The following is a 55,934-nucleotide window of genomic DNA, read 5'->3' as shown; positions in this document are numbered from 1 at the left end:
CGCAAAGCTCGCGCTGTGCCTCTGCACCGCCATGACCGTCACGCCATCCCTCGCGCAGGCACCCGACGCTGCGGAGGGCGCGGACCAGTCCAGCATCGTCGTCACCGCGGTCGCTGGCCAGTCGAGCGGCGCAGGCACGAAAACCGACGTGCCCCTCATCGAAACGCCCCAGCCGATCAGCATCATCAACGCCGAAACCTATCAGGCGCAGGGCGCGATCTCGATCGCCGACACGCTGCGCTATGTGTCGGGCGTGGTCGCCAACCCCTATGGCGCGGACGGCCGCGAGGACGGGGCCTTCATTCGCGGCATTTCCCCGCTCCAGTTCCGCGACGGCGTGCGCGACCTGTTCAGTTATTTCGCCAATATCCGGTCCGACCCCTATAATTTCTCGCAAGTCGAGGTCGTGCGCGGCCCGGCCTCCGTGTTGTTCGGGTCAGGCTCGATCGGCGGCCTCATCAACACCGTGTCGAAGCGGCCCGATTATGAAACGCATGGCGAAATGTCGGTCCGCTATGGCTCGTTCGACCGCAAGGAAATATTGGGCGACGTCACCGGATCACTCACCGACGGAATCGCGGCGCGGCTGGTCGCGCGGGTCCGCGATGCCGATACGCAGGTCGATCATGTCTCTGACGACCGTGTGATGCTCGCCCCTTCGCTGCGCTTCAAACTGGGGGAACAGAGCGAACTGACGCTGCTGGGCCTGTATCAGGAAGATGATGGCGGCTCGATCTCGCAATTCCTGCCGATCGTCGGCACGCTCGCGCCCAATCCCAATGGCCAGTTGCCGAACAACACCTTCATCGGCAAGCCCGGCTGGGACCGCTATGACGGCCGCACCCTGCAGGGCACGGCCCTGCTGGAACATCGTTTCAACGAGCATGTCCAGTTGAACCTCAAGGCGCGGGTGATCGACTCGGATCTCACCTATTTCACCCATTATCCCAACAGCTACAGCAATCCCGCCAATCCCTATCTCGACTCCGCGCAGCGCGTGATCGGCCTTTATGCCGATGGCAGCTATGCCAGCACCGATGTCTTTTCGACCGACAATAATGTGCGGATCGACTTCAACACCGGCGATGCGATCGAACATATCCTGCTGGCGGGCGTCGATTATAGCTGGAACCGGGTGCGCAAATTGGGTGGTGCCGCGTTTGAAACGATCGATATTTACGACATCGATTATGCCTCCCTGTCCGACTATGGCGGCGGTATCCCGCAGCCGGGCGATGCGGGCTATCTCTACGGCACCAACAGCAATGTGACCCAGGCGCAGCTCGGCTTCTATGTGCAGGATCAGATCCGCCTGTGGGATCGCGTCTCGATCGTGCTGGGCGGACGGCGCGACCATGTCGAAACCAAGAGCCTCGATCCCGCGACCAACAGCCGCACCAAGGAAACCGCGAACGCCACCTCCTTCCGCGCGGGCATCATCGCCGAAGTCGTGACCGGCTTCTCGCCCTTTTTCAGCTACACCGAATCCTTCAACCCGATTTCCGGCAGCGCCAATGACGGCACGCCCTGGAAGCCCGAACGCGGCCGCCAATATGAGGTCGGCGTCAAACTCCACCCCGACGACCGCACCCTGCTGACCGCGACCGCTTATCATATCCGGCAGAGCAATCGCGTCATCAACCTGTCCCCAACCGTCTCGGTGCAGGCGGGCAAGGCTACGTCGAAGGGCTTTGAGATCGAAGGCCGCCGTTCGCTGCCCGGCGATTATGAGATCATCGCCAATTTCAGCTACAACAAAGCCTATCTGAACGAGAGCGAGGGGCAGCAGCAACTCGACAATGTGCCCAAATATGGCGCATCCGCCTGGGCCACCAAGACGTTCCGCATGGATGATGACAAGTCGCTGCGGCTCGGCACCGGCGTCCGCTATGTCGGCGAAAACTGGTCCGGCGGTGTCGTGCGCACCCCGTCCTACACGCTGGTTGATGCCCTGGCCGAAGTGAACTGGCGGCAATGGCGCATGTCGATCAATGCAACCAACCTGTTCAACAAGCAACATTATGCCGCCTGCCTGTCGCGCGGCGACTGCTTCATCGGGGCGGATCGCAATGTGTTCGGCACGCTGACCTACGCCTTCTGATGGCCTGGGTCTGGGCAGGATCGGCGATGACGGTGGCCGCAGTGCTGTTGCTCCGTCACGCCTGGCGGTTGCAGGGGCGATCCGTCCCGCTGCTGGGTGCGGCCTGGGCGCTGCTGGTCCTGGGTCTGATCGCGGCCGGGGCGGGCCATGGCGCGTGGGGCGTGTCGGTGGCGTGCCTGTCGCTGATGCTCTGCGCCTTCGCCTGCCTCGCCGTCGCGGGCTGGACCGCGCCGCGTGACAAGGCACGCCCGCCCCAACGGCGCGCGCATATGCTGCCTGACGCTGGCGAACCATCCTATATCGGCCGCCGCCTGCTGACCTTCCTGATCACGGTGCCGTTCGCCCTCGTCGCATCGCTCGCCCTTGCGCTGGCCATGCGCGTCTGGGTGTCCGCCAGCGGGGCAGGGGAGGCCAATGCCAATGTGGTCACCCTCTTCCTGACGCCTTTGCTCTGGTCGATCTTGGTCGTCCTGTTGATGCTGGCAAAGCGGCGGCGCACGCAATGGCTGATGCTGGGCGCGCCGCTTCTGGTCGGCGGCTTGTCCATCCTGTGGGGAATGATGTAATGAGCAATGGCGAAGGCGTGCGCGCCAAAGGCTTCGACAAGGCGACCGTTCGCGACGCGCTCTCGGCCCATGCCGCCATCGGCCTGCTGGCGGGTGCCTTCCTCTATCTCGTCTGCCTGACCGGCACGATCGTCGTCTTCTTCGCCGAATGGCAGCGGATCGAACAGCCCGCCGCCCCCGAAATGCGCGAAATCGCGCCCCAATCGGTGCAACGCGCGGTGGAAACCGTGCTGGCGAGCGAGAAGGGCAAGCCGCTTACCACCCATCTCTACGTCCATCTGCCGACGCAAGACCTGCCGCGCACCACCATCACCACCGATCATCAGGCGGTCCATGTCGCCTCCGATGGTAGCATCGCCATGCCGGAGGAAAATGCCTGGTCCGACTATCTCCTCTCGCTCCATTATACGCTGCATCTGCCCTCGACGCTGGGCATGATCCTCGTCGGGCTCTTGGGCGTCATGATCGTGGCGCTGGCGATCTCCGGCGTGATCGCCCATCCGCGCATCTTCCGCGACGCCTTTCGCCTGCGCGCCCGCGATCGCGGCGGGGTGGGGCTGGCCGACTGGCACAACCGGCTCGGCGTCTGGACGTTGCCCTTCACCGTCATGATCGCGCTGACCGGCGCGATGATCGGCCTCGCGGTCGTTACCGGCTATGGCCTGGCCGGCAGTTTCTACAAGGGCGATCTGGCAGCCGTCTACGCCCCCATCTTCGGCGGCGAAGGTGCAGCGGACAAGGCTTCCGCGCCCGTCCCCGACATGGCGGCCCCCATGCGCTACATGCAGGCGCATCATCCCGATGTGCATCCCAGCTACCTGATCCTGCATGATCCGCTGACCGCCGGACAGCATGTTCAGGTCGTCGGCCTTCATCCCAACCGGCTCATTTTCGGCGAATATTATATGTTCGACGCCAAGGGTGGCTATCATGGCACGGCGGGCCTGTCCGACGGTGCGCTGGGGCAACAGGCAGCGGCATCGGCCTATAATCTCCACTTCGGCAATTATGGCGGCCTGCCGGTCAAGATCGCTTATGCCTTATTCGGCCTCGCGCTGTGCGCCATGACCGCCACCGGCACCTCGATCTGGCTCGGAAAGAGGCGGCGGCGCGGTCTCGACCATCCCCGCCTCACCCGCGCCTGGGACGCCATCGTCTGGGGCAGCCCGACCGCGCTGATGCTGACCTTCGTCCTGCGCCAATGGATCGGCAACGACGCGCCGCTGGTCGCGGCCTTCTGGGGTCTGCTCGTCACGATATTGGTCGTCAGCCTGGTCGTGACCGATGGCCACCGCTTTCGGCGCGGGCTTCAGATGCTCCTTGTTGTCGCTATCCTAGCAGGCTGCGTCGGGTTCATGCTGGCGGTGTAAAATCCCTGCGCCACAGCGGCGCAGCCAGGCTCTCGCGCAGCACCTGCAGGAAGGCGTTGGTCCGCCCGCTGCGCCCTTGCCGGGCGTGGAGCAGCGCCACCACATCAGCAGCGGGCGGCGACCAGCGCGGCAGGATCGCCTGCAACCGCCCCGCCGCCAGATCCTGCGCGACATCCCACTCGCTCCGCAAGATGATGCCCAGCCCCGCCAGCGCCCAGTCGCGGATGATCTCGCCATCATTGCTCGCCATGACCGGCTTGATCCGCACCGTCACCTTGCCCTGCTTGGCATGGGCAAAGCGCCAGAGCGTGACATCCTCGTCATTCTCCCGCAGCGCGAGGCATTGATGCGCCGTCAAATCCTGCGGGGTCTGGATCGGGGGATGCCGGGCAAGATAGTCGGGGGCGGCGCACAGGATGCGGCTGTTGGGGGCAAGCGTCGTGACCAGGCGGTCGCTTTCGGGCAACGCCCCGATATGCACGACGATATCCCAATTGTCGGCCATTTGTCGGATCGGGCTGTCGGACAGCGCCAGCGTCACCGATATCGCCGGATGCCGTTTGGCAAAGTCGCAGACCACCGGCGCGACATGCCGCCTGCCAAAACCATAGGGGGCCGCTACGCGCAGATGGCCGCTGACCTGCCGGGTGCGGCTTGCCACCCGTTCCGACAATTGTTCGATCGCGCTGATGATGTCCGCCCCGTCCGACGCGATCAACTCCCCTTCGTCGGTCAGGCGCAGACCGCGCGATGTCCGGTCGATCAGCTTCACCCCCACCCGCTCCTCCAGCGCCCGCAAGCGTTGCGTGACTGCAGGTGGCGTGACATTCAACCTGCGCGCCGCCTCGGCCAGCGACGGCGCGCTGGCGATCATATGGAAAAAGCGAAGGTCATCCGTCGAAAGCATTAAGTTCCATCTTAGCTATAAATACAGAATATGTTAATTGCAGACTTCAGTTCTCGCCGCAACCGCCGCCGCGGCGCTGGTCGTCGGCGATCCCGCCTTGGACAGCACCGACCTTGGTCCGGTCGCCAATCGCAACCAATTCGACAAGGTGCAGGATATGATCCGCATCGGCATGGCCGAAGGCGCGCGGCTGGTCTGCGGCGGTCCGGGGCGGCCCGATGGCCTGGACACGGGCTTTTTCGTCCGGCCCACCATCTTCTCTGACGTGCGCCCCACCATGCGCATCGCGCAGGAGGAAATCTTCGGCCCCGTCCTCTGCCTCATCCCCTATGCCGACGAAGCCGACGCGGTGCGGATCGCCAACGATACGATCTACGGCCTCGGCGCACACGTCCAGTCGCGCGACCTGGACCGAGCCCGCGCCGTCGCCGCGCAAATCCGCGCGGGGCAAGTGCATATCAACCATCCGGCCTGGGACGGCATGGCCCCCTTTGGCGGCTATAAACAGTCGGGCAATGGCCGCGAATATGGCGTGTTCGGCCTGGAGGAATATTTAGAGACCAAGGCGATACTGGGCTATTTCCCATGACAAACATGATGATGCCAATAAGGAACCGACCGTGACGATAGCCCAAACCGTGGAACCGCCGCAGGACGAAGCCGCAACCACACGCCTCGCCGATCTGGAGACGCCCTGCCTCATCCTCGACGCCGATCGCATGGACCGCAACATCGCCCGCCTGCGCGAACGGCTCGCGCCCGTGGGCGTATCGCTCCGCCCGCATCTCAAGACCGCCAAGTCGATCGAGGTGGCCCACCGCGCCATGACCACGCCGCAGGGACCGGCGACGGTCTCGACCCTCAAGGAAGCGGAATTCTTCGCCGCTGCCGGTGTCCGCGACATCATTTATGCGGTGGGGATCGCGCCGTGGAAACTGGCCAAGGTCATCGCCCTGCGCAAACAGGGCATCGACCTTGCGATCGTCCTCGACACGGTCGAACAGGCGCAGGCCGTGGCCGCCGCATCGCGCGAGGCGGGCGATGCCATTCCTGCGCTGATCGAAATCGACTGCGATGGCCATCGCTCCGGCGTGTTGCCGACCGACCGGGACCGACTGGTCGCGATCGGGCAGGCGCTGACCCAGGGTGGCGAATTGCGCGGCGTGCTGACCCATGCGGGCGGCAGCTATGCCGCGCGCGGGGAAGAGGCGCTGCGCCGCTGCGCCGAGGAAGAGCGTCGCGCCGTGGTTGATGCCGCCACCATCCTGCGCGATGCGGGCCTGCCCTGTCCGGTAGTGAGCATGGGCTCTTCCCCGACCGCCCACCACGCCCATGACCTGACCGGCGTGACCGAAGTGCGCGCGGGCGTCTTCATGTTCTTCGATCTGGTGATGGCGGGGGTCGGCATATGCCGCGTCGAGGATATCGCGCTTTCCGTGCTGGCGACCGTGATCGGGCATCAGCATGACAAGGGCTGGATATTGATCGACGCGGGCTGGATGGCAATGTCGCAGGATCGCGGCACATCCAAGCAAGCGGTCAATCAGGGCTATGGCGTCGTCTGCGACAGCAGCGGCGTGGCTTATGATGATCTCATCCTGTCCGACGCCAATCAGGAACATGGCATCATCATGGTCCGCCCTGGTTCCAGCGCATCCTTGCCCGACCTCAAGATCGGCGATCGGGTGCGCGTGCTACCCAACCATGCCTGCGCCACTGGCGCGCAGCATCGCCGCTATCATGTCGTTCACGGCACCGACGACAGGGTCGTGGCACAATGGCAGCGTTTTGGAGGATGGTAATGACCAATACACCGCAACCGATCCTGACCGACACTGCTCCCGCTCCGGCCGGCCATTACGCGCAGGCGATCCGGTCGGGGAACACGCTCTATATTTCGGGTCAGCTGCCGATCCGGGCCGACAAAGCACCGCTGCCCGACATGGCGTTCGAAACGCAGGCGCGGCAAGCCATCGCCAATATGCTAGCGATCCTGAAAGCGGCGGGGGCCGAGCCGTCCGATCTGTGTCGGGTCACCGCCTATATCGTTGGCGTCGAAAATTGGCCGCGCTTCAACGCCGTCTATGCCGACATGCTGGGTACCGCTACGCCCGCTCGTACAGTGGTGCCTGTCCCTGAACTTCATTACGGCTATCTGGTCGAGATCGATGCGATCGCCAGCTTGCCCGATATGACAGACTGACTTTCAGGAGCCGATGATGCTGCCCTTCGTTCAACAGGTCGCCAGTGACGACCATCTGCCCGACGCGGTCGATGTCGTCGTGGTGGGCGGGGGCATCGTCGGTACGGCGGCGACCTATTATCTGGCAAAGCGCGGCTTGAAGGTCGCCCTGATCGAAAAAGGCTACATCGCCTGCGAACAATCGAGCCGCAGCTGGGGCTGGTGCCGCCTGCAAAATCGCGATCCGCGCGAAATGCCGTTGTCGTTGCTGTCGATGCGCCTGTGGGACAGTCTGGCGCCGGAGATCGGGCAGGATCTGGGCTTTCGCCGCACCGGCCTTATCTACACCACCGATGACGCCGCGATGCTGGCAGGCTGGGAGGCATGGACCCCGACCGCGCGCGAATTTGGCGTCGAAACCTATATGTTGAGCGCCAAGGAAGCGGCTGATCGTATTCCGCAGAGGCGCCGCAAATGGTTGGGTGGCCTTCATTCGGTGCGAGACGGCAAGGCCGAACCCGCCTTGGCAGCGCCGATATTGGCGCAAGGCGCCCGCGCTCTGGGCGCGACCATTCACCAGCAATGCGCCGCGCGCGGCCTAGACATTACGAACGGCCAGGTCACTGGCGTCCATACCGAACGGGGCATGATCCGCACCGACGCTATATTGTGCGCGGCCGGTGCCTGGGCCTCGACCTTCCTGCGCCGCCACGGCATCCGCTTCCCGCAGGCCAGCGTGCGGCAAACGGCCCTGCGCACCAAACCGACCGTCAATGTCGGCGAAGTCCTCTATTGCCCGGACCTCGCCATGACCCGCCGCCTCGATGGCAGCTACACGATGGCGATCAGCGGGCGGGCCACGCTGGAACTGACGCCCCAGGGCATAGGCTTCGCGCGGGAATTCATGCCGCAATTCATTCAGCGGCTCAAAGCCGTCCAGATGGAGGTTGGTGCGTCCTTCCTCACTGGCGCGGAATCGCTGTCGGCCATGTTCGGCAACAGTGATCGTCTCTTCGAACGCAACCGCATCGCCGCCCCCACGCCCAATCGGCGGTTGGTGCAGGCGATCATGGATAATGTGCGCGGTACCTTCCCGCAACTGGCAGGCCTAGAGATCGATCACGCCTGGGGTGCCTATGTCGATTGCACGCCCGACGCGGTCCCGGTCATCTCGGCGGTGGACCCAGTCGGTGGGCTCTATCTCGCAGCGGGATGCTCCGGCCATGGCTTCGGCCTTGGCCCCGGCATCGGCTATCTCGCATCGGAACTGATTGCCAACGACCGGCCAAGCGTGGATCCCACGCAATTTCGCCTGAACCGCCTGGTCGATGGCTCGAAAATCAAGGTAGGCTCGCTCTAACGCGGCGCAAATCATTCGCTGAGAGTGGCTCGATCAGATCGTTATCCGCGCTCGACGGTTGACATAGACCAGCCAATGCTATTTGGCCTTACCAATAATTGGGAGAGGTCAAATGCGCGTATCGAAAATCCATTTTCTCGGTCTGGTCAGCATCGCGGCAATGGCGCTGGCGACCGCCCCCGCTGCCGCAGCCCCCGCATCGGCTACGGCGCAACCGGGCGCACAGGCCACAGGTCCCCGCCAGATTGTCTCCCTTGCATCGGGCTGGCACTTCCGTTTTGGCGGCGATGCCGATGGCGTTACCGCCCCAACCTTCGACGATAGCAGCTGGGAACGGGTCGACCTCCCCCACACCTGGAACCGCATGGGCGAATATCAGCTCACCCGGTCGGCGCAAAGCAATTTGGAGCAAGGCATAGGCTGGTATCGTCTTGCCCTGACCGCACCGTCACGAGCCAAGGGCCAGCGCCAGTTGATCCAGTTCGACGGCGTCGGCGCGATTGCGGAAATATGGGTGAACGGCGTGCGCGTCGGCGGCCATGCCGGCGCCTTTTCGACCTTCCGTTTCGACATCACCGATCAGTTGCGAGCGGGCGCATCCAACGTCATCGTCGTCAAAGCCGATAACAGCAAGCCCGCGCCCGGCAGTTCGACGGCGGACGTCATTCCACTGGGCGGCGACTTCTTCGTCCATGGCGGCCTCTATCGCGGCGTATCCCTGATCACGGTCGATGCCGCACAGTTTGATACGCTCGATCATGGCGGGCCGGGCCTCTATATCAGCACGCCGCAAGTGACGGACGCCGCCGCCAGCGTGGCGCTGCTCGCGCGGCTGCGCAACGCCGGACCGGGGCGGCGCAAGCTGACCGTCAACACGCAGATTCTGGATGCCGACGGCGCGGTCGTCGCACGGGACAGCGCCCCCGCCGCGCTGACCGCGAATGGCACGCTGGAACTGCGCCGCGCGCTGATGATCGCGCAGCCGATATTGTGGCAGGGACGCGAAAATCCCTATCTCTATCGCGTCGTGTCCGAACTGGTCGAACGCGGCCGCGTGGTCGACCGGGTGGAGCAACCGCTCGGCGTGCGGACCTTCGCCTTTGATCCCGACAGGGGCTTCATTCTGAACGGCAAGCCCACCCGCCTGCACGGCGCGTCGCGCCATCAGGACCGGCAGGGCAAGGGATGGGCGCTCACCCCGGAAGACCATGCACAGGATATGGCGATCATGGCGGAAATGGGCGTCAACACCATTCGCCATGCCCATTATCAACATGCCCAGGAATGGACCCGCTTGGCCGACGAAACCGGCATGGTCGTCAAGGCCGAACTGCCCTTCGTCCATCAATCCGCTTTCGACGACGCCCGGCCATCGCCTGCGTTGATCGCCAATGCGCGGCAGCAATTGCGCGAACTGATCCGCCAAAATTATAACCATCCTTCGATCATGATCTGGTCGGTCGGCAATGAAATCGACATCGGCGCGGCGATCGACGCGCTGCGCAAAGGGGCAAAGGGGCCACCCGCCCAGTCGCGCGACATGCTGATCGAACTCAATGCGCTGGCGCAAGCCGAGGACCCCAGCCGCCCGACGGCCTATGCCGATTGTTGCGAAGCGACGGGCTCGCCCCTGTCGCTGCCCGGCGCGCAAGTCCTCAACGACGTGACCGACATGGTCGGATTGAATCGCTATTTCGGCTGGTATTATGGCAAGCCCGGCGACGCCGCGACGGCGCTGGCGGCTTTGCATGCCAAATATCCGGGGCGCGCGGTTGCGCTGACCGAATATGGAGCAGGCGGCGCGCTTACCCAGCATACCGACAATCCGCTGGGCGGGCCGGTCAATGCCAATGGTCGTCCCCATCCCGAAGCGTTTCAGGCCTGGGTCCATGAAGAGACATGGAAAGTCCTCAAAAAGCAGGACTATCTCTCCGCAACCTGGATTTGGAACATGTTCGACTTCGCCTCGAACAGCCGCGAAGAGGGCGAGGCCATCGACCTCAACGACAAGGGGTTGGTCAGCTATGACCGCACCATTCGCAAGGACGCCTTTTATTTCTACAAGGCCAGTTGGTCGAAGGAGCCTGTCCTGCATCTGACCGGTCGGCGCTATGTCGATCGCGCCTATCCGGTCATGGATGTGCGCGCCTACAGCAATGCCGCCACTGCCAGTTTGAAGGTCAACGGGCGCGATGCCGGGACGGTGCCCTGTCCCGAGCAAATCTGCGTCTGGCCCGGCATCGCGCTTAAGCCGGGCGATAATGAAGTGACCACCACCGCGTCCATCGACGGCAAGTCCCTGTCGGACACGGTAGGCTGGAAAGCACCGGATGCCGCCGACGGTTTGCGCATCCGGGTGGGAAGCCTGACTGGCCTTACCACTGTAGACGGTAAACGCTATGGCTCGGATACCTTCTTCACGGGTGGCACGGTCCCAGAATTGCGCATGGGGGCGCGCGGCAAGGTGGCAGAGAGCAATGTCGTTGGCACGAGCGACCCCGAACTCTATGCTTCTTACCGCGAAGGCAGCTTTTCTTATGCGCTGCCCCTGCCCAATGGGCGCTGGTCGGTCACCCTCCATATGTTTGAGCCGGACGCCGAAAAAGCGGCAACGCGCAGCTTCGACGTTATCGTTAATGGCAGAACGGCGCTATCGGGCTTTAATCCCGCAAAAGCGGCAGGCGGCGCATTGAAGGCGGTTACACGGACTTTCCCCGTAGAGGTACGAAACGGAAAACTGGCGCTGCAATTCAACGCGGCCGGGGGCGATGCATTGGTGTCCGCGATCACGATCGTTCCTGAAGCGCGCCGCGCGCAGTAGGCGTGAAATCGTTTGACAGGAAGAGGGTGGCGTGCGAGATCGGCATTACCAGTTTAAAAAACCGGTCATATACTATGGCTAGTGAATCGGGGGGATAGCCTGCGCAGCTTTTCAAGGTTTTGGGTAGGCACGGCAATGATCATGACTGTTCTCGCCGTCACCCAGCACACAGCATCCGCAGTCCAGAGCGTCGATAGCGGCGATCATGCTGGGCGCCAAGCTGACTGACGATATGCGCTTGAACAAAGAGGCTATTTCGGTCTGCCATCCGCGCTTCGACAGCAATGGCGGCAATCACCCTTTCTCCACCTCCCACTGATGGCCGGGCATTCAAGGCCCGGCCATTTTTTTTTGAAGGTTCTGACGATGACCACACAGAGGATCGGGCGACTGAGATGGTGGATCATCAGCTTGGTCACATTAGGCACGGTCCTCAATTACCTCGCCCGCTCCTCCCTGTCGGTGGCCGCCCCGACCCTCAAGGCGACGTTCGACATGAGCACCCAGCAATATAGCTGGGTCGTCGCCGCCTTTCAGGCCGCCTATACCGTGTCCCAACCCTTGGCCGGCCTGGCGCTCGACTGGATGGGGGTGCGGCTTGGCTTCGCCTTGTTCGCGCTCGGATGGTCGGCGGCCAATTGCTGCCATGCCTTTGCAACCGGCTGGCCGAGCTTTGCGGTTTTCCGTGGGCTGCTTGGCCTGACCGAAGCGGCGGCGATCCCGGCCGGGATCAAGGTCGTAGGCGAGTGGTTTCCTCCGGTCGAACGCACGGTCGCCACCGGCTGGTTCAATATCGGATCATCGCTCGGCGCCATGATCGCACCGCCGGTCGTCGTCTTCTGCATCGCTGTTTGGGGGTGGCAATCCGCCTTCATCGTGACGGGCAGCGTCGGCTTCCTATGGGCAGCCTTGTGGTATTTCGGCTATCGTAACCCGGAAGATCATCCGCGCCTCAGCGCAAGCGAGCGCGAGCATATTTTGGGCGGGCGCGCGGCCGAAGAGGCGGCATCCGATGCCGCAGCGGGGGATACGCCGCTCGGCTGGCGCGCACTGATCGTCCGCCGCGATTTCTGGAGCATCGCCATTCCGCGCTTCCTTGCGGAACCGGCATGGCAGACATTCAGCTTTTTCATTCCCCTTTATCTGGTCGAAGCGCGCGGCATGGACCTTAAAGGTATTGCCGCCTTCGCCTGGTTGCCCTTTCTCGCCGCCGACGCCGGGTCGATCATCGGCGGCTATTATGCGCCCTGGCTCATGCGGCGGTTCAACGTGTCGCTGCTGACATCGCGCAAGATCGTGATGACCACTGGCGCGCTCTGCATGATCGGGCCGGGTTGTATTGGCCTGGCGGGCAGTCCTGCTATGGCGATCGCGCTCTTCTGCGTCGGCGGTTTCGCGCATCAGATGCTATCGGGCGCGCTTCTCACGCTGTCGGCCGACCTGTTCGACCGCCGTGTCGTCGCCACGGCGACCGGCATGGCGGGCTCGGCGGCATGGATCGGCGGCTTGAGCTTCTCGCTCGTGATCGGCGCTTTGGCTGACACGATCGGCTATGATCCGCTGTTCGTTTGCCTCGCTTTGTTCGATATTGCGGGCGCGGCTATCCTGTGGACCCTGCTCCGTAAAAAGCCCTCCGCCATTCCGCTTCCGGCCTGACCCTCAAGCGACGAAAGCACAGAAAAGGGCGCTGGAATAAGCCAATTCCAGCGCCCTTTCTCTTATGCGATCATATTCCGACGATATTGACCGGCCTTACCAGTTCCACATGGTTCCGTCGGTCAAGCGCGCTACCGGAAGATAGGCGGGCTTATAGGGATATTTCGCGGCCAGCTTTTCGTCGATATCGACACCATGGCCCGGCGTATCGCCCACGAACATTTCGCCCGCCTCGAACCGGTAATCATGCGGGAATACGGCGTCGGTTTCTGGCGTATGGCGCATATATTCCTGAATGCCGAAATTGGGCACCCATGTGTCGAAATGCAGCGCCGTGCCCATTGTCACTGGCGACAGGTCGGTCGCGCCATGGCTTCCGGTCCGCACCTGATATAGGGCGGCCAGATCAGCGATCCGGCGCAGATGCGTGACGCCGCCTGCGCCGACCACGGTGCAGCGGATATAATCGATCAACTGGTTCTGGATCAGATCCTTGCAATCCCAGATCGTGTTAAAAATCTCGCCGACGGCCAGCGGCGTCACGGTATGCTGGCGCACCAGCTTGAACGCTTCCTGATTTTCCGCCGGTGTGCAATCTTCCAGCCAGAATAGCTGATAAGGCTCCAGCATCTTGCCCAGATTAGCGGCTTCCTGCGGCGTATAGCGATGATGCCCATCATGCAGCAGATGATGATCGAATCCATAGGTGGCGCGCAACTTGTCGAACAGTTTGGGCACATGGTTCAGCGCCTTGCGCGTATCCCATCCCGTGACCGACGGCAGCGCGGCATCGGCCGGTTCATAGAATAGCTTGCCGCGGCCGACGCCATAAGCATCCTTGATGCCCGGCACGCCCGTCTGCGCGCGAATCGCCTTATAGCCCATGTCGATATAGTGGCCGACCGCATCGACCGTTTCTTCAATGTCGCTGCCATTGGCATGACCATAGACCATGATGCCGTCCCGGCTCTTGCCACCCAGCAAGTCATAGAGCGGCATGCCGGCCATCTTGCCCTTAATGTCCCACAGCGCGGTATCGACCGCGCTCACCGCGCGCATCGTCACCGGGCCGCGCCGCCAATAGGCACCGCGATACAGATATTGCCAGATATCCTCGATTCGGCGGGGGTCCATGCCGATCAGGCAGGGAATGACATGGTCCTCCAGATAGGAGACGACCGCCAGTTCGCGCCCGTTGAGCGTCGCATCGCCAATGCCATAGACACCCTGGTCGGTTTCGATCTTGAGCGTCACGAAATTACGCCCCGGACAGGTGACGATGACGCGCGCTGATTGAATTTTCATGAGATACTTCCCTCACCAGTGGCCATAGTTGGCAATTACCGTTAGTGTCACTCTTGCCGATTTCAACAAAATTGGTAAGGCCTATTTTCAGGCGAGGGTAGAAAAATGATTGAGACAGGCAAAAGCGCCGGTGGATCGGTCCCGATGGACGGTACCGAGCGGCTATATCAGAAGCTGGCACGCCGATTGTTCGAGGATCTGGCGACCGGCCGCTATGCGATTGGCGACCGCCTGCCGGCCGAGCGCGAACTGTCGGTCATGCACGGCGTCAGCCGTCCGGCCGTGCGCGAGGCGATGATCGCGCTGGAAGTCCAGGGGTTGATCGAAGTGCGGATCGGGTCCGGTGCCTATGTCCGCGCGCTGCCGGGTGATCAGGACCGGCCGGGCTTTACCGTCACCGCCTTCGAACTGATGGAGGCGCGCCTGTTGGTTGAAGGCGAAGCGGCGGCGCTGGCCGCAGTCAACATCCGCGACGACGAACTCGAAGAACTCGACCGGCTAGTCCTGAAAATGTCGGAGGAAAATCTCCTCCCCGGCGTCAGCACTGAAGCCGATCGCGCCTTCCACCTGCTCATAGCTTCGGCCACGCGCAACGCGGTGATCCACAATCAGGTAGAGGAAATGTGGCGCTTGCGCTCGACCTCGCCCGACTGCGCACTGCTGCTCGAAAAGGCGCGCACCGCCAATATCCAGCCCGTGGTGGCGGAACATAGCGTCGTGCGCGATGCTCTCCATGCCCGCGATCCCGCCGCCGCCAGGGCCGCGATGCGCGCGCATCTCGGCTCGGTCATCGATCATCTGCTGTTCACGATCGAGGAAGATGCGATCGAGGACGCCCGCCGCACCATCGCTTCCACCCGTGCGCGCTATGCCCGCGCCGCAACTCTATAGGTTTCGTTCATGCGTCCGCTGATCCTGCATCCAGACCGTCTGTTCCCGACCGATCCGTCCGTCCGTCCTATCGCGCGCCGCCTCTATGAAGCCGTCGCGGGCCTGCCGATCATCAGTCCCCATGGCCATACTGACCCGCGCTGGTTCGCGCAGGATCAGCCCTTCGGCAATGCCAGCGAATTGTTGCTGACGCCCGACCATTATGTCTTTCGGATGCTCTACAGCCAAGGCATATCGCTCGACATGATCGGGCTGGTGCCCAAAGGCGGCGAGGGCACCTCTGTCGATCCGCGCGCGGCATGGCGCATATTGGCGGAAAATTACACGCTGTTCCGCGGCACGCCCTCGCGCATGTGGCTCGACTGGGTTTTCGCCGAAGCCTTCGGCCTGACCGTCCAGCTCGAAGCGGCCAGCGCCGACCTTTATTATGACACCATTACGCAGGCGCTGGCGACCGAGGCCTTCCGCCCGCGCGCGCTTTATGACCGCTTCAATATCGAAGTGATCACGACCACGGAATCGCCGCTCGACGATCTCGACCATCACGCCGCGATCCTTGCCGAAAATAATACCGCCGATGGCTGGAAGGGCAGGGTGCTGACCGCCTACCGGCCCGATCCCGTCATCGACCCGCAGTTTGACGGCTTTCGCGACAATCTGCGCAAACTGTCCGACCTGACCGGGGAAGATGCGTTCGACTATAAGGGCTATCTCGCCGCCCACCGCCAGCGCCGCGCCTTTTTCGCCAGCATGGGCGCGACCTCGACCGATCACGGTCATCCAACCGCCGCGACCGCCGATCTGTCGGATGCAGAGGCACAAGCGCTGTTCGCCCGCGTGACCGCCGATAGCGTGTCCGATGCCGACGCCGAACTGTTCCGCGCCCATATGCTGACCGTCATGGCCGGGATGAGCGTCGAGGATGGCATGGTGATGCAGATCCATCCCGGTGCCTATCGCAACCATAATGCGTCGCTCTTCGCGCGCTTCGGCCGCGACAAGGGGGCCGATATTCCGATGGCGACCGAATATGTTCACGCGCTGCGCCCGTTGCTCAGCCGCTATGGCAATGAAGCCAACCTCACCATCATCCTCTTCACGCTGGATGAAACCAGCTATGCGCGCGAACTCGCGCCGCTCGCGGGCCATTATCCTGCGCTCAAGCTCGGTCCGGCCTGGTGGTTCCATGACAGTCCCGAAGGTATGCGCCGGTTCCGCAACCAGATGACCGAGACCGCCGGCTTCTACAATACGGTCGGCTTCAACGACGATACCCGCGCCTTCCTGTCGATCCCGGCGCGCCACGATGTCGCGCGGCGGATCGACTGCGGTTTCCTCGCCCAATGGGTGGCGGAACATCGCATGGAGGAATGGGAGGCTGCCGAACTGGCGGTCGACCTGTCCTACACGCTGGCCAAGAAGGCGTATAAGCTGTGAGATTGTCGCAAGAGACCATCGCCGCACTGAACGCCGACGTCGAACGGCCGGGCTATGACCGCGCGGCCCAAGCCTGCGGCATTGTCCATTTCGGCATCGGCGCTTTTCACCGCGCGCATCAGGCGGTCTATACCGACGATGCCATGGCGGCGGGCGACCGCGATTGGGGCATCACCGGCGTATCGCTGCGATCGGGCGATGTCGCGGATCAGATGGAGCCGCAGGACGGCCTGTTCACCGTGTCGGAACGCGGCAGTGGCAGCCCGCATACCCGCCTGATCGGCACAGTGCAGCGCGTGATCGTCGCGCCGCGCGATCCCGCCGCCGTCGTCGCGGCGCTGGCCAGCAGCAGCACGCACATCGTCAGCTTCACCGTGACGGAAAAAGGCTATTGCCGCACACCGGCTGGCCAGCTTGACCTGTCCCTGCTCGAACCGGAACTGGTCAAGGGCGCAACCCCCAGCAGCATCTACGGCTTCCTCGCCGCCGGGCTGGGGCGTCGACGCGCGGCCGGCCTTGCGGGCCTGACGCTCGTAAGCTGCGATAATCTCGCGGAAAATGGCGCGGTCCTGTCGGGCCTGCTCAACGCCTATCTCGATCGCGTCGATCCCGGCCTCGCCGCCTGGTTCCGCCGCGAATGCGCGTGCCCCTCCACCATGGTCGATCGCATCGTGCCCGCGGTCACCGATGCCGACCGCCAGCAGATCGCCGACACCATCGGCCTGGAGGATGCCGCCGCCGTCATTACCGAACCCTTCCGCCAATGGGTGATCGAGGATCGCTTTGCCGGACCGCGCCCTCGCTGGGAAGTCGGCGGCGCGCAACTGGTATCCGATGTGCGTCAGCATGAAGCCGCCAAGCTGCGGATGCTCAATGGCGCCCACTCCGCGCTCGCCTATCTCGGTCTCGCGCAGGGCCATGACTTCGTGCATCAGGCGATCGCCGATCCCACCCTGCGACCCCTGATCGAACGGCTCATGCGCGACGAAGCGGGCGTCAGCCTAGGCAGCGACCCCGGCCTCGACATCGACGCCTATGCCGCGCAATTGCTCGCGCGTTTCGCCAATCCCGCATTGCCGCACCGCCTCGCCCAGATCGCGATCGACGGGTCGCAGAAAATCCCGCAACGCTGGCTGGAACCACTCGCGATCAACCTGGCCGCAGGCCGCGCCTGCCCGGCAACATTGAAAGCCTTGGCCGCCTGGATGCTCCACGTCCGCGGCGACGCGCGGCCGGTGGATGATCCTATGGCCGCGCAGCTTGCCGCCCTATGGCAATCGGCGGGAACCGACGGCATCGTGACCGCCTTGTTCGGCGAACAGGGACTGTTCGCCGATCGCTGGACCGTCACCGACCAGAGCCACGCTCTGCTCCAGGCCGAAGTGGATCAGAGGACGGCTGCCTGATCGGCCGCTATTTCAATCGCATAATGGATGGGCTTGAAGCTGCCGCCATTGGAATCGGGCGCGGAACAGGCGGTGAGGCCAATGATCAGGTCCATTTCCGCCCGGAACTGGATGTGATCACCCGCCTTGCTGACGGGCGGCAGCACGCGCAGCTTGCCGTCCGGCGCAACCGGCACGTTCATGAAGCAATTAAACGCCACCGGAATCGCATCCGGCTCGATCCCATAGGGAGCCAGCGCTTCGGCCAGATTGCCGAAACAGCCGCGATGCGGCTCCAGGTCGGGGTAGAAATGGTGGAACGTGTCGATGGAGCAGGGCGTCAGCAGAAAATCATGACGGCCCACCGTATCCGCGATGATAGTCAGCATCACCTGCGACCGGTTGGAATAGAGCGCATGCCCGGTGGTCAGGCTGATCGTCTCGGCATAATCCAGCGTCCGCCCGGACGAGATGACCTCCCGCACATCGGCGGCACTATAGGCCAACAGGTCCGCCACCTGTTCGCCCTTGGGGTCGATCACCGTCAGCACTGCCCCGCGCGTTAAACGGAACGCCGCACCGCTCCGCTCGGCGATCACCTGCAAGCCATCGGTCATGCTTTCTCTCCCCGATATTCGAACGGCGCAACCCATTGATCGCCCACCGCGCGTCCGGAATATTGCCGCGCCTCGCTATTTTCGCCGTGCCGCTCCAGCATCGGGTTGCGCGACCCGGCCAGCGCTTCGTCGCGCACCAATATCTTCTCGCGCATCGTCTCATATTTCCCTTCGGCGCGCAGTTGCTCGAACTGGTCGTGCAGGTTGAAGATCAAGCTAGGGTATTTGAACCGGCGCGCCGGTCGGCTGGCGCGCGGATGCAGGCCGACGATGAAATAGGCCTCGCCCCCGAAACTCAGCGAAAAATGCGGATTGGTCGGATCGGCGCTGACCCGATCGTCATAATCCTGGCCCCGCCACGCATCCTTGTCGCTCAGCGATTGCACCCGGTCCCACAAGGCATGCTCGAACGCTTCCTCCGACAAATCCTCCGGCCCTTCGAACACCGCCGCAAAGCTGCGGAACAGCCCCGGCTGGTCCTTATACGCGCTGGTAAAGCCCAGCAGCGCATCATGCACGCGCAGATCGTCCCATGCGCTGTCGATGCGATTGCACGCCAGCGTCACGAGATTGCCCCGCGCCAGTGCGGCCTTCGCGCCGACGCAGGGGAAAGCCGGCGCCACGATATGATCCTGCAACTCGGCTTCGAGTTGGACTTGGGACTTATGGGTCCAAGGAAACATGCTGCATTCCGTTTCATTGTCTGCGTCGGGCGGAGCAGGCGCTCCCGACTGGGGCGACGCGCTTTCAACCGCTCGACTCTCCGTTTGTTTCGGCTGCGATAACGTCTCGACCTCAAAATTGGTCGCACCCGTCGCACGGGAATCGGACTGATACAGATTAGTGCGCCCCGCCTGGCGTCGCGTCCGGGTCTGGGCTGAGCTTGTCGGGATCGCGTCCATGCATCCGGTCGAGCAGTCGCATCGCCGGTGTCACGGTCAGCCCATGCAGCAGGATCGACAGCACAGCGACCAGCCCGACGATCGCCCATAGCCGCTCGCCCGTCTCCAACGGCATGTGATTGAGCCCATAGGCCAGATAATAGAATGACCCGACGCCGCGAATGCCGAAAAAGGCCAGCGTCAGCTTTTCCGGCCATGCCGCGCGGAACCCGATCATCGCCAGCAGACCCGCCAGCGGCCGAACGATCAGGATGATGGCCAAGGCCGCCGCCACATCCGTCCATCGCAATGCGCTCAGCAACCCGTTGGCGAGCGCGCCGCCCAGCAGGATCAGCACCACCATCATCGCCAACCGCTCGATCTGCTCGGTGATATTATGCATGGCATGGTTGAAATCATGGTCATGATGCGACCGGCGCAGCGTCAATGCCGTGACGAAGACGGCCAGAAAGCCATAGACGTTGATGATTTCGGTCAGCCCATAAGAGACGAAAGTGGCGGCAATGGCGATCAGGCCATCGCCCGTCTTCGACAATTTCGTTTCCGCCGGAACATGGTAGGTTAGCCAGCCGAAGACCTTGCCGATCACCCAGCCGCCCGCGACACCGCCGCCAATCTCCCATAACACACTTTCCAGCACCCATTTCTGCGCCCATGGCTCACCGACCGACGCCGCCAGTCCCAGCGCCAGCGCCAGATTGACGAAGGGAAAGGCCAGCCCGTCATTCAGCCCCGCTTCGGACGTCAGGCCAAACCGCACCTCATCTTCCTCGCCCGTCTTGGGCGGCCCCACCTGCACATCGGCGGCCAGCACGGGATCGGTCGGCGCCAGGCTCGCGCCCAGCAGAAGCGCCGCGACCCAGGGCAGGCCCAGTCCCCACCCGCCGATCGCGGTGATCGCCACGATGCTGATCGGCATGGTGACGATCAGCAACCGCCAGGTCACCCCCCAGCGCCGCCAGCTGAACGACCGATCCAGCTTCAACCCCGCGCCCATCAGTGCGATGATGACGACGAACTCCGTAAACCGTTCGGTAATGTCGGGATAATCCAGCGGCATCGGCCGCAGCGTAACGGCGGGAATGGAAAAAACGGCCGCACCGATCCCGATGCAGATGATCGGCAACGACAGCGGCAACTTTTTCAACGCCAGCGGCAGCCAGGCGACCAGGGCAATCAACACCCCCGCGCCAGTTAACCAGAGGATATAGGGTTCGGGCGCGGAGAAATGGAGCATCGTTGCGTAACGGTCGGCGCGCCGAAGCGTTGCCTTTTCTGCTTAAATGGAACGACAGGCTTGGCGACTTGTTGGTTTCGGGACAAGCGCTTGGCGACCTGCAAGGAGCAGAATATGATATTTGATAGCTGGCCCGAATTGCTGCGCGTCGTGGCGCTTGGCGCGGCTGCCTATCTGGCGCTGGTCACGACTTTGCGTATCAGCGGCAAACGCACGCTGGCAAAGATGAATGCTTTCGATCTGGTCGTCACGGTTGCGCTAGGATCGACATTGGCGACGATCCTGCTGTCCAAGGATGTTGCCTTGGTCGAAGGCGTCGTCGCCTTCCTCCTCCTGGTGGGCCTGCAATATCTGATCGCCGCCTTGTCCGTGGGCTTTCCTTGGATCGAAAATCTCGCCAAATCCGAGCCAAGAGCCTTGCTGCACAATGGCGTGCCCGATGAGGCCGCCCTGCGGCAGGAGCGGGTGACGCAGGACGAATTGCTCTCGGCCGTCCGGGCGGCTGGCTTTGGTGGCCTTGATCTGGTGGCTGCCGTCATTCTGGAAACCGACGGCAGCTTCAGTGTCGTGTCCAGGGAAAAGGTCGGTTCGCGATCGGCAATTCCGATGGTCAAGGGCGTCGCCACATGAGCGCGTCTGATCGTGGCGATCTGGCGCAGGACCGCACCGACTTCGCCGAAGACCGCACGCTGCTGGCGCATGAACGCAGCTTCGCCAGCTGGATTCGTACCGGCATGGCATCGGTGGGTATTGCGCTTGGCTTTCACGCGCTGTTCGACGCGGTCGATCCGGCCTGGGTGTCGAAGAGTATCGCATCGACGTTTCTGCTGATCGCGATTTTCATATTCATATCCGCCGAACGCCGCGCCTGTCGCATCAGGGGCCGACTGGATGCGCACAGCGTCGCCGCGCTGCGGCCAGTGCGCATCCGGCTGATGGCGTGGAGCCTGATTGCGGCGACGCTCGGATTGCTGGCAGCGATATGGGCGCTTGTCCGCGCCTGACCCTTATCCCTTTTTGCTGCCCACGCCTTTCATATAGCGTTCCATGCCCTCCAGATAGGCGGGGTTGAGCATCAGGGCGCTGTTCGCCATGCGCTCGACATGCCGCCCCATGGACGGGCCGACCTCGGCCGCCAGTTCGATCGCGATCTTGGCCGCGCCCATCTGCTCGGCATTCTGCTTGGTCAGATGGCGGCAGAAGTCCAGCGCCGCTTCGTCAAACCCGGCATCGGGCAACACGTCATGCACCAGACCCATGATGAGCGCGCGGTCGGCATCCGCCTTCTGGTTGCCCATGATCAGCCAGCGCGCCCAGTGCGGCCCGCAGATGCGCGTCAGGCGGCTGACACCGTTGGAGGCGGGCAGTACGCCAAACAAGCCTTCGGGAAAGGAAAAGGCAGCGGATTTCGCTGCCAGCCGGAAATCGCACGACAGCGCCATTTCCAGCCCACCACCGACGCAGGTCGCATGAATGGCGCTGACGATCGGCTTTTCGATATGCTCCATCTCGTCATAGATGCGCTGCATGCCGTTGAGGTTGAGCCGATGATTTTCGCGAATGCCCGACGGGGTGCGCGGATAGTCCGGGTTGGTCCCGCTTTTCAAATCCGCGCCCGAACAGAAATAGCGCCCGGTCGCGCGGATCAGCATCACCCGCAATTCCGGCGTATCGCGAAAGCGCAACAGCGCTTGTTCGAACAGCGCCATCGTCTGCGCCGACAGGGCGTTGAGCTTATCCGGCCGGTTCAAAGTTACAATCAGGATGCCGTCTTGGTCCTGCGTCAGCAGATGCGGGGCGTCGCTCATATCGTCATCCTTCAGGCGCGGGTACGCGGCAGGCCCAGCGCGCGCTCGGCGATCATGGAACGATGGACCTCGCTCGTCCCACCATAAATGGTCGCGCCCTGCGCGTGGCGGTAGAACATGTTGATCTCCGCCGCCGCCCCCTTGCGCTTGGACAGGGACAAGGGCGCGGTCAGGTCCAGCAAGTCGCGTGCATCGCTCTGAAACTTCTCGGAACTGAACATCTTGGCCATCGGTCCATAGGCCAGGTTCAGCTTCTTCTCCATGCTTGCCCAATTGGCGCGAAATGCGATCAGTTCGGACGCCCACAGATTGGCCGCGGTGCGCGCCAGCCGCGCCTGCGCCCCGGCGTCGGCAATCAACGGCTGGCCATCGCGCTGTATCTCCCGGCACAGTTTTTCGGCCGCATGCAGCATCGCGCGCTGATATTTAGCAAAACCGCCACCATGCTCCAGTTCCAGGCTTGCGCTCATCGTCCGCACCCCACCATCCACCGCGCCCAACCGCCAACTGTCGGGTATCTTCACCCCGTCATAGAAGGTGATGTTGGTGCGCTCGTCCTGAAAGGTATGGACCGGCTGGATCGTCACGCCTTCGGCCTTCAGCGGCACGATGAACATGGTCAGCCCCTTATGCTTGGCCACGTCCGGGTTGGTCCGGCACAGCATCAGCACATAGGTCGACAGGTTCGCCCCGCTGGTGAACATTTTGGTCCCATCGATCCGCCAGCTACCATCGGCTTCCTGCGTCGCGCGGCATTGCGCGGCGAATACGTCGGACCCTGCGCCCGGCTCGGAATAGCCCAGCGAGCAGATGACTTCGCCGCGCATGATTTCGGGCAGGATCGCCGCCTTCAACTCCTCGCTGCCAAAGCGATGGACGATCAGCGCGACCATCTGCGTAACATTAGCAGCCGGATTATTATAACCCTCCGCCTCGAACGCATCCATTGCGGCGGTCTTTTCATAGGCGGAAAGCCCGCGCCCGCCGACATCCTGCGGCAAGCCCACATAGAGCAGATTCTGCGCCGCCAATTTGCGGTTGAGGACGGGGTTATAGCCCTCCCAGCTATAATGAAACGCCTCGCGCATTTCCGGCGTCACATGGGCGGCGAAGAAATCCTCTATCTCCTGGGTGATGGCGCGCGCGTCGTCGCCCAGATCGAAATTGACCGGCATGTCGCCCGCATCAGGCAAGGCCGCCTGCTCGCCCGCATAGAGCCGCCGCCCGGCCTCGCCTATCAACCGTTGCGGATCACCCAGCAGCAAAGGCCAGGCCTTGGCGCGCAGGTTGAACAGGAAAATATCATATTCGGTGGTCAGGCCATAACCGCCGAAAGTGTGCAGCGCCTGTGCCACTGCGCGGCCCGCCGCATCGCTGTTCCACCAGGCCGCAATACTGATCGCCGCGCCAGCCTCCGGCGCGCCATCGGCAATGTCGCGGATCGCCTTCCACACCAGGAATTTGCCGCCGTCGACATCGCACAGCAAATCGGCGAGGGGGTGGGAAATCCCCTGAAATTGGCCGATATACTGATCGAACTGCTTGCGCTCGCACGCATAGGCCGCCGCCAGCTTCAACGCCTCGCGCCCGATCCCGGCTAGGCCAGCCGCGATCAGCAGTTTCCATTCCTCGATACCGCTGGCGAAGGTCGCAACGGCGTCCGCGCCGGACGCCAGCACGACCTGCGGCAAGGCGCCAAGGTCGATTTGTGCCATCGGCGTATCGGCCAAATTCTCCTCCGCCACGCGCGCGCCGTCCGGCACGTCGATCAGAAGGATGTCGTCACCCCGCCGCGCCACGACAGCCTGCACCACCTGACCTCCGCCGATCCACTGCACCGGCTGCGTGGGGATATCGTGGAAGGCGATGCTCGCGACCGCTTCGCCCGCCATGACCCGGCCGAGCAGGTCGGTCGCCGCGTCGCCGCCCAGCAAAGCCAGCATCCGCGCCGCCACCAACGTTTCGGCCAGCGGCCCCGACACCAACGTCCGGCCCGCTTCTTCCATCAAAAGGACGGCATCGAACAGGCCAAGCCCCAGGCCGCCTGCTTCTTCCGGCACGCGGATCGACAAAGCACCCAATTCCGCCAAACCCGTCCACAGCGCCGGATCGAAACCCGAAGGTGCCGCCGCGCGCACCCGCGCGATGCTGCTATGCTCGTCCAGAAAGCGCACGAACATGTCGCGCATCATTTCCTGGTCATCGGTCAGGTCGAAATTCATGGGACTATGCCTCTACTCTCAATCCTCCCCCGTAAGGGGAGGGGAACATGGTGGGCGTGTCTGCCCCCTAACCCTGCGCAGGCGCGGACCGGCGCATCATGACGCTCAGGTCCACTTGTCCGGTGGCGACCCCGCCCATGAAACCGCCATCGACCGGGAAAACGACGCCATTGACGATGCTCGCCAGATCGCTGTTGATCAGCACCAGCCCCGCCGCTTGCTCTTCCGGCGTCGAATAGCGCCCCATCGGCTCGGCGGCGGCCGCGACCACATCCTTGCCCGACGTCGCCTCGAACGCCGCCATCATCGGCGTCTGGGTGGGGGAGGGCAGGGTGCAGTTGATGCGGATACCCTGTTTGATCAAATGCGCGCCCATAAACTGGGTCCACACGATCACATTCTCCTTGGAGAAGCTGTAGCCCTCCTTGACCGTGTCCATATTGGCATCGCACCAGGCGATCGCCGCGTCGAACCCCTTGGTGGTGACGAATTCCATATTGGTCGGAATCCGGCGGCTCCACCCCATCCCGCCGGTGGACGCGATGCTGACGATCGCGCCACCCGGTCCCATCAGCGGCAAGACCTGCTCGGTCAAATGACGCAGGCCGATGAAGTTCACCTTCATCACGTCCATCGCTGGAAAGGATTGCGGCAGTCCCGCACAGTTGAACAGCGCGTCCACCTTGCCGCCAATGCCTGCCACAGCAGCGTCGATCGAGGCCGTATCGCGCAGGTCGACATTGTGGAAAGACGCCAGCGGCAGCGCGCTGTCCTTATAGTCCAGCCCATGCACCTCCGCGCCCAGGCTCAGCAACAGTTTCGCCGTCGCCTCCCCCATGCCCGAAAAGCAGCCGGTCACGATCACGCGTTTGCCCTTATAGCCCAACAGGTCGCTCATCATACTCTCCGATTATATAGGAATGTCAGGCTTTGGCCGCCGGGGGCCAGCTGATGCGGCCATCATCTTCTTCAACGAAGATGATGCGTTCGGGGCAGGCACGCGCGCCATTTCTGGCCGCCTTTTCCATGCCTTCAGGGACGGTGAAGCCCTCGGTTTGGATATAGCCGTCATCGTCCAGCGGATAGAGGGTTGCGGACACGGCGGCGCAGCGGGCATTGCCCACGCAACCGGCCTTTTCGATGCGGATCTTCATGCAGCCACTCCAGCGATTTTCAGCCCGTCTTAGAGAGGAGATTGAGGGACCGATCAACATCTCCGCCCGCTCAATCGCTGCCACGATACGCAAGGGAGGCCTTCCGGCCAGCAATCGTCGGAGCGGTATATGGACCAGGGCCGCGGGACACATTTGCCTTTAGGCTCCATGCGCGCGAAACCGGGATAAACGATAAACAGATTTGCCGGAGACTTGCATGGATCACGCCCTCAGCCCCGCCGCCCCGCAGCCCGCCCATGTGCCCGACGCACTGGTCTATGATTTCGACATCCATGCCGATCCCGGCCTGCTCGACGATCCGCATGTCCGCATCATGGACCTGCTGCGCAACGCGCCTCCGGTATTCTGGACCCCGCGTAACGGTGGCGGCTGGATGGTATTGACGCATGCCGCCAATTATGAGGCGTCGCGCGATACCGAAGCCTTCTCCAGCGAATTCGTGCCGCAGGACAAGATGAAGGCGCTGCTCGCCTCGCTGCCCCCCGGCGCGCCGCATATTCCCCAGCCGATCCCGATCACGCTCGATCCGCCCGAACACACCAAATATCGCCAGCCGCTGCAAAAAGTCTTCTCGCCCAAGACCATCTCGGCGCTGCGCGACAGCATCCGCGAGCTGGCCGGCGACCTGATCGAGGCGATCAAGCCTGATGGCCGCTGCGAATTCATGAGCGCGGTGGCTGAACCTTTGCCGGTACAGGTGTTCCTCAAGATGCTCGGCCTGCCGCTCGATCGGCTGCCCGAATATCGCGCCATCGTGAAGGAGCATATGGAAGCGATCGATGGCGATCGCGAAGGCTCGATGCGTCGCCTTCAGACGATCGCGGCGGCCATGCGCGACACGTTGCTCGACCGGCGCGACAATCCGCGCGACGACATCATCTCCATGCTCTGGAAGCTGGAAATTGATGGCCAGCCGACGACGCTCGCCGACATGGAAAATTATGGCGTGCTGCTCTTCATCGCCGGGCTCGACACGGTGATGAACGGCATGGGCCTCGCCATGCGTGGTCTGGCCGTGGACACCGATCTTCAGCGCAAGCTGCGCGCCGAACCCAAGCTGATCGCCGAAGCCGCCGAAGAAATGCTGCGCCGCTACACCTTCACCGTGCCGATGCGGGTCGTGAAGCGCCCCGTCGAACTGTCCGGCGCCAAGATGATGCCCGGCGACATGGTCAAACTGTTCCTGCCCGCCGCCGATCTCGACGCAAAAGAATTTCCGCAGCCCGACGTCTATGATCTCGATCGCGAAAACAACGTCCATATCGCCTTTGGCGTCGGCCCGCATCGCTGCCTCGGCTCGCATCTCGCGCGCGTCGAATTGCAGGTTCTCTATGAGGAAATGCTGGCACGCATGCCCGAATTCCGGCTTGATCCTGATCATCCGCCGGTCTTCCATGGCGGCCATGTCATCGGCATCGAAAGCATGCACCTGGTCTGGGACGTCTGATCCATGGCCTGGCAGCGTTCGCGCCCGCGTCTCGACCGGGACAACCGCGCCTTCTGGACTGGCGGGGCGGAGGGGAAGCTGCACATCACCCGATGCGGTGACTGTGGCAACTATACCCATCCGCCACGCGAGCTGTGCCGCCATTGCCAGTCGGAAAATGTCGCGCCGCATGCCGTGGCGGGCACAGGCATCATCGACACCTACACGGTCAATCACCAGGCCTGGGCCAAGGATATGGAGGTGCCCTTCGTCATCGCGCGAGTGAAGTTGGACGATGCGCCCGGCGTCTACCTGACCACCAATATCGTCGGTAGCCCGGTCGATTCAGTCGATATCGATGATCGCGTGCAAGTCGTGTTCGAGGAACAGGACGGCATCTGGTTTCCCCTGTTCGAAAAGGTCGCCTGACCATGGCGCAACGCGAAGCCTATATCAGCGGCATCGGCATGTCGGAGGTCGGGGTGCGCCTGACCCGTTCGCCTTTGTTGCTCACGGTCGATGCCGTGCGCGAAGCCATCGCCGACGCCGGGCTGACGCTCGATCAGATCGACGGCGTCGCCACCTATCCCGGCAAGATGCCGAGTTTCCTCGGCTTCTCCCCGGTCAGCTCGGACGACCTGATCGAAGTGCTGGGGCTGAAAACCCGCTGGCATATCGGCGCGGCGGAATCGACCGCGCAATTGGGGGCCATAATCGAAGCCGCCAATGCGGTGAAGGCAGGCCTCGCCCGCCACGTCATCTGCTTTCGCACCGTTTACGAGGCCGCCGCGCTTGCCCGTCCGGAAGAGTTTCCGCCGATGGAACGGCGCAAGGATGTGTCGGGCAATTCCCAATGGGTCTCGCCCTTCGGTGCCTTCTCCGCCGCCAACTGGACCGCCCAATTCGCGATGCGTCATATGAAACGCTATGGCCTCACCCGCGAGCAATTGGCCCAGGTGGCGCTGAACGACCATGCCAATGCTGCGCTCAACCCGCGCGCGCTGGTCAAAAAGCCGCTGACGATGGATGATTATATGGCCGCGCGGATGATCAGTTCACCTTTCTGCCTCTATGATTGCGACCGTTTCACCGATGCTTCGACGGTGGTGATCGTCTCGGCGGGCGACGCGCTGGGCGATATCAAGGCAACACCGATCCGCATTGCCGCCAGCGCAGGTTCGGTCGAACGCTATAGCTGGGACCAAGCCGAATGGGCGGGCGCCTATCCCACCGGCCGCGACCTGTGGAAGAACACTGATTATACGGTGGATGATGTCGATACCGTCCAGCTCTATGACGGCTTCGCTTTCCAGCCCATCACATGGCTCGAAGGGTTGGGCTTTTGTCCCATCGGCGAAGGCGGTCAATTCCTCGAAGGCGGCACCCGCATCGCCCGTGGTGGCGCGCTGCCGATGAATACCGGCGGCGGCCAGCTTGGCTGGGGCCGGCTCCACGGCTTCGGCTTCGCCTATGAAGCGGTCGTCCAGTTGCGTGGGGAGGGCGGCGCACGCCAGATCGGCGGCGATCCCCGCGTCGCCATCGCCACGTCAGGCGGCGGCCCCATGGCGGCGGCGCTGCTGCTGGCCAAGGACTAGCCTGTCATGGACAGTGCTACGCTCGACGCGCTGCCGGGCTTCCGGCGGCGTTTCCGCGTCACGCCTTCTGAGGGGGCGGTCATCGCCGCCGTCGAGGACGACTATCATTGCATGGCCGTCACCCTGCGCCATGATAGCACGCATGTCACTGGCGTCGAGTCCGTCATGGAGCGCGTCCCCTGGACCACTTGTCCCGGCGCGCCTGCGGTACTGGCGGCGACCTTCACCGGTGTCGCGCTGGCGGATGTCGCGGCGCGGGGAGAAAAAAAGGCCAATTGCACCCATTTGCACGATCTGGCCGTACTGGCCGCCGCCCATGCGGCGGACTGTCATCCGATCCTCTACGACATCGTCGCTTGCGACCCCGTCGATGGCCTGGCGGTTGCAGAGATCCGGTGCGACGGCGCGCCACTGTTAAGGCTAACGCACTGCCAGCATATCCTGGAATCCCCGGCCGCCATCGCTGGCCTTTCCCTCCTGAAGTTGCGCCCCTGGATCGACAGCCTCGAAGACTCGCAGCGCGAAGCCGCCCGCTTGCTGCAATGGGGCGCGATCCTCGCCAATGGCCGCCTGATTCCGATGGAGCGGCAATCTACCGCGACGAAGGTGCCGCCTAACTGTTTCACCTTCCAGCCGGACAATGCCGTCCACGCCCGTCGCGTCGGCCAGGTCATCGATTTCAGCGGTGCGTCGCCGACCCCGCTCGACCATTTCGATGGTCACGCCTTCCACCCGCGATAGACGAAAAAAAGGGGCGCGCCGGAGAGGGAAGGCGCGCCCCATATCGTCCCTTCGCTATCAGAAGGGCAGGTTGTAGAGGCCTGTCGCGTTGGTCTGCAGAACCTTCTTCTTGACCTCGAAATCATAGCCGCCCAGCACGTCGATGACATGCGCCTGCACGCCGGGATAGAGCGAGGTGGGATGCGGGAAATCGGTTTCGAACATCACCTTGTCGACGCCGATGGTTTCCAGCAGCAGCTTGGGACCGACCTTCTCGAACCAGAAGGTGACCCAGAAATGGTCGCGGAAATATTCCCACGGCCGCTTGTGCAGCATATTGGCCTTGCTCGGCAGCATCTCGTTGAACTGATGCTCCAGCGCTTCGATCGCGAAGGGCAACCAGCCCATGCCGCTTTCGATTAGGCCGATCTTGAGCTTGGGATGACGATCGAGCCGGCCCGACACCATCCAATTGCCCAGCGTCGCGGCATTGCCGATCGAGAACATCGTCGCCACCACGGACAACGTCTGCTCGAAGCCGAACCCGTCCCAGGTCAGCGTATTGGGATCGACCGCACTGTTGAGATGGAAGTTGAGCGGCATGCCGGTCGCTTCGCACATCTCCAGGAACGGCGTCCAATAATCGTGCATGAAGCTCGGCACGCCGACACGTTCGGGCGTATCGGGCAGGACGAAGCCTTTGATCCCCATGTCGTAGCAACGCCGCGCCTCGGTCTCCAACGCCTTCTGGTCCCAGAAGGGCAGGTGGCCCATGTTGAAGATGCGGTTGCCCGACACCTGCTGATATTCGGCCGATGCATCATTATACATTTGCACGATGGCGAGCGCGAGGTCGGGGTCACCCAGCGACATCAGCGACCCGGCCTGGGTCACGCCCGAATTCTGGAAGCCGATCTGGGCATAGACGCCCATATCGTCCATCGCCTGCAACCGTTCCTTGATCAGGTGGCCGCCCGGATGCGCCTGTTCCAGCTTGGGGAAGGCTAGCCGCCCCAGCAGCTTGTTATTGTCGGCACGAATGACGTTGCCGCCCATCGATCCGAAATTGCGGTCACCGACATACCAGCGTTCGACGCCATCGGCGTCCTGCTTCACATAGGGCACCTTGCCCTTATATTTGGCCGGCGCGCGCGATGTGAACAGGTCGGGCGCTTCGGTGATATGCGTGTCGGTATCGACGATCTTGATCCCCGCCAGCGAGGGGTCCAACCCGCCCGATTGCGTGGCATAATCCACCTCGCGGATCACGCCGCCTGCGGTATAGCCTTCGGCCGACCAATATTTCTTGGCGGCTTGCGCCATTTCGCTGTCGGTCTTGTCCTTCACATCAGCCATGCTTCATCTCCATCGGCTGGCGGTTGCCATCGAACAGCGGGGAAACGGGCGCGGGCGCCGGCTCTTCCACGCAGCGACGCACCGCTTCATTAAGTGTCCGCAACAGGCTTTCGGCATCGATCTGGTCCGATGGTTCGTAGACGAAGCCAATGGCCAGTGGCTGGCTGTCGGGCATGTTGGGCAACAGCACGGCGGTCACATCGGCGATCGACCCGAAGCCGACCTTGCCGCTGGCAAAGCCCTGCTCCCGGCATGACAGCACCTGTGCGCTCATGTCGGCGGGCATGAATTTGCGATCGGGCGTGGCTTCCGCATTCAGGCGGCGGATCATGCCGTCGCGCCGGGGCTGCGGCACCGTCGACAGCATCAGCCATCCCGCCGCGCTATCCGACAGATAATCCTGCTGACCGCCGCAGAAACCAGCGGCCCCGGCGGTGCGGAAGGTGCGGGTGCCCGCCCGCCAGTTGAACACCTGGACCTTCAGGCCCACCATGCCGAACACAGCAACGCCCAGACCCGTCTGCGCTGACAGGCGATCGATCAGGCCGGTCAGCACGCCATCGCGCACCAGCTTGGGCTGTACCGCGGCCCCCAACATCGCGGCGCGGGGCGTGGGCGAATAGGAACGCGAGCAGGGATCTTTGTGCAACAGGCCCAGATCGACCAGGCTCGACAGCAATTCCGACGTGCTGGACTGGGGCCGGTCGAAACGACGGACGATGTCCATCACCGTAGCCTGCGGATGATCCTCATCGAAGAATTCCAGCACTTCGATGACGCGCTTGGCGATCTTTGCCTTGTTCGACTCTATTTGAGCCATCGTCCTCTCCTTCGGTTTATGAACATAGTTGTTCACTACCGGGGCGGGCCTGTCAATTAAAAATGAGATACTCTCGTTTATTATGCCCAATTGAACAGGTAGGGGCAGCCAGAAATCCTCACAACCATTTGAATTATTGCCATAAAAATGGACGCCCCGTACAGGTTTCCAGAGCAATGAAGCGACCGAACACCATTCGATCCGGAAGAAAATGCACGACCACCCCGGCGCAAAAAAAGGCGTGACCCTTGTCCGATTCGCTGTCCGCTTGTCGCGCGTCAGCGAGCAAACAGCGTCTTGATTTCCCGGCGCAGCAGCTTGCCCATCTCATTATAGGGCAGGGTATCGGCGAACAGCACCCGCTCTGGCACCCGCGACGATCGCAGCCGCGCCCGCACCATCTGCTTCAACTCGTCCTCGTCCGGTGCGCTATGGCCTGCGCGCGGCACTACGATCAGGCCCACCGCTTCGCCCCATTCATGCGAAGGAATGGCGACCGCCGCCGCCTCGGCCACGGCCGGATGGGTCATCACCACATCCTCGATCTCGCCGGGCGAGATATTCTCGCCGCCCCGCACGATCACATCGTCCGCGCGCCCCGACAGGAACAGATAGCCGTCCGCATCGATATAGCCCGCGTCGCGAGTCGGAAACCAACCATCGGCATCGAGCGCGCTGCGCTCGCGATATTCGCCCGACACCTGCTCGCCGCGCACATAGATTTCGCCTGGCACACCCGGCGGCAGGACGCGGCCATCCTCGTCGCGTATTTCGATTTCGACCGTCGGCAGCGGCCGCCCCACCGATCCCAGCCGCGCCCGCACCACCGGATCGTCCGATCCATGGGCCGCGCGATGCTCGTCCGGTCCCAGCAGCGCGACGGTCGAACTTGTCTCGGTCAGGCCATAGGCGTTGGTAAAGCCGGTTGTCGGAAATAGGTCGAGCGCATCGTGGATCAACTCGGTCGGCATCTTGCCACCGCCATAGGCGATCGCCCGCAGCGCCGACAGGTCCGGCTGCGACGCTCCGTTGGCCACCATCTGGCCCATCGCCTCGATGATCCGCGCCAACATGGTCGGCACGACAAACGCATTGCTCGCCCGCTCGGCCGCCGCGAGGTTCAGCCAGGCGTCGGGCGCGAACGCGGGCAGCATCAGGATCCGCCGCATCGCGTAGATGGAACTCAGCAACGCCGCGATCCCCGCAATATGATAGGGCGGCACGCTGACCAGCGCGGCATCCTCTTCCGGCGCAGCGGCGAACTCTACCGTGCCAAGAATATAGGACACCAAATTGGCATGGCGCAAAATCGCCGCCTTGGGCGCGGCTGTCGTGCCGCTGGTGAACAGCTGGATCGCGACATCGTCGCCCGCGTCCGCGTCCACCGGCGCATCGCCCGCCAGCGCCTGGGCCTGTTCAACGAAGTCCGCGCGCGACACAATGACATTGGCGGCATCCGGGCACAGCCGCCGCACCCGCGCGCCATCCCCCACGATCAACGCCGGGCTGATCCGCGCCAGCAGCGCGCCCAGGTCCGCATCCGCCAGCCGGTAGTTGAGCGGCACATAAGGCACGCCTGCCAGCGCCGCGCCGAACAGCGCCATGACTGCCGCCTCGCTGCTTTCGTCGAGCAGCGCAACATGCGCGACCTCGCTCTGCCGGATCAGCGCAGCCGCGCCGCGCGCGCCCGCCAGCAGGTCAGCATAGGTCCAGCGCGTGCCGTCGCACACCAAAGCGATCCGGTCGGGTGCGGCGTCGGCCGCCATTTCCAGGAAGAGGGCAATGTTCATCGGTCTGTCATTCAGTCCGACGCGGGCAGGGGCTTGGCGTCCTTGACCTGCAAGGCCACGCCATCGACCGAAAGCGATCCCTTGCCGGGCTTGACGCACAGCAATTCGAAGGTGCCCGCCGCATCGACATAGCGTTTGCCCATCAACGTGCCAGCAGCGAAGTCGGCCGACGGCGTGCCGACCGCTTCCGGCTTCGCCTCGCCCATCGCTGCGCCGCCGCATTCGATGGCTCCCTCGCCGCAACGGATCACCATGACTTCGGTGTCGCAGGCCGCGCTCTTCAATTTCGTTCCCGGTTTCATTGCACTGGTCGCCTTTGTTCCAAGCCTCACGCGATCGCGCCGCTGGCTTTCCACTGTTCGATCTTGTCCCACTCGATGCCCATTTCCATCAGCACCGTTTCAGTATGTTCCGACGCCTGTGGCGCGCGGGTGGTTTCCAGCGGCTTGCCATCGAACTGCACCGGTCCGCGCACCAGCCGCAGCGGCTTGCCGCTACCATCGGCACCCTCGACCTCGATGATCATGTCGTTGGCCAGCGCCTGTTCGTCGGTCAGCAGGTCGCTGAAACTCTGCACCGGCGCCCACTGCCCCTTCATGGTCTTCAGATGCGCGCGCCAATAGGCAAAGGGCTTCTGCGCAAAGGCCTTGACCAATATGTCGCTCGCCGCGCCTGCATTCTCGATCAGCGACAACACATCCTTGAAGCGTGGATCGTCGGCAGCCTCCGGCGCGCCGACATGCTCGAACGTATCGCGGATCAGGCCGGTCGGGCTGACCATGCACAGATTGATCGTGCCGCCATCGGATGTGCGGAAATTGCCCATGAACGGATTGCGCAGCGACCCGCCCGATGTCGGCATCGGATTGCGCGTTTGAATCCCGGTCTCCATCACCTGCGATATCAGCGCGCCTGACGCCCACCAGGCGGCACTCAGCAGCGATACGTCCACCTCGGTCGCCTCGCCCGTGCGCTCGCGATGCAGCAGCGCGCCCGAAATGCCCCCGGCGATAAACATGCCGCCTATCGAATCGCCAAAGGCCGGAATGCCCTGCATCAACGGACCCGGCAGGGCTTCAGGAGTCATCGCATAGGCGACGCCGCTGCGTGACCAGAAGCAGGTGCCGTCAAACCCGCCGATCAGCCGCTCCGGCCCCTTGTCGCCCAGCGCGCTGCCACGGGCATAGATGATATCGGGGTTCACCGCCCGGATATGCTCGATGTCGAACCGGTTTTTCTGGCGCACCTGCGGCAGATAGTTGGTCAGGAAGACATCGGCCGTCTTGGCCAGCTCATATAAAACCTCCTGGCCTTCGGGCGTGGACAGGTCGATCCCCACGCTGCGCTTGCCGCGATTGGGATGTTCGAACAACGTATGGCGCAGCGGGTCCAGCGTCACCCCGCCCATGTTGAGAAATCCGCGTTGCGTGTCGCCGCGCACCGGATGCTCGATCTTGATGACATCCGCGCCCCAGTCGGCCAGGATCGCGCCCGCCGCTGGTACATAGGTGAATTGCGCGACTTCCAACACGCGCACACCCTTCATCACCTGGGTCATAAACTTACCCCAATCCCCTCATGCGCCGCACGATGCCGCGCTGTATCTTGCCGCAAAGCCTAGAAGCTGCGGCCATTGCCGCAAGAGCCGACAGGCTGTTGGGTGCGGGCTATCGCTCGCACGATGCCCTGGCGGCCACCAACGCCGTCACGATATGCGAAGGCCCGCAAAACAGAGGGATTGAGCGGCAAGGGCTACGGGCCGAAGGTGTAGCGCAAACGTCACCGGAAGGACTCCCATGCTGATCGACTCCTCGCTCTCCGCCATCGTCACCGGCGGCGCGTCAGGCCTTGGCCTTGCCACGGTGAAGGCCCTGCGTGCCGCCGACGCAAAGGTGGCGATCTTCGACATCAACCAGGATCAGGGCGAAGCGATCGCCGCCGACGTCGGCGCGACCTTCTGCAAGGTCGACATCCTCTCGGAAGACAGCGCACTCGCTGGCTTCGACCAGGCCCGCGCCGTTCAGGGGCAGGAGCGGCTGCTGGTCCATTGCGCCATGGTGTCGAAGGGCGGCAAGACCGTGTCGAAGGACAAGGAAACCGGTGGCTTCAAGCGCCTCTCGACCGAGGACTATGCACTGTCCGCCCAAGGCATTCTGGTCGCCAGCTACCGCATAGCCTCCATCGCCGCGCTCGGCATGGCATCGCTCGATCCACTGGTCGACGAGGAACGCGGTAGCATCATCCTGACATCCAGCGCCGCGGCCGAAGACGGGCAGGTGGGGCAGATCGCCTATGGTTCGCTGAAGGCTGGGGTCAACGGCATGGTCCTCCCCATGGCGCGCGACCTGATGGACTTGGGCATTCGCGTCAATGCGATCATGCCCGGCATCTTCGCGACGCCGCCGATGCTGCGGTTCAAGGATATGAATCCGCCCATGTATGAAAATCTCGAAAAATCCGTGCCCTTCCCCCGCCGCCTGGGGATGCCGGAAGAGTTCGCATCGCTCGCAATGGAATTGGCCCGCAACAGCTATATCAATGCGCAGACCTTCCGCATCGACGGCGCGATCCGCTTCCCGCCGCGCTGACCTGCCTTCTCCTTCGCATCATGACCAAAGAACAAGGGCGCGCCGGGCAACGGCGCGCCCTTGCTCGTTCGCACTTGCAAAAAATAATACTAAGCTAGGTTGACATGTTTTTGGCGAATTACTAACTAAGCTTAGTATTAAATGAATCGCTCTCTTTTTTAACCCAGAGGTTCGCCATGACTGCTTTTGCCCAGATCGCTCTTGCCTTCACCCTTGCCGCTTCCGCCCTGCCGCAGGCCGCCGCCGCGGACGAAGCCGTGCAGCTGTCGTCCGCCGCCGCCGTCAGCGCGGCCGACTATAAGGGCAAGATGCTCTACACCGCGTCGGGCGACCGGCTCGCTGCCGTTTACCGCGTCGCGCCCGATGGCGCCGCGCAGATCATCCTCAACGGCAAGATGGTCGTCGTCCCCGCTGCCAGCCTCGCCGCCGCCGATGGCAAGCTCGTCACCAACCTGTCCAAGCGCGATCTGCTGACCGCCCGCTGATCGGCATGACGCATCAAAAAAAGGCCCGCCTTCCCAATGCGGAAGGCGGGCCTTTTTGCGTCTGTCGCTTGGCCTGTAATCAGGGTTTGGCGATATTCTCGGAAAGCATATCCAGCAGCATGTTGAGCCGGTTGAGGTCGTCCACATCGAAGCGCGCAAAGGCGACATCCTCATTGGCACGGGCAATGCCCGCCAATTGAGTCGTGATCGTCTGGCCTGCCTCGGTCAGGAACACGGCATGCGCGCGCCGGTCGTCATCCTTGGCCCGCCGTTCCAGCAGCCCGTCTGCGCAGAGCCGGTCGATCAATCGCCCGGCCGACGCCTCGGCAATCTCCAGCATATTGGCGATCGTCCGTTGCGTCGCACCCGGATGCCGCGCGACCACGGCAATGACCGTCCATTGCGATCGGGTCACGCCCAGTCGCACTACGCTTTGGTCGAAATGCGCGCGCAACTGCCGCGCGATCACCGTCAGCTTCAACGATGCGTTGCGCTTGAGCGCGGTCGGGTCTTCGGCCAGCAATTGATCGATCGGTTTCGCCATCACCTGGCCACCATAGCGCCACCGTGGCGAAACGAAAGAAAGCTCATCCTGCAATGCACAAGTCGGCACCATGTCCTGTGTCTCAGACACGTTCGATGATGATCGCTGGAGCCATGCCACCCGCCGCGCACATGGTAATCAGGCCATAGCGCCCGCCCGTCCGTTCCAACTCGTCCAATGCCGTGCCGATCAGCACCGCGCCGGTCGCCCCGATCGGATGGCCAAGCGCGATCGCGCCGCCATTGGGGTTAAGCTTTGCCCGGTCGATCCCCAAATCGCGGATGAACTTTTCGGTCACGACCGCAAAGGCTTCGTTGACCTCGAAAATGTCGATATCCTCAACCTGCAATCCTGCTTTCGCCAGCACCTTGCGCGCGGCCGGGACTGGGCCGTTCAACATCAATGTCGGGCAATCCCCCATATTGGCGGTCGCAACGACCCGCGCGCGCGGCGTCAGGCCATGGCGCTGCGCATAGTCCGCCGACGCCAGCAATAGGGCCGCCGCGCCATCGACCACGCCGGACGATGTGCCCGCATGGTGCAGCGGCGTGATCGCCAAGTCAGGATATGTCTGGTTGATCAACTGGCGGAAGGTCGGGCCATCGGCGCGCGAAGGCATGTCGAGAAAGGCCGCAAAGGCGGGCTTCAACTGCGCCAGCTGTTCCGCCGTGGTATCAGGCCGGGGATATTCCTCATGGTCCAATATCACCGCGCCGTCATCGTCCACCACCGGCACGGTCGATCGGGCAAATCGCCCTTCCTTGATAGCGATCCCCGCCCGCCGCTGGCTCTCCGCGCCAAAAGCATCCAGTTGCTCGCGCGTAATGCCTTCCATTGCCGCAATGGCATCGGCGGCGACGCCCTGGTTCGACTGGGGATGCTTGGCCTGCAAGCGCAGATTGCCGGTGCCCAGGCCACCGACCGACGGCACCCCTGCTTCGCGCAATGACTGGCCATAGGACATGACGTGCGACATCATCTCTGTCCCGCCTGCCACGACCAGATCTTCCATCCCGGCCATGATCTGCGCGGCGGCCAAATTGGTGGCGGTCAACCCGCTGCCGCAGAAGCGGTCGAGCGTCACGCCCGACGCGCGCACATCATAGCCCGCGTCCAACGCTGCCATCCGCCCCATGTCGCCGCCCTGCAATCCCATCTGCGCGCTGGTGCCCCAGATCACGTCGTCGACATCGGCCGTGTCGATGCCATTGCGATCGCGGATCGCACGCAGCACCGTGGCCGCGACATGCTGGGGATGCAGATGGGACAGGGCACCCTTGCCCAGCTTGCCGATGCTGCGCGGCGTGCGGACGGCGTCGATGATAAAGGCCTCTGCCAAGGCGCGTCTCCTACAATATTGTTGCTCGCGCTATCGCATGGATGCGCGCGCATCCCCAATCGCATGGGCGATTGATCGCGGCACGGGATGGACGCTGCGGCCGGGCCGCGCGCAGGGTAGTCGGCCAAAGGACAGGCAGTAGGGAGAGTTGCGGAATGGCAAAGGACGGCGGCAGCTTTGCGCCCCTGCGCGAACCGGTCTTCCGCCGCATCTGGACCGCCAGCCTCCTCTCCAATTTCGGTCAGTTGATCCTGGGCGTCGGTGCGGCTTGGGAAATGACGCGGCTCACCCCGTCGCCCGGCATGGTCGCGCTTGTCCAGAGCGCATTGATGCTGCCCCTTATGCTGGTTGCGCTGCCTGCGGGTGCCTTGGCCGACATGTTCGACCGACGGCGGATTGCCATGGCTGGCCTTGCCTTCTCGATGGTCTGCGCCTGCATTCTGACGCTGCTCGCCTGGGCGGGCTATAGTTCGCCCTGGATGCTGCTGACCTTCTGCTTTTTGATCGGGGCAGGGGTCGCCCTCTATTCGCCCGCCTGGCAATCCTCGATCAGTGAACAGGTCGGTCCCCACCATCTGCCCGCCGCCATCGCGCTCGGCACGATCAGCTATAATGTCGCGCGCAGCTTCGGCCCGGCGATCGGTGGCATCATCGTGCTGGCCGCCGGTGCCCATGCCGCCTTCGCCGTCAACGCGATCGGCTATCTGCCCTTGTTCATCGCCTTCTACCTGTGGCAGCGCCGCCATGTCTCCTCACGCCTGCCGCCCGAACAGATCCACCGCGCCATCGTGTCGGGCGCACGCTACGCGCTTCACGCTGCGCCGATCCGTACTGTCCTGGCCCGCGCCTTTTTCTTCGGGCTGGCGGGCGCATCTGCCACCGCGCTCGCTCCCTTGATCGCCAAACAATTGCTAGGTGGCGACGCCAGCACTTTCGGCCTGTTGCTCGGCGCCAGCGGCGTGGGCGCGGTCGGCGGTGCGCTACTGGTCGGTCCCTGCCGCGAGAGGTTTGGCACCCATCGCACCGTCACCCTGCTGGCCGTCATCAGCGGCGCGGCGTTGCTCTTGGTGGGCTTTAGCCGATCAGTGCCGCTCACCTGCTTTGCCCTTTTCATCGCGGGCGGCGCGAATATCCTGACCATCGCGCTGTTCAACGTCGCCGTGCAACTCGCCGCGCCCCGCTGGGTGACGGCGCGTGCGCTCTCGCTCTTCTCCTCGGCGCTGACCGGTGGCATTGCGATCGGCGCGGCCTTTTGGGGCTGGGTCGCGGGGGCGCTCTCGATCGAGGGCGCGCTCTATCTCTCGGGCCTCGCGCTCGCCGCCTTGCCGCTCATCGGCATGTTCCTGCCTTTGCCCGACACCAATGAAGCCGATGTCGAACCCTTCCTGCTCAATAACGAGCCGGAAGTCGGCATGGCGCTCACCCGCCGTTCGGGGCCAATCATCATCGAGATCGATTATGATGTCGATCCCGCCCGTGCGCGCGAATTTTATGGGGCGATGTTGCAGGTCCAGCGCACCCGGCTGCGCAATGGCGGGTTCAACTGGTCGATCGCGCGCGACATTGCCGATCCCACCCGATGGACCGAACGCTATCAATGCCCGACCTGGGGCGATTATCTGCACATGCGCGAGCGCTTCACGCAAGCGGACAAGGATATCCAGTCCCACGCCAGTTCCTTCCATAACAGTCCGGGCGTTTTGCGTGTGCGGCGGCGGCTGGAACGGCCGTTCGGATCGGTGCGATTTCGCCCCGACACGCCCGACCCGCAACAGGGGATGATCAACTATATCGGGCCATGATGCCCGGAGGAGAGTCGATGAACGACAGACGATATCGGGTGATCCAATGGGCGACCGGCAATGTCGGCACCCGCGCGCTCCGCACGGTGATCGAACATCCCGCGCTGGATCTTGTCGGTCTATGGGTCAGCTTCGCCGCCAAGCGGGGCCAGGATGCCGGCGTGATCGCCGGACTAGACCCCTGCGGCACCATCGCCACCGGGTCGGTCGATGATCTGGTCGCAACGGACGCGGATTGCGTCCTCTACATGCGCCAGGGCACCGACATCGACGAATTATGCCGCCTGCTGGCATCCGGCAAAAATGTCGTCACGACACGCGGCGATTTCCACCATCCGCCCTCCATGGACGCTGCGACACGCGAGAGAATAGAGGGTGCCTGCCAGACGGGCGGCACGTCGATCTACAGCACTGGCTCCAGCCCCGGCTTCATCACCGAAGCGCTGCCCATCCCGCTCCTCTCGCTCTCACGGCGGCTCGATCGCCTGACGATTGACGAATATGCCGACCTGTCGAGCCGCGCCTCGCCCGACCTCTTGTTCGGCGTGATGGGCTTCGGCCGTGCCCCCCGCGCCTTCGATCCACGCCAGATCGAGCATGTGAAGGGCGATTTCGCCGGGTCGCTCGCCCAGTTGGCCGACGCTGCCGGGATCGGCATCGACCAGTGGGATGCGGCGGGCGAAATGGGCGTGGCGACCCAGGCCATCACCATCGCCGCGGGAACCATCGATGCGGGCACGGTCGCTGCCCAACGCATCACCATATCCGGTATGCGCCGTGGCCAACCCATGCTGCGCTTCCGCGCCAACTGGTATTGCAGCGACCGGATCGACCGCACCGACTGGGAACTGCGCCCGTCGGGCTGGCGCATCCGGGTGGAAGGCGACACCCCGCTCGATGTCGCGATCAGCTTCCCGGTCGCGCCGGAGGATTATGCCGCCTTCACGCCCGGCCTCACCGCCCATCGCGCGGTCAATGCCGTCGCTGCCCTCTGCCAAGCGCCGCCCGGCATCCGCACCACCGCCGATCTGCCGCAAGTCATCGCCCGCTTTCAGTAGCCCGCGACCATCGCCTCGGTCATCTGCCAAAGCCGGGCGGCGGCCGCATCATCCTGCGCCGCCGTCGAACAGGGCACGGCCTCGCGCTTATGGAAATAGCCGCCGCTCGACCGCCCCGGTTCCGGCGCGCTCGCCAGCCACACCAGCGTATCGGCGGCTTGCTCCGGCGTCAGCGCCTGCTCGGCGATCGACTCCATATAGGCCCGCATCGGCGCGTCGCAGTGGCTGGCGAAATTGCTCGCGACGACGCCCGGATGCATCGCATGCGCCACGATCCCGCTCCCCGCCAGCCGCCGCGCCAGTTCGCGGATGAACAGGATATTGGCGAGCTTGGCATGGCAATAGGCCGCACCCCCGACGAAGCCCTCGGCAAAGTTCAGATCGTCCCAACGAATGCCATCGCAATGTTCATGGCCCGTGGACGATACTGCCACCACGCGCACACTGCCGGGTTCCGACTGCGCGGCGGCCGCCATCAGATGGGGCAGCAATGTCTGCGTCAGCAGAAAGGGCGCGAGGTGATTGGACGCAAAGGTCGCCTCATGCCCTTCGGCCGTGATGACCCGCTCCGCCATCACCCCGCCCGCATTGTTGAGCAGCACGTCGATCGCCGGGGCCAGCGCGGCAATCTCCGCCGCCGCCCGCGCCGTCTCGCCCAGCAGCGCCATGTCCGCCCGGATCATGGTGAAATCCGCGCCGGGCATAGCGGACAACTTGGCTTCCGCCGCCGCACATCGCTCGGCGTCGCGCCCGACGCCGATCACCCGCCACCCCTGTTGCAGCAACGCACCCGCCGCCGCCCTGCCGATCCCGGCACTCGCGCCGGTCACGACCGCTATCTTCTGCCGATCCGTCATGCGCGCGCGACCTCCATCTTGCGGGAACCATGGCCCAGCGTCAGGAATAGCAGCGCCCCGACCAATGTGACGCAGGCTCCGATAACCAGAAACGGCGCATAGCTGCCCCACAGCCCCAGCGTATAGCTGAGCGTCACCGCCCCCAGCGCCGCACCCCCCGCGATCGACGCGCCGACCAGACCCATCACCAGGCTAAAGACATTGAGGCCAAAGCGCCGTGACACCAGATAGGCTGCGACATCGCCCTCCGCCCCCTGCGCCAACCCCATCATCGCCACCGACAGCGCCAGCACGATGGTCGCATCGAAGGGTGATGCCATCAGCATCATGCCGATCGCCGGCATCGACAGGGTCAGCGCAGCAACATGATGCGGCTGCATCCGGTCGAGCGACAGGCCGCAGGCAAAACGGCCGACCATGACGCCCACCGCATAGATGGAAATCAGCCAGGTCGCGGTCTGCGACTGCGCCCCGCTGTCCATCAACATCAATTTCATTTGCGCCGACACCAACCCTTGCGGAAAATTCACCAAAATCATGCCGATGATCAGCACCCAAAAGGCGGGATTGCGCACGATCACGCCATAGCCTGCTTTGGATTCGACCGGCACATCCTCGTCCGGGCGGGTGCCGATATGCGGCGGCGTCATGGCCACCGCGATCAGGCCGAACGCCATGGTGATCCCGCCCATCAGCAGATAGCCGTTGCGCCATCCCTCGCTTTCGATGAACCGGCCCAGCAACGGCGCGAGGACAGCGCCCACCAGTGGCGGCCCGGTCATGACGATGGAAAAGGCCAGCCCCCGCGCCCGTTCGAACCGTTCCGCCACGATGCGGGTATAGACCGGCGAGGTGGTCAGCGTGCCGACGACGATCTGCAACACCGCAATGGCGAAGAAAGCGCGGATGCTGCCCGGCTGCATCGCAAAGGCGATATAGGCGCTTGGCCCTGCCAGCACGCCCACCGTCGACACCGCCCGCACCCCGAAGCGATCGGTCAGCCGCCCGGTGATCGGCTGCGCGATCAGCATCAACAGCCCCATGCTGCCCAGCAGCGCGAATTGCGACCTTGGCCAGCCGAACTCGGCGATCAGCTTGGGCGCGAACAGGCTCATCGTATAGGCGGACAGGCCGATGCCAAAACCAAGTCCCACGGTCGCGGCAAGCAACGGTCGCCAATGCGTCCGAAATTCGCCCCAATAGGCCGATCCCATCCTCGCCTCCTAAATTCTTATGGCCTGCCGCTGTGGAAGCGGAGGCGGGGCCGCCTGGCTGCCATGTCCGCTGGCACGGCGCAAATCGCCCCGGCGCTATCGCGTAAAGGGGGTGCAGAACGGCATGATCCAGCCCGCCGCCATCGCGCAAGCGATCCTTCGCATCGCGCCATTGCCCGCACGGGCGAACGTGCCGCACATCTCGCATGTCCGACCGCCATCGCGCGGCGAAAGGCGCCGCCCGGAACGAACGGCCCCAAAGCAACGAGAGAGGCAAGCTACTCCATGGCCGACATCGAACTGCGCCCGCCAGCGCCGACGGAGGCCTTGCCGAGCATGGCCTATCGGTCCTGGTTCCTCTTCATCATGGTGCTGGTGTCGGCCTCGGTGCAGGGCGAACGCTATCTGATGGTCGTCATGGTCGAACCGATCCGCCGCGAACTCGGCCTTTCGGACGCTGCGATGGGCATGGTCAAGGATATGATCATCGCCATCGTCTACATCCTGGCGATCATTCCGGTGGCGCGCCTCGCCGATCGCTGGTCCAAGCGTAAGATCGTCGCGATCGCCGCCACCGTCTGGAGCGCGGCGATCATCCTGTGCGGCCTTGCCAAAAGCTTCTGGGTGCTGCTGATCGGCCGCGCCGGGATCGGCCTTGGCGAAGGGGGCTTCACCCCGCCGTCCCAGGCCTGGATCGCCGACCTCTTCCCCATCCGCCAGCGCGCAACCGCGCTTTCCATCTTCCTGCTCGGCGCGTCGCTCGGCACCTTTCTCGGCCCGGCCGTCGGCGGCTGGGCGGTGCAGGAATATGGCTGGCGCAACACGCTGATCTTCGCCAGCATCCCCGGCTTCATCCTCGCGCCCATCGTCTGGTTCACCCTGCGCGATACCCGCGCGGGCCTGGCCGATGGCGCGCCGGTCGAAACGGGCGCGACGCCTTCCTTCCTCAAGACCGCGCGCGAACTGATGGCGATCAGGACATTGCCGCCGCTCATCCTGGCAGCCTCGCTCAATGCGCTGCTGACCATGGGATTCATCAGTTGGGCACCGGCCTTCATGGAGCGGACCCATGGCATGCCCGCCAATGAAGCGGGTTTGCAAATGGGCGGCGCGCTCTTCTTTGGTTCGGCGATCGGCCATACGGTCGGCGGTCCCCTGGCGGACTTTCTGGGGCGTCGCGACATGCGTTGGTATGTCTGGATGCTGATGATCAGCGGCGCGCTCGCCACCGGCATCGGCTGGATGATCCTGACCGGCTCGGCCGACCGCGTATTCCCGCTCTATGGCCTCAACATGCTGATCGGCGGCCTGTCCGCCGCGCCGTTGATGGCGGTGGTCGCAGGCCTCGTCCCGTCCCGATCGCGCGCAACGGCGATCGCGGTGCTGATGGTGTCGATTCAGGTCATCGGCCTTGGCGGTGGACCGGTGCTGGTCGGCTGGCTCAGCGACATGTTGCGGCCGATCTACGGCGAGGATTCGCTCGGCATGGCGATGCGCTGGGCGCTGCTGGTCGGCATCCCCAGCACCTTCCTCGCCTGGATCGCCAGCCGCTCCTGCCGCACCGATTTTGCTGCGGCCGGCGGCTGGAACGGGGCGGCCATCATCCACGCGCCGCATTGAAACAGGAGACGCACAATGCCCGCTTATATGATCTTCACCCGCGAAGGGCCGGTCCGCGATCAGGCGGCGATGGATGCCTATAGCGCCATGAACCGTGCCCAGGCGCGTCGCTTCGTCGCCGACTATGGGCTTAAGCCGCTCGCCGTCTACGGCGCGCTCGACACGCTGGAGGGCGAAGCACCCGATGGCGTCATCATCCTGCAATTCCCCGACGCCGCCCAGGCCCGCGCGTGGTACGACAGCCCGGAATATCAGGAGGCTAAGGCGTTACGGCAGAAAGGCGCAACCTATCGTGCCCTTCTGGTCGAGGGACTATAAGCCATGAAATTCACCACAATCATCGCCGGTTTGTGCCTTATCGCGCTGCCGTGCGCCGCCGCCACGCCACCGAAATCACCGCCATCCCGGTTGGGTAGTGGCTATCTCAAAGATGCAGCGCTGGCCGCTGATTTTTCGCCGCCGCCACCGGCCCCCGGCTCGGCGGCACAGGCCCGCGATGATGAAGCCGCGAAGGCCGCCCTTTTACTGCGGGACAGCCCGCGCTGGGCGCTGGCGACGGCTGATGCAGAGCTTTTCGGTCCAACCGCGACGGCAGCCTTTTCCTGCACGGCTGGCGTTGCGATCGGCCCAGCCACGACGCCCCGGCTGGACAAGCTGCTGCGCCGAACCATTGCCGACTTCGGGCGCTCGACCAGCAAGATCAAACAGGGCTACACGCGCCCGCGCCCCTTCATGATCAATGGCCAGCCGACCTGCACACCCGACATGGAAGCAATGTTACGCAAGGATGGCTCCTACCCGTCCGGCCATAGTGCAATCGGCTATGGCTGGGGACTGATCCTCTCCCAGTTACGCCCTGACCTGGCTTCGACTCTCGTCGCGCGGGGCCGGGCCTTTGGCGATAGTCGGCGCATCTGCAATGCCCATTGGCTGAGCGATACGGAAGAAGGACGGCTCGCCGCTTCGGCAACGCTCGCTCGGCTCAACGCCGAACCCGCTTTTCAGAAAGATATGAAGGCTGCGCGCACCGAATTGGCGCGTGCTAAGGCTCCGCCCGCTCGCTGCGACGCGGAAACTGCTGCCCTGACTCAAGGAGGTACACAGCCATGACCGACATCAAGCCCCGCATCCTCCCGCTGCCCCGCGCGGAATGGACGGACGACGCCCGCGAAGTCTTTGCCTATTGGGGCGAGCCCAATGCGTGGGAAGAAGGCTCCAAGACCAATGTCCTGATGGTTATGGCAAACCATCCTGATCTGGGCAAAGTCTATAATATCTGGGGCAAGCATCTGTTGATGTCGAACACGCTCTCGACCCGGCATCTGGAAATGCTGATCCTGCGCGTCGCCTGGAAGGTGAAGTCCGCTTATGAATGGCATAATCATGTCGGCTATGGCCTCAACGCCGGGCTGGCATTGGACGATATCGCCGCGATCCGCGATTATCCCGCAGGCGGCAATTGGGACGAAGCCGATGATGCCGTCCTGCGATCGGTCGATGAACTGATCGCCGACGGCACGATCAGCGACGCGACATGGGCCATCCTGGGCCGTCATTTCGACAAGAAGCAGCAGATGGATCTGGTCTTTTCCATCGGGCATTATGTCATGACCAGTTGGGCCTTGTCCGCCTTTGGCGTCGGCATCGAAGGGGGTGCTGACCCGATCGGCTTCGACCTCAAGACCGCATCGGGCAAGATACCCGGCAAGACCTACAAGCCCGGCGAGACCGAGGATTGGACCGACAGCCGCGGCTATTGACGCAGGTGCTATCGCGGCAACGATATCGGGGCGGCACGCCCTGTTGCGCATTGCCGCGCGCCTGCCCCAGCGGGCATGATAAATGCCAGATATTCACGAAGGAAAAGACCCATGGCGACCGACATATTGCTGCCCAAGATCGGCTTTTCGATGACTGAGGCCCAGATCGCCGAATGGCTCGCCGAAGACGGCGCGCAGGTAACCGAAGGCCAGCCGCTCTATCTGCTCGAAGCCGACAAGTCGGCCAATGAAGTGGAATCGCCCGCCAGCGGCACATTGCGCATCGTCGCCCAGCCCGGCGAAACCTATGAAGTCGGCACCATCCTGGGCACGATCGAATAATGACCCTGCGCGCCGGCATCGTCAGCGCCGCTTGGGGCGCCTTCGCCCATCTTCCCGCCTGGCGCGCCATCCCCGGCGTCGAGGTGACGGCCATCTGCACCTCGCGCGAGGAAACGGCGCGCGCTGCCGCCGACCGGCTGGGCCTGCCGCGCGCCTTCTGGAACGCGCAGGACATGTGCGCGGACCCGGACATCGACATTGTCGATCTCGGCACCCGGCCCTCGGTGCGCCTGCCGATGGTGCTGGCCGCGCTGGCCCATGGCAAACATGTCTATAATGCCAGCCCCCATGCCCCCGACTGGGCAGGCGCCAAAGCGATCGACGCCGCGTGGCGCGCGGGCGGCAGCATCGGCGTGGTCGATGCTTTCTCCCAATGGCTTCCCGCTCACCGCCAGATGAAGGCGATGCTCAATGATAGCTATGCCGGCACACCGCTCGGTGGCACCTGCCATTTCAACATCTCGCTGTTCAACAGCCCGATCAAGCAATTTTCCTATAATTGGTTCGCGCAAGGCGGGCAGGGGGTGTCGGCCGTCCGCAACAATGGCAGCCATGCGCTCTACATGCTGCGCTATCTGTTCGGGCCGATTGCCGAACTGGTCGCCGACGACAGCCAGATCCTGCGCGAATGGCGTTTCCCCGATGGCGACACGATCACGCCCGAAACCACCGATTTCGCCAATGTCATCCTGCGTTTCGAAAGCGGCCTCACCATGCAGATGCAGATCAGCTGGTCCATGGCGCTGCACGATGGCTGGCTGATCGACGTGTTCGGCGACAAGGGCCGGATCGCCGTGTCGTCGCCGACCTTCCCGACCGCGCGCGACTGCAAGTTGCGCGCCGGACAATTGGGCGGGGCGATGGCGGAAGTCGCGATTCCAGAGGCCTTCAAGGCGGCACCCGGCATCACGCTCGACTGGCAAAGCGAACCCCAGCCAAGCTTCCCCATGGCGCTCTCGATGCAGGCCATGGTCGAAGCGATCGAGGGACGCGGAAGCGCCGCCCCCGACTTCGCCGAAGCGCTGGAGGTAGAGCGGGTGCAGGAAGCCATCCGCCTGTCGAGCGAGACGCGTTGCTGGATACGACTGGCGGACGTCGCTTAGTCTCTCCGTTCGTTTCGAGCGCAATCGAGAAACGCCCGCGCCGCGCTACCGCCCGGTAAAGTGCGGCGGACGCTTCTCTTTCAACGCCGCAATCCCCTCACGATGATCGGCGCTCCGCACGCTGAGCGACTCATAGGCGATCCCCGCCTCCATCACCGCGCCAGCGATCCGCTTGAGTTCGATATTGGTCAATATCTTGGTCCAGCGGATCGCATTGGGCGCGCCCGCCAGCAGCGTCGCGCAAAAGCCATCGACCGCCGCGTCCAGTGCCTCCGGCGCGATACAATGGTTGATCAGCCCGATCTCCGCCGCCTTTCGCGCGCTGAGCAGTTCACCGGTCAGCAGATATTCCTTGGCCTTGGCAAGCCCGATCCGCTGCGCCCACACGACCGCGCCACCATCGCCGGCGACCAGCCCGATGCCGACATGCGGATCGCCGATCTTCGCGCCCTCCGCCGCAAAGACCACATCGCACAGCAGCGCGATCGCCGCCCCCAGCCCTACCGCATGCCCATTCATCCGGCACACCACCGGCTTTTCGATGTCCAACATCGCAAAGACGATCCGCTTCGCCTGCCGCGCCTCATGGTCGAACAGGTGCGGGTTCGCGGCATTATGCGCCATATGGTCGATGTCGCCCCCCGCCGAAAAGGCGCGCCCCGCGCCGGTCAGCAGCACCACGTCGGAATCGGGATCGGTCCCGGCAAAGGTCAGGGCGTCGGGTAATTCGTCATGCAGCACGCGATTGACCGCGTTCATCGCATCCGGCCGGTTGAGCGTCACCACCAGCAACCGCCCGCGTCGCTCCAGCAGAATCGTCTCATAGGCGGGCAGCATCTGGGTCATCGCTCGGTCTCCTCGACGCCCGCCATATCACGCGCCGCGCCGCCGCCAACGTCGCCCCGGCGATAAGCGCGGGGCTGGCGTAGCGGCCGGCCGCATAACAGATATAGCCTGCGCCATAAGCAGAGGAGAGCGCATATCATGACCGGATTTGACGAAATGGTCGACTGGCTCGTCGTGGGCAGCGGCGCCGGGTCGATGGCTTCGGCGCTTGTCATGCGCGACGCCGGAAAATCGGTCGTCATCCTCGAAAAGACCGCCTTCGTTGGCGGCACGACGGCCAAGTCGGGCGGTGTGATGTGGATTCCCGCCAACCGCTTCATGCTGGCCGATGGCGAAAGCGACAGCGCCGAGGCCGCCATGGCCTATCTCGACGCCGCGCAGGACGATTACCCCGCCCCCGGCACCTCGCCCGAAAAGCGGCGCGCCTATGTGACACAGGCCCCCCGCGCGATCGATTTCCTGGTCGACAAGGGCATCGCCCTGCAACGCGGCGCGACCTTCTGGCCCGATTATTATGACGAACTCCCCGGCGGCTGCAAAACATCGCGCACCGTCGTCGCCAAGCCCTTCGACCGCAAGGAATTGGGGCCATGGCGCGACAAGCTGCGCAAAGGTTTCGCCGAGTTCAACGTCACTTTGGTCGAAGGCATGGAGGCGCAGGGCCATCGCCGCACCAACAAGGCGTCGGGCAAAATGCTGCTGCGCATCATCGGCCGGACACTGCGCGACAAGCTGCTAGGACGTCAATATACCACCGCCGGCGCGGCGCTGCAGGGCCGCATGCTCAAGGCCGCCCTGGCCGCTGGCGTGGACATAAGGCTGAACGCCCCCGTCCGCCAGATCATCATCGCCGATGACGCCGCGACAGGCGTCGAAACGGTGCGGGACGGCAAGCCCTGGAGCATCGGCGCGCGCTTGGGCATCCTCATCAACGCGGGCGGCTTCTCGCAAAATCAGGCTATGCGCGATCGCTATATCCCAGGCACCAGCGCCCTATGGTCCCAGACGCCCGAAGGGGACACCGGCGACATGCACCAGGAACTGGAACGGATCGGCGGTCATCTGGCGCAGATGGACCAGTTGGTCGGCTATCAGATGACACCTGCGCCCGGTTGGGATCAAACCTATGTCGCGCCCGGTGCCCAGTCGATGACCGGCAAGCCCCACGCCATATTGGTGGACCAGAGCGGCCAGCGCTACATGAACGAAGGCGGCAGCTACGAGCTTTATTGCGAAACCATGCGCAAGCGGAACGCGCTGGTCCCCGCCATCCCCAGTTGGGCGATCGTCGACCGCAACTATGTCGAATTATACGCCATCGCGGGCAAGTTCATCGACAAGAAAATCCCTGATGGCTGGATCGAAAGCGGCTATCTCCACACCGCCGACACGATCTCGGCCCTCGCCAGCAGCATCAAGGTCGATCCCGCCACATTGACCGCCACCGTCGCCCGCTGGAACGGCTTTGTAGCCAGGGGCGTGGATGAGGATTTCCAGCGCGGTGCCCGCGCCTATGATAATTGCGGGTTCGTCGGCGATCCCTTTTCCGACCAAAGCGCCCTCGGAACGATCGACAAGGGGCCGTTCTACGCTGTCCCCGTCGTGCCGGGCGATGTCAGCACCTATGGCGGCGTCGTCACCGATGCGCGTGGCCGCGTGGTCAATGCCGACGGCCAAGTGATCGCCGGGCTCTACGCCACCGGCACCACCACGGCATCGGTCATGGGCAATGTCTATGTCGGCGCGGGGGCCAGCATCGGCCCTTCCCTGGTGTTCGGCTATATCGCCGCCCGCCACGCCGCCGGACTCGATAATCAGCCCTGATCGGTAAAGCGCGCCGGTCGGGACAGAAGATAGGGCAGGGCAGGCGACGAGATACGCGATTCGCCGCCATCGGCATGGATCAGTGACACCCGGCCCACGCCCGGCGAGGATACCACCGCCACCACGCTATCCACCCATTGGTGCAACATGGCGCGGGCATGGTCCAGTTCCTCCCCTTGCGTCGTCGCTGCGCCTTCCGCCTCCAGCTCGGCTTCCAATTGCAGCACCCGGTCCGTCCGCTCGCTGATGTCGCGTGTGTCCTTGGTCATAAAATCCTTCCTTTCCCGTCGAGCATGAACGCCCCCGCGCGCGCCGCAAAGGGCAGCGCGCGCATATCGGTGGGGCGAATTGGCGGTGTGTTTCAGGGCATCAACGCCGCCTTCCGAGCCTTGATCCCCGCCCGCATCGACATATCGCCCCGGCGAGTTGACCCTCGCCCCGCAACGGCCAATGCAGGGGCATCCCATTGGCCATCTGAGGACTTTATGGCAGAGCTGAGCAACGCCCCGGCGCCGACCCCGGACCAGCTGGTAGACATCTACCGGCGCATGATCCGCATCGAACGCAATGATGACGCCATCCGCAAGACCATCCGGCTTGGGCGGCTCGTCATGCCCTATTATTCCGCGCGTGGGCAGGAAGTCATCCCCGCCACGCTCTCATCGCTGATGACGGACGATGACAAGATCTGCACCATCTATCGCGGCATCCACGACATGGTGGCCAAGGACATGCCGCTGCGCCCGCTCTGGGCCGAAATCGCCGGACGTGTCGATGGCACCTGCAAGGGGAAGGGCGGGCCGATGCACCTTACCCACCCCGAAAGCGGCGTCATGGTCACGACCGGCATCGTCGGTTCCTCCATGCCGATCGCCAATGGCCTCGCCTGGGCGGCGAAGCTGGACGGGTCGCGGCGCGTCACCATCGCCTATTTCGGTGACGGCGCTTCCAATATCGGCGCTTTCCATGAATCCCTCAACCTCGCCTCGGTCTGGAAGCTGCCGGTGATCTTCGTGTGCCAGAATAACGGCTTTGCCGAACATACACGCTACGAAAACGGCACCTCGGTCGACTTCATCGCCAAGCGCGCGATCGGCTATGGGATGCCCGGCCATACGGTCGATGGCAACGACCCGCTCGCCATGTTCGCCGCCGCCCATGACGCCATCACCCGCGCGCGTGATGGCGAAGGTCCGACCCTGCTGGAATGCAAGACCTTCCGCTTCCACGGCCATGTGCTGGGCGACGACGATAAATATATGACCAAGGAAGAAAAGGCGGCGGCCATCGAAAAAGACCCGCTGCCCGCCTTCAAGGCCTGGCTGATCGAACAGGGCCATGCGACCGAAGAGACGCTGGCCACAATGCAGGCGACGATCGAAGCCGAGATCGAGGACGCACAGGAATTCGGCCTCGCCAGTCCCTTGCCCTCGGTGGACGAATTGCGTCGCGATGTCTTTGCGCAGGAGATCCCGGCATGAGCGCCAAGAAGATGAACAGCCTCCAGGCCGTGAATGCAGCCCTGCATCAGGCCATGGCCGAAGATGACAAGGTGATCGTGCTGGGCGAGGATATCGCCGATCGCGAAGGTGGCGGTGTCACCGGCGCGACGGCGGGCCTGTCGACCAAATTCGGCGACGATCGCGTCAAATCCACGCCCATTTCCGAACAGGCGATCATCGGTGCGGCCATCGGCGCGGCGCTGGCGGGCTACAAGCCCGTGGCCGAAATCATGCTGATGAACTTCACCGCCGTCGCCATGGACATGATCTTCAACCATGCCGCCAAGCTGCGCTTCATGTCGGGTGGGCAAAGCACCGTGCCGATCACCATCCGCACGCTGACGGGTGCCGGCTGGCAGACGGCGGGCCAACATGCCGATCATCTCGAAGGCTGGTTCGCGCATACGGCGGGGATCAAGGTGGTCGCGCCCTCCAACCCGGCCGACTATGCAGGATTGCTCCTGTCCTGCATCCAAGACCCGGACCCCTGCATCTTCATCGAATCGGCCGGATCGCTGTTCATCCCTGCCGAAGTGCCCGATGTGATAGTGCCCGTTCCGCTCGGCAAGGCGCGAATCGTGCAGGAAGGGACCGACGTCACCATCGTCTCTTGGTCCTCGCAGGTCATCCGCTGCCAGCAGGCGCTCGCTCCCTTGGCAGAGGCGGGCATTTCGGTCGAACTGATCGACCTGCGCACCGTATCGCCCTGGGACAAGGAAGCCGTGCTGGCCTCGGTCGCCAAGACGGGTCGCGCCGTGATCGCTCATGAAGCCGTGCGCCATTTCGGCCCCGGCGGCGAAATCGCGTCGACCATTGCCGAAGAATTGTTCGGTCAGTTGAAGGCACCGGTCCGCCGCCTCGGCGCGCCCTATTCGCCGGTACCCTTCGCCAAGGTGCTGGAAGACGCCTATATCGTCTCGCCCGATCGGGTGGTCGAAACGGTCAAGGCCCTGATGGCCTGACAGAAACAGGGGGCCGATCCACAAAGGTCCGGCCCCCTTTCTTATGTCCCCCGTCAATCGCTCAATGACGCGCCATTCGACAGGCCGGATGTCAGCACGATTCCATCGATCTGACGCAACATCGCTTCGAACTGCTCCAGCTCCGTCTTGGCGAAGCGGCTGAATATCTGCTGCTCCAACTCCAGCGCCTTTGGCACCACCGCCTCATATAGGGCGCGCCCCTCGCTCGTCAGCACCAACAGATGCGATCGCTGATCGGCGGCGTTGGGCCTGCGCGCGATCAGGTCGCGCGCGATCAGGCTCTTGGCCGCGCGGCTCACCGTCACCTTGTCCATGCGCGTGCGGATGCCGATCGCCTGCTGGGTGATCCCGTCCGCGCTCTCGGCCGTCACCGCAATCACCCGCCATTCGGGAATGCGCAGCCCGAACAGCGCCTGATAGGCGCTCGCCACCGCGTCGCTCACCAGATTGGCGGTGAAGGACAGGCGATAAGGCAGGAAATGATCGAGCGTGAGCGTAGCGGCGGGCATGGCAGATAGTAACATTTGACACCAGTTCGGCAAGGCCTATGATGGTTACAAAGGAAACTATCGGCCGGAGAGGGCAGGATGATGAGTGCGAGAGACGACATGATGACCGGCTTTGCCAATCATTTCGCGACGCAAGCCGTACCTGGCGCGCTGCCGGTCGGCTGTAACTCGCCGCAGAAGGTGCCCTTCGGCCTCTATGCCGAACAGCTATCAGGAACCGCCTTCACCGCCCCTCGCGCCGAGAACCGCCGCAGTTGGCTCTACCGCCTGCGTCCCACCGCGCAGCATGGCACCTATCGACCCTGGCAAGGAGCTGGCCAATCCCGCTCCGCGCCCTTCACCGACCTGCCGCCATCTCCCAACCGCCTGCGCTGGGACCCGCTACCGATCCCGACCGATCCGACCGATTTCCTCGACGGCCTTGTCACCTATTGCGGCAATGGCGACGTCGCGGTGGGCACGGGGCAGGGGGTACATCTCTACGCCTGCAACCGCTCGATGCAGGACCGCGCCTTCTTCAACGCGGACGGCGAGATGCTGATCGTGCCGCAGGAAGGGGCCATCCGCCTCATCACCGAACTTGGTCGCTTCGACGTCGCGCCGCTCCAGATCGCGCTCATCCCGCGCGGCCTGCGCTTCCGCGTCGAATTGCTGGACCCGGTCGCGCGTGGATATGTCTGCGAAAATTATGGCGCTGCCTTCCGCTTGCCCGACCTCGGCCCGATCGGATCGAACGGCCTCGCCAATCCACGCGATTTCGAAACGCCAGTCGCCTGGTTCGAGGATGTCAACGTGCCGGTCGACCTCATCCAGAAATTCCAGGGCCAGCTCTGGTCCACCCGCCTGCCGCACAGCCCGTTCGATGTCGTCGCTTGGCACGGCAATCTCGCGCCCTACCGCTATGACCTGCGCCGCTTCAACACGTTCAACACGGTCAGCTACGACCATCCCGATCCGTCCATCTTCACCGTCCTGACCAGCCCCAGCGACACGCCCGGCACCGCCAATTGCGACTTCGTCATCTTCCCGCCGCGCTGGATGGTGGCGGAGAATACGTTCCGCCCGCCCTGGTTCCACCGCAACGTCATGAGCGAATTTATGGGCCTGATAACCGGCACCTATGACGCAAAGGCAGGCGGCTTCGCCCCCGGCGGCGCATCGCTGCACAATCAGATGGCGAGCCACGGCCCCGACCGCGCCAGCTATGAAACGGGCATCACCGCCGCCTTGGCCCCGCACAAGATCGAAGCCACCATGGCCTTCATGTTCGAAAGCCGCTTCCCCTTCCGCCCCACCGGGTTCGCCGCGCAAGCCCCCTTCGCCCAGCCCGACTATGACCAATGCTGGGATGGCTTCCGCAAGGCGCAGCTCCCCACAGACAAGGACGCCGCATGATCGACCACACCCACGCCGCCGACCTGCAAAGCTGGGTCACCAGCGCGAACGGCCATGCCGCATTCCCGATCCAGAATCTGCCGCTCGGCATCTTCTCGCCACCGGGCGGGGGCCCGCGCGCGGGTGTCGCGATCGGTGACTATATCCTTGATATAAAAGCCATAATCGACATTCTGCCGACCAACTTGCAGGCGGCGCTGAACCAGACCCGCCTCAACAGTTTCTTCGCCCTGCCAACCGTCCTCCGCCGCGAATTACGCAAAGCAATGTCCGCTTCGCTGTCCGATTTGGCGTGTCAGGCAGCAGTCGAACCCGCGCTGCACCCGATGGCGGCTTGCGAACTCCACCTGCCAGCGACCATCGGCGACTATACCGATTTCTATGTCGGCATCCATCACGCCACGCATGTCGGCCAGCTATTCCGCCCCGACAATCCGCTGCTGCCCAACTATAAATATTTACCGATCGGCTATCATGGTCGTGCCTCCTCGATCCGCCCCTCCGGCATCCCAGT

The 55,934-nt window shown here is 63.7% G+C and carries 54 protein-coding genes (2 of these 54 cut by a window edge); 33 read left to right on the top strand and 21 right to left on the bottom strand.

The annotated features are described in order from the left end of the window. The 3 genes in view from SxD43FB_RS12335 to SxD43FB_RS12325 are tightly spaced (at most 26 nt apart) and all read left to right on the top strand, a layout consistent with a single transcriptional unit that may run on beyond the window. On the top strand, positions 1-2,101 hold the 3' portion of the coding sequence (locus SxD43FB_RS12335) for a TonB-dependent siderophore receptor (RefSeq protein ID WP_096062430.1). It extends 8 nt beyond the left edge of the window; only the last 2,101 of its 2,109 coding nucleotides appear in the window; its start codon lies beyond the left edge, outside the window; the stop codon is at positions 2,099-2,101. 26 nt (positions 2,102-2,127) lie between these two features. Further along, positions 2,128-2,667, top strand: coding sequence for a hypothetical protein (locus tag SxD43FB_RS12330; protein WP_141249505.1), 540 nt, complete (start codon positions 2,128-2,130; stop codon positions 2,665-2,667). Beyond that, a complete protein-coding gene (locus SxD43FB_RS12325; RefSeq protein ID WP_255245705.1) occupies positions 2,667-4,037 on the top strand; it encodes a PepSY-associated TM helix domain-containing protein in 1,371 nt (456 codons plus the stop codon). The genes SxD43FB_RS12330 and SxD43FB_RS12325 overlap by 1 nt, the downstream gene beginning before the upstream one ends. Here the strand turns inward: SxD43FB_RS12325 and SxD43FB_RS12320 are convergent. Continuing rightward, a complete protein-coding gene (locus tag SxD43FB_RS12320; RefSeq protein WP_096062427.1) occupies positions 4,021-4,944 on the bottom strand; it encodes a LysR family transcriptional regulator in 924 nt (307 codons plus the stop codon). The genes SxD43FB_RS12325 and SxD43FB_RS12320 overlap by 17 nt on opposite strands. A gap of 37 nt (positions 4,945-4,981) precedes the next feature. Here SxD43FB_RS12320 and SxD43FB_RS12315 point away from each other — a divergent pair, with 37 nt between their 5' ends. From SxD43FB_RS12315 to SxD43FB_RS12290, 6 genes are all read left to right on the top strand, one after another. Beyond that, positions 4,982-5,533 (top strand): aldehyde dehydrogenase family protein, encoded by a 552-nt coding sequence (locus SxD43FB_RS12315; protein ID WP_096062426.1) that lies wholly within the window; start codon positions 4,982-4,984, stop codon positions 5,531-5,533. A 130-nt stretch (positions 5,534-5,663) separates the two neighbouring features. After that, complete coding sequence (locus SxD43FB_RS12310) at positions 5,664-6,746, top strand: alanine racemase (protein ID WP_096062471.1); 1,083 nt, start codon at positions 5,664-5,666, stop codon at positions 6,744-6,746. After that, positions 6,746-7,147 carry a RidA family protein gene (locus SxD43FB_RS12305; protein WP_096062425.1) on the top strand — a complete coding sequence of 134 codons (402 nt, stop codon included), beginning with the start codon at positions 6,746-6,748 and terminating at the stop codon, positions 7,145-7,147. The genes SxD43FB_RS12310 and SxD43FB_RS12305 overlap by 1 nt, the downstream gene beginning before the upstream one ends. A 13-nt stretch (positions 7,148-7,160) precedes the next feature. After that, entirely contained in the window at positions 7,161-8,486 is a 1,326-nt protein-coding gene (locus SxD43FB_RS12300) for an FAD-binding oxidoreductase (RefSeq protein ID WP_255245704.1), read from the top strand. A 112-nt stretch (positions 8,487-8,598) separates the two neighbouring features. Next, positions 8,599-11,307: a glycoside hydrolase family 2 TIM barrel-domain containing protein gene (locus SxD43FB_RS12295; protein ID WP_096062424.1), complete on the top strand. Its 2,709-nt coding sequence runs from the start codon at positions 8,599-8,601 to the stop codon at positions 11,305-11,307. Positions 11,308-11,673: 366 nt separating this feature from the next. Beyond that, positions 11,674-12,963 carry an MFS transporter gene (locus SxD43FB_RS12290; RefSeq protein ID WP_096062469.1) on the top strand — a complete coding sequence of 430 codons (1,290 nt, stop codon included), beginning with the start codon at positions 11,674-11,676 and terminating at the stop codon, positions 12,961-12,963. Between the two features lie 96 nt (positions 12,964-13,059). On the opposite strand, the gene manD is transcribed toward SxD43FB_RS12290, so the two are convergent. Further along, positions 13,060-14,268 (bottom strand): D-mannonate dehydratase ManD, encoded by a 1,209-nt coding sequence (gene manD, locus SxD43FB_RS12285; protein WP_096062423.1) that lies wholly within the window; start codon positions 14,266-14,268, stop codon positions 13,060-13,062. A 105-nt stretch (positions 14,269-14,373) separates the two neighbouring features. On the opposite strand from manD, the gene SxD43FB_RS12280 reads away from it, so the two are divergent. The 3 genes from SxD43FB_RS12280 to SxD43FB_RS12270 are packed head-to-tail and all read left to right on the top strand — an operon-like array spanning position 14,374 to position 18,002. Continuing rightward, positions 14,374-15,159: an FCD domain-containing protein gene (locus SxD43FB_RS12280; protein ID WP_069064365.1), complete on the top strand. Its 786-nt coding sequence runs from the start codon at positions 14,374-14,376 to the stop codon at positions 15,157-15,159. Between the two features lie 9 nt (positions 15,160-15,168). Beyond that, positions 15,169-16,596, top strand: a complete 1,428-nt coding sequence (uxaC, locus tag SxD43FB_RS12275; protein ID WP_096062422.1) for a glucuronate isomerase — start codon at positions 15,169-15,171, stop codon at positions 16,594-16,596. Further along, the gene (locus SxD43FB_RS12270; protein ID WP_176482766.1) at positions 16,593-18,002 is read left to right on the top strand and encodes a mannitol dehydrogenase family protein; all 1,410 of its coding nucleotides are present in this window, start codon (positions 16,593-16,595) and stop codon (positions 18,000-18,002) included. The genes uxaC and SxD43FB_RS12270 overlap by 4 nt, the downstream gene beginning before the upstream one ends. Here the strand turns inward: SxD43FB_RS12270 and SxD43FB_RS12265 are convergent. The 3 genes from SxD43FB_RS12265 to SxD43FB_RS12255 form a co-directional block, all read right to left on the bottom strand. Further along, positions 17,984-18,598: an urea carboxylase-associated family protein gene (locus SxD43FB_RS12265; RefSeq protein WP_096062421.1), complete on the bottom strand. Its 615-nt coding sequence runs from the start codon at positions 18,596-18,598 to the stop codon at positions 17,984-17,986. The genes SxD43FB_RS12270 and SxD43FB_RS12265 overlap by 19 nt on opposite strands. Then, entirely contained in the window at positions 18,595-19,281 is a 687-nt protein-coding gene (gntA, locus tag SxD43FB_RS12260) for a guanitoxin biosynthesis heme-dependent pre-guanitoxin N-hydroxylase GntA (protein WP_096062420.1), read from the bottom strand. The genes SxD43FB_RS12265 and gntA overlap by 4 nt, the downstream gene beginning before the upstream one ends. Positions 19,282-19,438: 157 nt before the next feature. Then, positions 19,439-20,737 carry a cation:proton antiporter gene (locus SxD43FB_RS12255; protein ID WP_096062419.1) on the bottom strand — a complete coding sequence of 433 codons (1,299 nt, stop codon included), beginning with the start codon at positions 20,735-20,737 and terminating at the stop codon, positions 19,439-19,441. 114 nt (positions 20,738-20,851) lie between these two features. On the opposite strand from SxD43FB_RS12255, the gene SxD43FB_RS12250 reads away from it, so the two are divergent. Further along, positions 20,852-21,367, top strand: a complete 516-nt coding sequence (locus tag SxD43FB_RS12250) for a YetF domain-containing protein (protein WP_096062466.1) — start codon at positions 20,852-20,854, stop codon at positions 21,365-21,367. Continuing rightward, entirely contained in the window at positions 21,364-21,741 is a 378-nt protein-coding gene (locus SxD43FB_RS12245; protein WP_069064360.1) for a DUF202 domain-containing protein, read from the top strand. The genes SxD43FB_RS12250 and SxD43FB_RS12245 overlap by 4 nt, the downstream gene beginning before the upstream one ends. A 3-nt stretch (positions 21,742-21,744) precedes the next feature. Here the strand turns inward: SxD43FB_RS12245 and SxD43FB_RS12240 are convergent, their stop codons facing one another. The 4 genes from SxD43FB_RS12240 to SxD43FB_RS12225 form a co-directional block, all read right to left on the bottom strand. Next, a complete protein-coding gene (locus tag SxD43FB_RS12240; RefSeq protein ID WP_096062418.1) occupies positions 21,745-22,545 on the bottom strand; it encodes an enoyl-CoA hydratase/isomerase family protein in 801 nt (266 codons plus the stop codon). An 11-nt stretch (positions 22,546-22,556) separates the two neighbouring features. Then, a complete protein-coding gene (locus SxD43FB_RS12235) occupies positions 22,557-24,767 on the bottom strand; it encodes an acyl-CoA dehydrogenase (RefSeq protein WP_096062417.1) in 2,211 nt (736 codons plus the stop codon). Positions 24,768-24,834: 67 nt separating this feature from the next. Beyond that, positions 24,835-25,665: a coniferyl-alcohol dehydrogenase gene (locus SxD43FB_RS12230; RefSeq protein WP_096062465.1), complete on the bottom strand. Its 831-nt coding sequence runs from the start codon at positions 25,663-25,665 to the stop codon at positions 24,835-24,837. A 25-nt stretch (positions 25,666-25,690) separates the two neighbouring features. Beyond that, positions 25,691-25,921, bottom strand: coding sequence for a ferredoxin (locus SxD43FB_RS12225; protein WP_096062416.1), 231 nt, complete (start codon positions 25,919-25,921; stop codon positions 25,691-25,693). Between the two features lie 217 nt (positions 25,922-26,138). Here SxD43FB_RS12225 and SxD43FB_RS12220 point away from each other — a divergent pair, with 217 nt between their 5' ends. From SxD43FB_RS12220 to SxD43FB_RS12205, 4 genes are read left to right on the top strand one after another with little or no spacing between them, the layout of a single operon-like run. Further along, entirely contained in the window at positions 26,139-27,389 is a 1,251-nt protein-coding gene (locus tag SxD43FB_RS12220) for a cytochrome P450 (protein ID WP_096062415.1), read from the top strand. Positions 27,390-27,392: 3 nt separating this feature from the next. Further along, complete coding sequence (locus SxD43FB_RS12215; RefSeq protein WP_096062414.1) at positions 27,393-27,797, top strand: OB-fold domain-containing protein; 405 nt, start codon at positions 27,393-27,395, stop codon at positions 27,795-27,797. Further along, positions 27,794-28,963: a thiolase family protein gene (locus SxD43FB_RS12210; protein WP_096062413.1), complete on the top strand. Its 1,170-nt coding sequence runs from the start codon at positions 27,794-27,796 to the stop codon at positions 28,961-28,963. The genes SxD43FB_RS12215 and SxD43FB_RS12210 overlap by 4 nt, the downstream gene beginning before the upstream one ends. Positions 28,964-28,969: 6 nt before the next feature. Next, complete coding sequence (locus SxD43FB_RS12205; RefSeq protein ID WP_096062412.1) at positions 28,970-29,704, top strand: DUF2889 domain-containing protein; 735 nt, start codon at positions 28,970-28,972, stop codon at positions 29,702-29,704. 57 nt (positions 29,705-29,761) lie between these two features. On the opposite strand, the gene SxD43FB_RS12200 is transcribed toward SxD43FB_RS12205, so the two are convergent. The 5 genes from SxD43FB_RS12200 to SxD43FB_RS12180 all read right to left on the bottom strand — a co-directional run bounded on the left by SxD43FB_RS12200 (position 29,762) and on the right by SxD43FB_RS12180 (position 35,207). Next, positions 29,762-31,039, bottom strand: a complete 1,278-nt coding sequence (locus SxD43FB_RS12200; RefSeq protein ID WP_096062411.1) for an amidohydrolase family protein — start codon at positions 31,037-31,039, stop codon at positions 29,762-29,764. Continuing rightward, the gene (locus tag SxD43FB_RS12195) at positions 31,032-31,859 is read right to left on the bottom strand and encodes a helix-turn-helix domain-containing protein (RefSeq protein WP_096062410.1); all 828 of its coding nucleotides are present in this window, start codon (positions 31,857-31,859) and stop codon (positions 31,032-31,034) included. Before SxD43FB_RS12195 ends, SxD43FB_RS12200 begins: the two co-directional genes overlap by 8 nt. Positions 31,860-32,137: 278 nt before the next feature. Continuing rightward, on the bottom strand, positions 32,138-33,649 hold the full coding sequence (locus SxD43FB_RS12190; protein WP_096062409.1) for an AMP-binding protein: 1,512 nt from the start codon (positions 33,647-33,649) through the stop codon (positions 32,138-32,140). Positions 33,650-33,660: 11 nt separating this feature from the next. After that, entirely contained in the window at positions 33,661-33,951 is a 291-nt protein-coding gene (locus tag SxD43FB_RS12185) for a hypothetical protein (RefSeq protein WP_037476724.1), read from the bottom strand. Between the two features lie 26 nt (positions 33,952-33,977). Then, the gene (locus SxD43FB_RS12180; RefSeq protein ID WP_096062408.1) at positions 33,978-35,207 is read right to left on the bottom strand and encodes a CoA transferase; all 1,230 of its coding nucleotides are present in this window, start codon (positions 35,205-35,207) and stop codon (positions 33,978-33,980) included. 238 nt (positions 35,208-35,445) lie between these two features. Here SxD43FB_RS12180 and SxD43FB_RS12175 point away from each other — a divergent pair, with 238 nt between their 5' ends. Together SxD43FB_RS12175 and SxD43FB_RS12170 are read left to right on the top strand one after the other, a co-directional pair. Next, positions 35,446-36,237 (top strand): SDR family oxidoreductase, encoded by a 792-nt coding sequence (locus tag SxD43FB_RS12175; RefSeq protein WP_096062407.1) that lies wholly within the window; start codon positions 35,446-35,448, stop codon positions 36,235-36,237. A gap of 176 nt (positions 36,238-36,413) precedes the next feature. After that, positions 36,414-36,722, top strand: a complete 309-nt coding sequence (locus tag SxD43FB_RS12170) for a hypothetical protein (protein ID WP_096062406.1) — start codon at positions 36,414-36,416, stop codon at positions 36,720-36,722. Positions 36,723-36,801: 79 nt separating this feature from the next. Here the strand turns inward: SxD43FB_RS12170 and SxD43FB_RS12165 are convergent, their stop codons facing one another. Further along, on the bottom strand, positions 36,802-37,266 hold the full coding sequence (locus tag SxD43FB_RS12165) for a MarR family winged helix-turn-helix transcriptional regulator (RefSeq protein WP_255245702.1): 465 nt from the start codon (positions 37,264-37,266) through the stop codon (positions 36,802-36,804). An 82-nt stretch (positions 37,267-37,348) separates the two neighbouring features. Further along, on the bottom strand, positions 37,349-38,605 hold the full coding sequence (locus tag SxD43FB_RS12160) for an acetyl-CoA C-acetyltransferase (RefSeq protein ID WP_096062404.1): 1,257 nt from the start codon (positions 38,603-38,605) through the stop codon (positions 37,349-37,351). A 155-nt stretch (positions 38,606-38,760) separates the two neighbouring features. Here SxD43FB_RS12160 and SxD43FB_RS12155 point away from each other — a divergent pair, with 155 nt between their 5' ends. Beyond that, entirely contained in the window at positions 38,761-40,407 is a 1,647-nt protein-coding gene (locus tag SxD43FB_RS12155; protein ID WP_096062403.1) for an MFS transporter, read from the top strand. 17 nt (positions 40,408-40,424) lie between these two features. Next, positions 40,425-41,465: a dihydrodipicolinate reductase gene (locus SxD43FB_RS12150; protein WP_096062402.1), complete on the top strand. Its 1,041-nt coding sequence runs from the start codon at positions 40,425-40,427 to the stop codon at positions 41,463-41,465. Here SxD43FB_RS12150 and SxD43FB_RS12145 read toward each other — a convergent pair. Together SxD43FB_RS12145 and SxD43FB_RS12140 are read right to left on the bottom strand one after the other, a co-directional pair. Further along, positions 41,459-42,322, bottom strand: coding sequence for an SDR family NAD(P)-dependent oxidoreductase (locus SxD43FB_RS12145; RefSeq protein WP_096062401.1), 864 nt, complete (start codon positions 42,320-42,322; stop codon positions 41,459-41,461). The two genes, SxD43FB_RS12150 and SxD43FB_RS12145, sit on opposite strands and share 7 nt — an antisense overlap. Continuing rightward, entirely contained in the window at positions 42,319-43,536 is a 1,218-nt protein-coding gene (locus tag SxD43FB_RS12140; RefSeq protein ID WP_096062400.1) for an MFS transporter, read from the bottom strand. Before SxD43FB_RS12140 ends, SxD43FB_RS12145 begins: the two co-directional genes overlap by 4 nt. Before the next feature lie 285 nt (positions 43,537-43,821). Between SxD43FB_RS12140 and SxD43FB_RS12135 the strand changes: the two genes are divergently transcribed. The 6 genes from SxD43FB_RS12135 to SxD43FB_RS12110 all read left to right on the top strand — a co-directional run bounded on the left by SxD43FB_RS12135 (position 43,822) and on the right by SxD43FB_RS12110 (position 48,361). After that, positions 43,822-45,156 carry an MFS transporter gene (locus SxD43FB_RS12135; RefSeq protein WP_096062464.1) on the top strand — a complete coding sequence of 445 codons (1,335 nt, stop codon included), beginning with the start codon at positions 43,822-43,824 and terminating at the stop codon, positions 45,154-45,156. Positions 45,157-45,171: 15 nt separating this feature from the next. Beyond that, entirely contained in the window at positions 45,172-45,474 is a 303-nt protein-coding gene (locus tag SxD43FB_RS12130) for a DUF1330 domain-containing protein (RefSeq protein ID WP_096062399.1), read from the top strand. A gap of 3 nt (positions 45,475-45,477) precedes the next feature. Next, positions 45,478-46,266, top strand: a complete 789-nt coding sequence (locus SxD43FB_RS12125; protein WP_096062398.1) for a phosphatase PAP2 family protein — start codon at positions 45,478-45,480, stop codon at positions 46,264-46,266. Beyond that, entirely contained in the window at positions 46,263-46,916 is a 654-nt protein-coding gene (locus SxD43FB_RS12120; RefSeq protein ID WP_096062397.1) for a carboxymuconolactone decarboxylase family protein, read from the top strand. Before SxD43FB_RS12125 ends, SxD43FB_RS12120 begins: the two co-directional genes overlap by 4 nt. 111 nt (positions 46,917-47,027) lie before the next feature. Further along, entirely contained in the window at positions 47,028-47,258 is a 231-nt protein-coding gene (locus SxD43FB_RS12115) for a biotin/lipoyl-containing protein (RefSeq protein WP_037473685.1), read from the top strand. After that, positions 47,258-48,361 carry a Gfo/Idh/MocA family oxidoreductase gene (locus tag SxD43FB_RS12110; protein WP_096062396.1) on the top strand — a complete coding sequence of 368 codons (1,104 nt, stop codon included), beginning with the start codon at positions 47,258-47,260 and terminating at the stop codon, positions 48,359-48,361. Before SxD43FB_RS12115 ends, SxD43FB_RS12110 begins: the two co-directional genes overlap by 1 nt. Positions 48,362-48,406: 45 nt before the next feature. Here SxD43FB_RS12110 and SxD43FB_RS12105 read toward each other — a convergent pair whose 3' ends face one another. Continuing rightward, positions 48,407-49,207, bottom strand: a complete 801-nt coding sequence (locus SxD43FB_RS12105; RefSeq protein WP_096062395.1) for an enoyl-CoA hydratase-related protein — start codon at positions 49,205-49,207, stop codon at positions 48,407-48,409. A gap of 138 nt (positions 49,208-49,345) precedes the next feature. Between SxD43FB_RS12105 and SxD43FB_RS12100 the strand changes: the two genes are divergently transcribed. Continuing rightward, a complete protein-coding gene (locus SxD43FB_RS12100; RefSeq protein ID WP_096062394.1) occupies positions 49,346-51,031 on the top strand; it encodes an FAD-dependent oxidoreductase in 1,686 nt (561 codons plus the stop codon). Here the strand turns inward: SxD43FB_RS12100 and SxD43FB_RS12095 are convergent. Beyond that, positions 51,022-51,300 carry a hypothetical protein gene (locus tag SxD43FB_RS12095; RefSeq protein ID WP_037473680.1) on the bottom strand — a complete coding sequence of 93 codons (279 nt, stop codon included), beginning with the start codon at positions 51,298-51,300 and terminating at the stop codon, positions 51,022-51,024. The genes SxD43FB_RS12100 and SxD43FB_RS12095 overlap by 10 nt on opposite strands. A 216-nt stretch (positions 51,301-51,516) precedes the next feature. Between SxD43FB_RS12095 and SxD43FB_RS12090 the strand changes: the two genes are divergently transcribed. Together SxD43FB_RS12090 and SxD43FB_RS12085 are read left to right on the top strand one after the other, a co-directional pair. After that, entirely contained in the window at positions 51,517-52,512 is a 996-nt protein-coding gene (locus SxD43FB_RS12090; protein ID WP_096062393.1) for a thiamine pyrophosphate-dependent dehydrogenase E1 component subunit alpha, read from the top strand. Further along, complete coding sequence (locus tag SxD43FB_RS12085) at positions 52,509-53,495, top strand: transketolase C-terminal domain-containing protein (protein ID WP_096062392.1); 987 nt, start codon at positions 52,509-52,511, stop codon at positions 53,493-53,495. The genes SxD43FB_RS12090 and SxD43FB_RS12085 overlap by 4 nt, the downstream gene beginning before the upstream one ends. A 53-nt stretch (positions 53,496-53,548) precedes the next feature. Here the strand turns inward: SxD43FB_RS12085 and SxD43FB_RS12080 are convergent, their stop codons facing one another. Next, a complete protein-coding gene (locus SxD43FB_RS12080) occupies positions 53,549-54,025 on the bottom strand; it encodes a MarR family transcriptional regulator (RefSeq protein WP_255245701.1) in 477 nt (158 codons plus the stop codon). Between the two features lie 78 nt (positions 54,026-54,103). Here SxD43FB_RS12080 and hmgA point away from each other — a divergent pair, with 78 nt between their 5' ends. Together hmgA and fahA are read left to right on the top strand one after the other, a co-directional pair. Then, on the top strand, positions 54,104-55,420 hold the full coding sequence (gene hmgA, locus SxD43FB_RS12075) for a homogentisate 1,2-dioxygenase (protein ID WP_255245700.1): 1,317 nt from the start codon (positions 54,104-54,106) through the stop codon (positions 55,418-55,420). Continuing rightward, positions 55,417-55,934, top strand: the start of a protein-coding gene (gene fahA, locus SxD43FB_RS12070; protein ID WP_096062390.1) for a fumarylacetoacetase. It continues 769 nt past the right edge of the window; 518 of the gene's 1,287 nt are visible here — the first part of the coding sequence; its start codon is at positions 55,417-55,419; the stop codon falls past the right edge of the window. Before hmgA ends, fahA begins: the two co-directional genes overlap by 4 nt.

The organism is Sphingobium sp. D43FB, assembly GCF_002312805.1.
Classification (GTDB): domain Bacteria; phylum Pseudomonadota; class Alphaproteobacteria; order Sphingomonadales; family Sphingomonadaceae; genus Sphingobium.
The sequence above is the reverse complement of the archived record's forward strand: the minus strand, read 5'-3'. Positions and strand labels throughout refer to the sequence as shown.

What these genes read in the sequence shown, in the direction of transcription:
- SxD43FB_RS12115 (WP_037473685.1), top strand. Translation starts at nt 47,028, where the DNA reads ATGGCGACCGACATATTGCTGCCCAAGATCGGCTTTTCGATGACTGAG.
- SxD43FB_RS12125 (WP_096062398.1), top strand. Translation starts at nt 45,478, where the DNA reads ATGAAATTCACCACAATCATCGCCGGTTTGTGCCTTATCGCGCTGCCG.
- SxD43FB_RS12255 (WP_096062419.1), bottom strand. Translation starts at nt 20,737, where the DNA reads ATGCTCCATTTCTCCGCGCCCGAACCCTATATCCTCTGGTTAACTGGC.
- SxD43FB_RS12200 (WP_096062411.1), bottom strand. Translation starts at nt 31,039, where the DNA reads ATGGCTGATGTGAAGGACAAGACCGACAGCGAAATGGCGCAAGCCGCC.
- SxD43FB_RS12320 (WP_096062427.1), bottom strand. Translation starts at nt 4,944, where the DNA reads ATGCTTTCGACGGATGACCTTCGCTTTTTCCATATGATCGCCAGCGCG.
- SxD43FB_RS12280 (WP_069064365.1), top strand. Translation starts at nt 14,374, where the DNA reads ATGATTGAGACAGGCAAAAGCGCCGGTGGATCGGTCCCGATGGACGGT.
- SxD43FB_RS12215 (WP_096062414.1), top strand. Translation starts at nt 27,393, where the DNA reads ATGGCCTGGCAGCGTTCGCGCCCGCGTCTCGACCGGGACAACCGCGCC.
- SxD43FB_RS12080 (WP_255245701.1), bottom strand. Translation starts at nt 54,025, where the DNA reads ATGCCCGCCGCTACGCTCACGCTCGATCATTTCCTGCCTTATCGCCTG.
- SxD43FB_RS12140 (WP_096062400.1), bottom strand. Translation starts at nt 43,536, where the DNA reads ATGGGATCGGCCTATTGGGGCGAATTTCGGACGCATTGGCGACCGTTG.
- manD (WP_096062423.1), bottom strand. Translation starts at nt 14,268, where the DNA reads ATGAAAATTCAATCAGCGCGCGTCATCGTCACCTGTCCGGGGCGTAAT.
- SxD43FB_RS12240 (WP_096062418.1), bottom strand. Translation starts at nt 22,545, where the DNA reads ATGAGCGACGCCCCGCATCTGCTGACGCAGGACCAAGACGGCATCCTG.
- SxD43FB_RS12165 (WP_255245702.1), bottom strand. Translation starts at nt 37,266, where the DNA reads ATGGCGAAACCGATCGATCAATTGCTGGCCGAAGACCCGACCGCGCTC.
- SxD43FB_RS12090 (WP_096062393.1), top strand. Translation starts at nt 51,517, where the DNA reads ATGGCAGAGCTGAGCAACGCCCCGGCGCCGACCCCGGACCAGCTGGTA.
- SxD43FB_RS12190 (WP_096062409.1), bottom strand. Translation starts at nt 33,649, where the DNA reads ATGAACATTGCCCTCTTCCTGGAAATGGCGGCCGACGCCGCACCCGAC.
- SxD43FB_RS12325 (WP_255245705.1), top strand. Translation starts at nt 2,667, where the DNA reads ATGAGCAATGGCGAAGGCGTGCGCGCCAAAGGCTTCGACAAGGCGACC.
- gntA (WP_096062420.1), bottom strand. Translation starts at nt 19,281, where the DNA reads ATGTTTCCTTGGACCCATAAGTCCCAAGTCCAACTCGAAGCCGAGTTG.
- SxD43FB_RS12295 (WP_096062424.1), top strand. Translation starts at nt 8,599, where the DNA reads ATGCGCGTATCGAAAATCCATTTTCTCGGTCTGGTCAGCATCGCGGCA.
- SxD43FB_RS12245 (WP_069064360.1), top strand. Translation starts at nt 21,364, where the DNA reads ATGAGCGCGTCTGATCGTGGCGATCTGGCGCAGGACCGCACCGACTTC.
- SxD43FB_RS12195 (WP_096062410.1), bottom strand. Translation starts at nt 31,859, where the DNA reads ATGGCTCAAATAGAGTCGAACAAGGCAAAGATCGCCAAGCGCGTCATC.
- SxD43FB_RS12145 (WP_096062401.1), bottom strand. Translation starts at nt 42,322, where the DNA reads ATGACGGATCGGCAGAAGATAGCGGTCGTGACCGGCGCGAGTGCCGGG.
- SxD43FB_RS12170 (WP_096062406.1), top strand. Translation starts at nt 36,414, where the DNA reads ATGACTGCTTTTGCCCAGATCGCTCTTGCCTTCACCCTTGCCGCTTCC.
- SxD43FB_RS12230 (WP_096062465.1), bottom strand. Translation starts at nt 25,665, where the DNA reads ATGAGCGACCTGTTGGGCTATAAGGGCAAACGCGTGATCGTGACCGGC.
- SxD43FB_RS12110 (WP_096062396.1), top strand. Translation starts at nt 47,258, where the DNA reads ATGACCCTGCGCGCCGGCATCGTCAGCGCCGCTTGGGGCGCCTTCGCC.
- SxD43FB_RS12100 (WP_096062394.1), top strand. Translation starts at nt 49,346, where the DNA reads ATGACCGGATTTGACGAAATGGTCGACTGGCTCGTCGTGGGCAGCGGC.
- SxD43FB_RS12095 (WP_037473680.1), bottom strand. Translation starts at nt 51,300, where the DNA reads ATGACCAAGGACACACGCGACATCAGCGAGCGGACGGACCGGGTGCTG.
- SxD43FB_RS12310 (WP_096062471.1), top strand. Translation starts at nt 5,664, where the DNA reads ATGGACCGCAACATCGCCCGCCTGCGCGAACGGCTCGCGCCCGTGGGC.
- SxD43FB_RS12265 (WP_096062421.1), bottom strand. Translation starts at nt 18,598, where the DNA reads ATGACCGATGGCTTGCAGGTGATCGCCGAGCGGAGCGGTGCGGCGTTC.
- SxD43FB_RS12085 (WP_096062392.1), top strand. Translation starts at nt 52,509, where the DNA reads ATGAGCGCCAAGAAGATGAACAGCCTCCAGGCCGTGAATGCAGCCCTG.
- SxD43FB_RS12135 (WP_096062464.1), top strand. Translation starts at nt 43,822, where the DNA reads ATGGCCGACATCGAACTGCGCCCGCCAGCGCCGACGGAGGCCTTGCCG.
- SxD43FB_RS12330 (WP_141249505.1), top strand. Translation starts at nt 2,128, where the DNA reads ATGACGGTGGCCGCAGTGCTGTTGCTCCGTCACGCCTGGCGGTTGCAG.
- SxD43FB_RS12175 (WP_096062407.1), top strand. Translation starts at nt 35,446, where the DNA reads ATGCTGATCGACTCCTCGCTCTCCGCCATCGTCACCGGCGGCGCGTCA.
- SxD43FB_RS12150 (WP_096062402.1), top strand. Translation starts at nt 40,425, where the DNA reads ATGAACGACAGACGATATCGGGTGATCCAATGGGCGACCGGCAATGTC.
- SxD43FB_RS12220 (WP_096062415.1), top strand. Translation starts at nt 26,139, where the DNA reads ATGGATCACGCCCTCAGCCCCGCCGCCCCGCAGCCCGCCCATGTGCCC.
- SxD43FB_RS12105 (WP_096062395.1), bottom strand. Translation starts at nt 49,207, where the DNA reads ATGACCCAGATGCTGCCCGCCTATGAGACGATTCTGCTGGAGCGACGC.
- SxD43FB_RS12305 (WP_096062425.1), top strand. Translation starts at nt 6,746, where the DNA reads ATGACCAATACACCGCAACCGATCCTGACCGACACTGCTCCCGCTCCG.
- SxD43FB_RS12235 (WP_096062417.1), bottom strand. Translation starts at nt 24,767, where the DNA reads ATGAATTTCGACCTGACCGATGACCAGGAAATGATGCGCGACATGTTC.
- SxD43FB_RS12130 (WP_096062399.1), top strand. Translation starts at nt 45,172, where the DNA reads ATGCCCGCTTATATGATCTTCACCCGCGAAGGGCCGGTCCGCGATCAG.
- SxD43FB_RS12225 (WP_096062416.1), bottom strand. Translation starts at nt 25,921, where the DNA reads ATGAAGATCCGCATCGAAAAGGCCGGTTGCGTGGGCAATGCCCGCTGC.
- SxD43FB_RS12155 (WP_096062403.1), top strand. Translation starts at nt 38,761, where the DNA reads ATGGCAAAGGACGGCGGCAGCTTTGCGCCCCTGCGCGAACCGGTCTTC.
- SxD43FB_RS12205 (WP_096062412.1), top strand. Translation starts at nt 28,970, where the DNA reads ATGGACAGTGCTACGCTCGACGCGCTGCCGGGCTTCCGGCGGCGTTTC.
- SxD43FB_RS12180 (WP_096062408.1), bottom strand. Translation starts at nt 35,207, where the DNA reads ATGACCCAGGTGATGAAGGGTGTGCGCGTGTTGGAAGTCGCGCAATTC.
- SxD43FB_RS12120 (WP_096062397.1), top strand. Translation starts at nt 46,263, where the DNA reads ATGACCGACATCAAGCCCCGCATCCTCCCGCTGCCCCGCGCGGAATGG.
- SxD43FB_RS12290 (WP_096062469.1), top strand. Translation starts at nt 11,674, where the DNA reads ATGACCACACAGAGGATCGGGCGACTGAGATGGTGGATCATCAGCTTG.
- hmgA (WP_255245700.1), top strand. Translation starts at nt 54,104, where the DNA reads ATGATGAGTGCGAGAGACGACATGATGACCGGCTTTGCCAATCATTTC.
- SxD43FB_RS12185 (WP_037476724.1), bottom strand. Translation starts at nt 33,951, where the DNA reads ATGAAACCGGGAACGAAATTGAAGAGCGCGGCCTGCGACACCGAAGTC.
- SxD43FB_RS12250 (WP_096062466.1), top strand. Translation starts at nt 20,852, where the DNA reads ATGATATTTGATAGCTGGCCCGAATTGCTGCGCGTCGTGGCGCTTGGC.
- SxD43FB_RS12300 (WP_255245704.1), top strand. Translation starts at nt 7,161, where the DNA reads ATGATGCTGCCCTTCGTTCAACAGGTCGCCAGTGACGACCATCTGCCC.
- uxaC (WP_096062422.1), top strand. Translation starts at nt 15,169, where the DNA reads ATGCGTCCGCTGATCCTGCATCCAGACCGTCTGTTCCCGACCGATCCG.